Origin of the sequence: Mycobacterium sp. 23 (assembly GCF_048287075.1) — a bacterium.
GTDB lineage: Bacteria > Actinomycetota > Actinomycetes > Mycobacteriales > Mycobacteriaceae > Mycobacterium > Mycobacterium gordonae_B.
This window is the reverse complement of sequence record NZ_JBLVUX010000005.1, coordinates 6,683,985-6,741,655: the sequence shown is the minus strand read 5'-3', so window position 1 is coordinate 6,741,655 and position 57,671 is coordinate 6,683,985. Positions and strand designations below refer to the sequence as shown.

45 protein-coding genes and 2 pseudogenes (1 of these 47 only partly in view) are annotated in these 57,671 nt (G+C 66.5%); 20 read left to right on the top strand and 27 right to left on the bottom strand.

The window, feature by feature from the left end; translation table 11 throughout:
- From ACNQS7_RS31835 to ACNQS7_RS31825, 3 genes are all read left to right on the top strand, one after another.
- Nucleotides 1–222 carry the end of an SDR family oxidoreductase gene (locus ACNQS7_RS31835; RefSeq protein WP_418015700.1) on the top strand. 732 nt of this gene lie to the left of the window's left edge, so 222 of the gene's 954 nt are visible here — the last part of the coding sequence; its start codon lies beyond the left edge, outside the window; the stop codon is at nt 220–222.
- 52 nt (nt 223–274) lie between these two features.
- Nucleotides 275–1,327, top strand: coding sequence for an SAM-dependent methyltransferase (locus ACNQS7_RS31830; protein ID WP_418016237.1), 1,053 nt, complete (start codon nt 275–277; stop codon nt 1,325–1,327).
- A gap of 81 nt (nt 1,328–1,408) precedes the next feature.
- A complete protein-coding gene (locus ACNQS7_RS31825; RefSeq protein WP_418015699.1) occupies nt 1,409–2,020 on the top strand; it encodes a hypothetical protein in 612 nt (203 codons plus the stop codon).
- Nucleotides 2,021–2,025: 5 nt separating this feature from the next.
- On the opposite strand, the gene ACNQS7_RS31820 is transcribed toward ACNQS7_RS31825, so the two are convergent.
- Both ACNQS7_RS31820 and ACNQS7_RS31815 read right to left on the bottom strand, forming a co-directional pair.
- Entirely contained in the window at nt 2,026–3,870 is a 1,845-nt protein-coding gene (locus ACNQS7_RS31820; RefSeq protein ID WP_418015698.1) for an Hsp70 family protein, read from the bottom strand.
- 92 nt (nt 3,871–3,962) lie between these two features.
- Nucleotides 3,963–5,048, bottom strand: a complete 1,086-nt coding sequence (locus ACNQS7_RS31815) for a dihydrodipicolinate reductase (protein ID WP_418015697.1) — start codon at nt 5,046–5,048, stop codon at nt 3,963–3,965.
- 131 nt (nt 5,049–5,179) lie between these two features.
- Between ACNQS7_RS31815 and ACNQS7_RS31810 the strand changes: the two genes are divergently transcribed.
- Both ACNQS7_RS31810 and ACNQS7_RS31805 read left to right on the top strand, forming a co-directional pair.
- Complete coding sequence (locus ACNQS7_RS31810; RefSeq protein WP_418015696.1) at nt 5,180–5,536, top strand: MmpS family transport accessory protein; 357 nt, start codon at nt 5,180–5,182, stop codon at nt 5,534–5,536.
- A 73-nt stretch (nt 5,537–5,609) separates the two neighbouring features.
- Nucleotides 5,610–6,914: a cytochrome P450 gene (locus ACNQS7_RS31805; RefSeq protein ID WP_418015695.1), complete on the top strand. Its 1,305-nt coding sequence runs from the start codon at nt 5,610–5,612 to the stop codon at nt 6,912–6,914.
- Here the strand turns inward: ACNQS7_RS31805 and ACNQS7_RS31800 are convergent.
- Nucleotides 6,904–7,503 carry a class I SAM-dependent methyltransferase gene (locus ACNQS7_RS31800; protein ID WP_418016235.1) on the bottom strand — a complete coding sequence of 200 codons (600 nt, stop codon included), beginning with the start codon at nt 7,501–7,503 and terminating at the stop codon, nt 6,904–6,906. The two genes, ACNQS7_RS31805 and ACNQS7_RS31800, sit on opposite strands and share 11 nt — an antisense overlap.
- A gap of 90 nt (nt 7,504–7,593) precedes the next feature.
- On the opposite strand from ACNQS7_RS31800, the gene ACNQS7_RS31795 reads away from it, so the two are divergent.
- Nucleotides 7,594–8,889, top strand: a complete 1,296-nt coding sequence (locus tag ACNQS7_RS31795) for an MFS transporter (RefSeq protein WP_418016234.1) — start codon at nt 7,594–7,596, stop codon at nt 8,887–8,889.
- Between the two features lie 120 nt (nt 8,890–9,009).
- Here ACNQS7_RS31795 and ACNQS7_RS31790 read toward each other — a convergent pair whose 3' ends face one another.
- Both ACNQS7_RS31790 and ACNQS7_RS31785 read right to left on the bottom strand, forming a co-directional pair.
- Entirely contained in the window at nt 9,010–9,768 is a 759-nt protein-coding gene (locus ACNQS7_RS31790) for a potassium channel family protein (RefSeq protein ID WP_418015694.1), read from the bottom strand.
- A gap of 5 nt (nt 9,769–9,773) precedes the next feature.
- On the bottom strand, nt 9,774–10,472 hold the full coding sequence (locus ACNQS7_RS31785; protein ID WP_418015693.1) for a haloacid dehalogenase type II: 699 nt from the start codon (nt 10,470–10,472) through the stop codon (nt 9,774–9,776).
- A gap of 15 nt (nt 10,473–10,487) precedes the next feature.
- Here ACNQS7_RS31785 and ACNQS7_RS31780 point away from each other — a divergent pair, with 15 nt between their 5' ends.
- Entirely contained in the window at nt 10,488–10,871 is a 384-nt protein-coding gene (locus ACNQS7_RS31780; RefSeq protein WP_418015692.1) for a YidH family protein, read from the top strand.
- Nucleotides 10,868–11,188: a DUF202 domain-containing protein gene (locus tag ACNQS7_RS31775; protein ID WP_418015691.1), complete on the top strand. Its 321-nt coding sequence runs from the start codon at nt 10,868–10,870 to the stop codon at nt 11,186–11,188. The genes ACNQS7_RS31780 and ACNQS7_RS31775 overlap by 4 nt, the downstream gene beginning before the upstream one ends.
- 10 nt (nt 11,189–11,198) lie before the next feature.
- On the opposite strand, the gene ACNQS7_RS31770 is transcribed toward ACNQS7_RS31775, so the two are convergent.
- From ACNQS7_RS31770 to ACNQS7_RS31745, 6 genes are all read right to left on the bottom strand, one after another.
- Nucleotides 11,199–12,770: a protein kinase domain-containing protein gene (locus tag ACNQS7_RS31770; protein ID WP_418015690.1), complete on the bottom strand. Its 1,572-nt coding sequence runs from the start codon at nt 12,768–12,770 to the stop codon at nt 11,199–11,201.
- A 48-nt stretch (nt 12,771–12,818) separates the two neighbouring features.
- On the bottom strand, nt 12,819–13,565 hold the full coding sequence (locus tag ACNQS7_RS31765; RefSeq protein WP_418015689.1) for a hypothetical protein: 747 nt from the start codon (nt 13,563–13,565) through the stop codon (nt 12,819–12,821).
- A 109-nt stretch (nt 13,566–13,674) separates the two neighbouring features.
- Nucleotides 13,675–14,358 (bottom strand): Rv3717 family N-acetylmuramoyl-L-alanine amidase, encoded by a 684-nt coding sequence (locus tag ACNQS7_RS31760; RefSeq protein ID WP_418016233.1) that lies wholly within the window; start codon nt 14,356–14,358, stop codon nt 13,675–13,677.
- A gap of 103 nt (nt 14,359–14,461) precedes the next feature.
- Nucleotides 14,462–14,749, bottom strand: coding sequence for a hypothetical protein (locus tag ACNQS7_RS31755; protein ID WP_418015688.1), 288 nt, complete (start codon nt 14,747–14,749; stop codon nt 14,462–14,464).
- A 31-nt stretch (nt 14,750–14,780) separates the two neighbouring features.
- Nucleotides 14,781–15,410: a hypothetical protein gene (locus ACNQS7_RS31750; RefSeq protein WP_418015687.1), complete on the bottom strand. Its 630-nt coding sequence runs from the start codon at nt 15,408–15,410 to the stop codon at nt 14,781–14,783.
- Between the two features lie 155 nt (nt 15,411–15,565).
- The gene (locus ACNQS7_RS31745; protein ID WP_418015686.1) at nt 15,566–16,006 is read right to left on the bottom strand and encodes a DUF6636 domain-containing protein; all 441 of its coding nucleotides are present in this window, start codon (nt 16,004–16,006) and stop codon (nt 15,566–15,568) included.
- A 138-nt stretch (nt 16,007–16,144) separates the two neighbouring features.
- Here ACNQS7_RS31745 and ACNQS7_RS31740 point away from each other — a divergent pair, with 138 nt between their 5' ends.
- Nucleotides 16,145–19,423, top strand: coding sequence for a helix-turn-helix transcriptional regulator (locus tag ACNQS7_RS31740; protein ID WP_418015685.1), 3,279 nt, complete (start codon nt 16,145–16,147; stop codon nt 19,421–19,423).
- A gap of 113 nt (nt 19,424–19,536) precedes the next feature.
- Nucleotides 19,537–19,938: a DUF6636 domain-containing protein gene (locus ACNQS7_RS31735; RefSeq protein ID WP_418015684.1), complete on the top strand. Its 402-nt coding sequence runs from the start codon at nt 19,537–19,539 to the stop codon at nt 19,936–19,938.
- A 75-nt stretch (nt 19,939–20,013) separates the two neighbouring features.
- Here the strand turns inward: ACNQS7_RS31735 and ACNQS7_RS31730 are convergent, their stop codons facing one another.
- Nucleotides 20,014–20,361: a type II toxin-antitoxin system PemK/MazF family toxin gene (locus ACNQS7_RS31730; protein WP_418015683.1), complete on the bottom strand. Its 348-nt coding sequence runs from the start codon at nt 20,359–20,361 to the stop codon at nt 20,014–20,016.
- Entirely contained in the window at nt 20,348–20,575 is a 228-nt protein-coding gene (locus tag ACNQS7_RS31725) for a ribbon-helix-helix domain-containing protein (protein ID WP_418015682.1), read from the bottom strand. The genes ACNQS7_RS31730 and ACNQS7_RS31725 overlap by 14 nt, the downstream gene beginning before the upstream one ends.
- Nucleotides 20,576–20,781: 206 nt before the next feature.
- Between ACNQS7_RS31725 and ACNQS7_RS31720 the strand changes: the two genes are divergently transcribed.
- Both ACNQS7_RS31720 and ACNQS7_RS31715 read left to right on the top strand, forming a co-directional pair.
- Nucleotides 20,782–22,728, top strand: coding sequence for a serine/threonine-protein kinase PknD (locus ACNQS7_RS31720; RefSeq protein ID WP_418015681.1), 1,947 nt, complete (start codon nt 20,782–20,784; stop codon nt 22,726–22,728).
- A 295-nt stretch (nt 22,729–23,023) separates the two neighbouring features.
- Nucleotides 23,024–24,574, top strand: coding sequence for a serine/threonine-protein kinase (locus ACNQS7_RS31715; protein ID WP_418015680.1), 1,551 nt, complete (start codon nt 23,024–23,026; stop codon nt 24,572–24,574).
- Nucleotides 24,575–24,581: 7 nt separating this feature from the next.
- Here the strand turns inward: ACNQS7_RS31715 and ACNQS7_RS31710 are convergent, their stop codons facing one another.
- The gene (locus tag ACNQS7_RS31710; RefSeq protein WP_082658535.1) at nt 24,582–24,845 is read right to left on the bottom strand and encodes a hypothetical protein; all 264 of its coding nucleotides are present in this window, start codon (nt 24,843–24,845) and stop codon (nt 24,582–24,584) included.
- 143 nt (nt 24,846–24,988) lie between these two features.
- Here ACNQS7_RS31710 and ACNQS7_RS31705 point away from each other — a divergent pair, with 143 nt between their 5' ends.
- From ACNQS7_RS31705 to ACNQS7_RS31695, 3 genes are all read left to right on the top strand, one after another.
- A complete protein-coding gene (locus tag ACNQS7_RS31705; protein WP_418015679.1) occupies nt 24,989–29,128 on the top strand; it encodes a PE domain-containing protein in 4,140 nt (1,379 codons plus the stop codon).
- Nucleotides 29,129–29,328: 200 nt separating this feature from the next.
- On the top strand, nt 29,329–33,522 hold the full coding sequence (locus ACNQS7_RS31700) for a PE domain-containing protein (protein WP_418015678.1): 4,194 nt from the start codon (nt 29,329–29,331) through the stop codon (nt 33,520–33,522).
- Nucleotides 33,506–34,735 carry an MFS transporter gene (locus ACNQS7_RS31695; RefSeq protein WP_418015677.1) on the top strand — a complete coding sequence of 410 codons (1,230 nt, stop codon included), beginning with the start codon at nt 33,506–33,508 and terminating at the stop codon, nt 34,733–34,735. The genes ACNQS7_RS31700 and ACNQS7_RS31695 overlap by 17 nt, the downstream gene beginning before the upstream one ends.
- Before the next feature lie 31 nt (nt 34,736–34,766).
- Here the strand turns inward: ACNQS7_RS31695 and ACNQS7_RS31690 are convergent.
- From ACNQS7_RS31690 to ACNQS7_RS31670, 5 genes and pseudogenes are all read right to left on the bottom strand, one after another.
- Nucleotides 34,767–36,341, bottom strand: a pseudogene (locus ACNQS7_RS31690) (APC family permease); the annotation flags it as partial.
- 5 nt (nt 36,342–36,346) lie between these two features.
- Nucleotides 36,347–37,732, bottom strand: a complete 1,386-nt coding sequence (locus ACNQS7_RS31685; protein WP_418015676.1) for a WS/DGAT/MGAT family O-acyltransferase — start codon at nt 37,730–37,732, stop codon at nt 36,347–36,349.
- Entirely contained in the window at nt 37,729–39,570 is a 1,842-nt protein-coding gene (locus ACNQS7_RS31680) for an AMP-dependent synthetase/ligase (protein WP_418015675.1), read from the bottom strand. Before ACNQS7_RS31680 ends, ACNQS7_RS31685 begins: the two co-directional genes overlap by 4 nt.
- 115 nt (nt 39,571–39,685) lie before the next feature.
- Nucleotides 39,686–39,861: pseudogene (locus tag ACNQS7_RS31675) on the bottom strand (type II toxin-antitoxin system RelE/ParE family toxin); the annotation flags it as partial.
- Nucleotides 39,862–39,921: 60 nt separating this feature from the next.
- A complete protein-coding gene (locus ACNQS7_RS31670; RefSeq protein ID WP_418015674.1) occupies nt 39,922–42,498 on the bottom strand; it encodes an SEC-C metal-binding domain-containing protein in 2,577 nt (858 codons plus the stop codon).
- A 197-nt stretch (nt 42,499–42,695) separates the two neighbouring features.
- Here ACNQS7_RS31670 and ACNQS7_RS31665 point away from each other — a divergent pair, with 197 nt between their 5' ends.
- On the top strand, nt 42,696–43,946 hold the full coding sequence (locus ACNQS7_RS31665; RefSeq protein ID WP_418016232.1) for a hypothetical protein: 1,251 nt from the start codon (nt 42,696–42,698) through the stop codon (nt 43,944–43,946).
- A 373-nt stretch (nt 43,947–44,319) separates the two neighbouring features.
- Nucleotides 44,320–45,378: an HNH endonuclease gene (locus ACNQS7_RS31660; protein ID WP_418015673.1), complete on the top strand. Its 1,059-nt coding sequence runs from the start codon at nt 44,320–44,322 to the stop codon at nt 45,376–45,378.
- A 463-nt stretch (nt 45,379–45,841) separates the two neighbouring features.
- Here the strand turns inward: ACNQS7_RS31660 and ACNQS7_RS31655 are convergent, their stop codons facing one another.
- The 6 genes from ACNQS7_RS31655 to ACNQS7_RS31630 form a co-directional block, all read right to left on the bottom strand.
- Nucleotides 45,842–46,087, bottom strand: coding sequence for a DUF6884 domain-containing protein (locus tag ACNQS7_RS31655; RefSeq protein WP_418015672.1), 246 nt, complete (start codon nt 46,085–46,087; stop codon nt 45,842–45,844).
- Nucleotides 45,987–49,088 carry a DUF3427 domain-containing protein gene (locus ACNQS7_RS31650; protein WP_418015671.1) on the bottom strand — a complete coding sequence of 1,034 codons (3,102 nt, stop codon included), beginning with the start codon at nt 49,086–49,088 and terminating at the stop codon, nt 45,987–45,989. The genes ACNQS7_RS31655 and ACNQS7_RS31650 overlap by 101 nt, the downstream gene beginning before the upstream one ends.
- Nucleotides 49,089–49,263: 175 nt before the next feature.
- Entirely contained in the window at nt 49,264–49,434 is a 171-nt protein-coding gene (locus ACNQS7_RS31645; RefSeq protein ID WP_418016231.1) for an excalibur calcium-binding domain-containing protein, read from the bottom strand.
- 420 nt (nt 49,435–49,854) lie between these two features.
- The gene (locus tag ACNQS7_RS31640) at nt 49,855–50,325 is read right to left on the bottom strand and encodes a VOC family protein (protein ID WP_418015670.1); all 471 of its coding nucleotides are present in this window, start codon (nt 50,323–50,325) and stop codon (nt 49,855–49,857) included.
- Nucleotides 50,325–51,431 carry a M24 family metallopeptidase gene (locus ACNQS7_RS31635; RefSeq protein ID WP_418016230.1) on the bottom strand — a complete coding sequence of 369 codons (1,107 nt, stop codon included), beginning with the start codon at nt 51,429–51,431 and terminating at the stop codon, nt 50,325–50,327. Before ACNQS7_RS31635 ends, ACNQS7_RS31640 begins: the two co-directional genes overlap by 1 nt.
- Before the next feature lie 38 nt (nt 51,432–51,469).
- Nucleotides 51,470–52,714 carry a M24 family metallopeptidase gene (locus ACNQS7_RS31630; RefSeq protein WP_418015669.1) on the bottom strand — a complete coding sequence of 415 codons (1,245 nt, stop codon included), beginning with the start codon at nt 52,712–52,714 and terminating at the stop codon, nt 51,470–51,472.
- Between the two features lie 55 nt (nt 52,715–52,769).
- Here ACNQS7_RS31630 and ACNQS7_RS31625 point away from each other — a divergent pair, with 55 nt between their 5' ends.
- Complete coding sequence (locus ACNQS7_RS31625; RefSeq protein ID WP_418015668.1) at nt 52,770–54,017, top strand: cytochrome P450; 1,248 nt, start codon at nt 52,770–52,772, stop codon at nt 54,015–54,017.
- Here the strand turns inward: ACNQS7_RS31625 and ACNQS7_RS31620 are convergent.
- Complete coding sequence (locus tag ACNQS7_RS31620) at nt 54,014–55,417, bottom strand: WS/DGAT/MGAT family O-acyltransferase (protein WP_418015667.1); 1,404 nt, start codon at nt 55,415–55,417, stop codon at nt 54,014–54,016. The genes ACNQS7_RS31625 and ACNQS7_RS31620 overlap by 4 nt on opposite strands.
- Nucleotides 55,418–55,504: 87 nt before the next feature.
- Between ACNQS7_RS31620 and ACNQS7_RS31615 the strand changes: the two genes are divergently transcribed.
- Entirely contained in the window at nt 55,505–56,881 is a 1,377-nt protein-coding gene (locus tag ACNQS7_RS31615) for an FAD-binding oxidoreductase (RefSeq protein ID WP_418015666.1), read from the top strand.
- A gap of 48 nt (nt 56,882–56,929) precedes the next feature.
- Here ACNQS7_RS31615 and ACNQS7_RS31610 read toward each other — a convergent pair whose 3' ends face one another.
- Nucleotides 56,930–57,160 carry a hypothetical protein gene (locus ACNQS7_RS31610; protein ID WP_418015665.1) on the bottom strand — a complete coding sequence of 77 codons (231 nt, stop codon included), beginning with the start codon at nt 57,158–57,160 and terminating at the stop codon, nt 56,930–56,932.
- Nucleotides 57,161–57,248: 88 nt separating this feature from the next.
- Here ACNQS7_RS31610 and ACNQS7_RS31605 point away from each other — a divergent pair, with 88 nt between their 5' ends.
- Nucleotides 57,249–57,575 (top strand): hypothetical protein, encoded by a 327-nt coding sequence (locus ACNQS7_RS31605; protein ID WP_418015664.1) that lies wholly within the window; start codon nt 57,249–57,251, stop codon nt 57,573–57,575.
- Nucleotides 57,576–57,671: the final 96 nt, after the last annotated feature.

Below are 57,671 nucleotides of genomic sequence, written 5' to 3'. Positions count from 1 at the left end.
TGGCAGGAGATCGACGAAGGCATCCTGCCGGCGCTGTACGCGGCCGTCACCCCCGGCGCCGAGGGCGGCGCGTTCTACGGACCGCGCGGGTTCGCCGAGGCCGCCGGCGGCGGGGTCACCGAGGCAAAGATACCCAAGCGGGCCGCCAATGATGATGACTGCAAACGACTTTGGGAGATCTCGGAAAGGCTCACCGGTGTCAGCTACCCCGCGCCGAACTGAGCAGCCCAGGGTCCGCCTGCCCGAATCGAGCGTGGTGGTGCGGCCCGAGCCGATGGAATCGGCGACCTACACCCAGTCGTCACGGTTGCAGGCGGCCGGACTGCTGCCCGCCGTCGCGCTGTTCGAGCAGGCGGCCCAACAGGTCCCGTTGCCCAGACCGCCGCAACCGGTCGTCGTCGCCGACTACGGTGCTGCCACCGGCCACAACTCGCTGAAGCCGATGGCCACCGCGGTCGAGGTGTTACGCGCTCGCACTCGCCACGATCACGCCATCCTGGTGGCGCACACCGATGTGCCCGAGAACGACTTCACCGCCCTGTTCCACACCCTGGCCGACGACCCGGACAGTTACCTGAACAATGACGCGGCCAGTTTCACCTCCGCCATCGGCCGCTCCTTCTACCAGCAGATCCTGCCCACCGGCACGGTCAACCTCGGCTGGTCGTCGTGGGCGGTCCAGTGGCTGAGCCGGGTGCCCGAGGGCGCCCCGGAGGTCGCCGACCACGTGCAGGTCGCGTTCAGCAGCAACACCGATGCCCGGCGAGCCTATGAGCACCGGTCGGCGCTGGACTGGAATGACTTCGTCGCCTTCCGGGGCCGGGAACTGTGTCCCGGTGGCCGGCTGGTGGTGCTCACCATGGCCCTCGATGAGGACGGAGAGTTCGGTTACCGCCCACTGAACGAGGCGCTGATGGCGACGCTGGAAGAGCTGGCCGAGCACGGCCTGGTGCGACGGGAAGAGGTGCGGCGCATGGTGATTCCCGTGGTGGCTCGCACCGAGAAGGATTTCCGCGCCCCGTTCGCACCGCGCGGCTGGTTCGAAGGTCTCACCATCGAGCAGCTCGACATGTTCAATGCCGACGACCGGTTCTGGGCCAGGTATCAAAAGGATTCGGACGCAGAGGCTTTCGGCGCGCAGTGGGCGGCGTTCGCCCGGGCCGCGCTGTTTCCGACCCTGCGGGCGGGTCTGAGCGGCGGGTTCGACGATCCGCGCGGAGTGGACTTCATCGAGCAACTCGCGGCCGGTGTCGCCGAGCGTCTGGCCAGGGCGCCCGAGCCGATGCGGATTCCGCTGGCGTCCCTGGTGTTGGCAAAGCGGCAGTAACGGGAGTTTCGGCTCGACGCCGATGTGGTAACCCCCACATTGGGTCGGGTCGCATAGCAACTCCATAAGGGGGCCACACGTATGAGCGCGCACGAGGACGAATCGGCTGGTCAGGACGACAGCAACACCGATGACGGTGCGGTGAGTACGGCCGAGGCCGACGAGAATGACGACGACAGCAACGACGGCGTCCAGCAATCCGGCGAGAAGCCCGAGCCGGACGAGGATGCCAAAGAGAAGGCCGCCGAGATGATGACGGCCTACGAGGACAAGCCCACTCTGGTGATGCCCGGTTCCGGCAAGACCATCACCGGTACCGCGGTCAACGAATGGCTCGACGACGACGGCAACCCGAAATACGCCGAGGACGACGATTCGCCTGCGGCCAAAGCCAAGTCAGAGGGGTCCGAGGCCAGCGATAAGAAAGAAGACAAGACCGACGACGCGCCCGCCGAACAAAGCGGCAACGACGGCGACAACGAAGACGGTAGCCGCGCGAAGAACACCGCCGAGAGCGAGCGGGCCGCCGACGCCGACGAAAATGCCGAGGACGAGAACAAGTCGCTCGAGGAGCTGCAGGAAGAGGCGGAGCAGCGCGTCAAAGACAACATGGAGAAAGACAAGGAATTCAACCAGCAGATCATCGAGGCGACCAAGCAGGACCGCGAGGACCGCGAGAAGGCTGGTACGTAAACCGGTCAGCCGGCCTTCGGCACGTGGCCGATTCCGGGGATCTGCGGTAGCCCCGGAATCTGCGGTAGCTGCGGGATAGCAGGGGGCGCAGGCGGATTCGGGTTGGCGGGTCCCGGCAGCTGCGGGATTTGCGGCACCGGCGGTGCGGTGGTCACCGGCGGCTGGGTGGTGACGGGCGGTTGGGTGGTCACCGGCGGTGGGACCGTGGTGGTCACCGGCGCGGGCGCTTCGCTGGTGGGCGGCGGCGCCTGAGAGGTCTGTACCGGTTCCGGAGCCTGAGTCTGCGGGGGTGGCGCGGGCGCTTGCGTCGTCGGTGCGGGCTCGGGCGTCGAGGCCGGCGGCGGCTCGGAATTGGTGCTCTCGGTGGGCGCAGGCGCAGAACTGCGGGGCGTGGTGTTCACGCCAGGAGACTTGGTGCCTTTACTGCCGTGCGAGGTCAACCCGATCGCCACCGCAGTGCCGACCAGCAGCACCGCCACGATGGTGCTGATGATGATCACCGCCGGCAGCCTGTACCAAGGAATAGGCGAGGCCTTGCGCTCGGGTTCGGGTCGCTCTTCGTGCTCGAACTTCATCTGCGGCCGGGCGGCTGTGTAGCCGGAGCCGGAGCCGGAGCCGGAACCCGACGCAACCGCAGGCATCACCCGCGACTCGTCCTGGGCTTCCGACCAGGCCAGCGCGGGTTGCATCGCCGACACCGCAGCCGCGTCGGGCACGTCGTGGAATTCCTCGACGGGGGGCATTTCCGGCGCCGGAACCAACGGCGCGGGGGGCGCGGCCGGCGTCAACGTCGTCGCGCTGACGTCGGCGGGGCCGCGTGCCGCGCGTAGCGCCCCACCGATGGCGGCGGTCAGTTGCGGGCGCGGCGTGGTGATCACCGGCACTCCGAACCGTCCGGACAGCGACGTGGTCACCGCCGGGATGTTGGCGCCGCCGCCGAAAGAGACGATCGCGACCAAACCGGTTGCGTTGCGGCGCAACGATTCTTCGAGGACGCCCAGTACCCCGGTCAGCGAACCGCGGATCGTCTCCTCGAGTTCGTTGCGGGTCAGCCGGATCTCCCCGCGCAGTCCCGGCACCTCTTCGGCGAGTGTGGTCGCCGTCGTCGCGGAGAGCCGCTCTTTGGCGCCGCGGCAGGCGGCCCGCAGCCGCGTCAACGAACCGATCGCGGCGGTGGCCGACGGGTCGAAGGAACCCGTCGCAGGCATCTCGGACATGACGTAGCTCAGCAGCGATTGGTCGATCAGGTCGCCGGAGAAGTCGTGATGCCGGACGGTCGGGCCCAGCGGCTGGTAGTCGGCGCCGGCGTCGATCAAGGTGATGCTGGTTCCGCTGCCACCGAAATCGCACACCGCGACGGTGCCGCGCGCCGGAATTCCCGGGTTTGCCCGCACCGCGAACAACGCAGCCGCCGCGTCGGGGATCAAGGTGACCGGCGTGGCCTGGTGCGACCATTCCGCCACCCGGCTCACCGCGCCGCCCAACGCGTCGACCGCCGTCGGCGCCCAGTGGGCCGGATAGGTCACCGCGACGTTGTCGGGCAGCGCGCGGCCCCCGGTGGCCGCGTAGGCCAGCGCCCGCAACCCGTCGGCGACCAGGGCCTCGCTGCGGTGCACCGAACCGTCGGCCGCCACGATGCCGACCCGGTCGCCCACCCGGTCGACGAAGTCGGTGATCACCAGACCGGGCTCGTCCAGCCGGGGATTCTCCGAGGGGATCCCGACCTCGGGCGGACGCTGCCGGTAGAGGGTCACGACGGGCTTGCGGGTGAGGGCGTGGTCGGGCGTGACGGCGGCGAGGTTGGTGGCACCGATCGACAGGCCCAGCGCGGGCCTAGCTCCATCTGCCATCTGGACTCACCCCCGTGTCCCCCGACTCATTTTCTCGGTAAAACCTATAGGCATTCTCAGTATCGGCTATGCGCCGGCTGTATGAGCGCTGGTCAGCGGATCGTACCCGCGCCTGGAATGAGTGGCAGATCCAGCGCGGTGACCCAGCCCGGGGACAGCTCGTTGACCGCCGGAACGGCGTTGAGCGCCCGCAGGCCGGTGGCCAGGCATCCGGCGGCCGCGGCGTCCCGGCCCGAGCCGTCGGTGAAACGGAACGCGGTTTCCTGGAAGATGCTGGGCGTGCCTTCGATGTCCACCCGATAGACGTCGTTGTCGTGGCCCGTCGGCCAGTCCGGGGCGGCGTCGAGCCCGATGCGGTTGACATGCTCGAGCTGGATCCGCGTCTCGCCCTGGTAGAGCCCGTTGATGGTGAACCGGACGGCGGCGACGTTGCCCGCCTTGATGACCCCCTTGGCCGACTTGCGGTCGGTGGGCGTCACCCACTTGTCCCAGGTCGTGGTCATCTCGTCGAGCATGATGCCGGCGGCGTGCGCGATCATCGGCACGGTGGCGCCCCACGCGAAGATCAGCACGTCGCGGTTCTCCAGCATCGGGCTGAACTCGGGTTCACGTCCGATGCCCATCTCCCGCTCGTAGTCGCCCTCGTAGTTGGTGTAGTCCAGCAACTCGGAGGCGCGCACCCGCTTCACTTCCGAGCACAGGCCCATCAGTGTCATCGGGAACAGGTCGTTGGCGAAGCCGGGGTCGATGCCGGTGGTGAAACACGACGCCTCCCCCAACTCGCAGGCCTGGGTGATGGGGGCGATCCAGTTGGGCGGGTTCTGCGGCATGGTCGGCCAGATCCACGGCGTCATCGCCGTCGAGCACACATCGACACCGGCGCGCAGGAAGCGGGTGATCAGCGAGATGTTGTCCTTGGCGTGCATCGCGGTCGGTCCGTAGTGCACCAACGCGTCGGGTTTGAGCGCGATCAGCGCGTCGACGTCGTCGGTGGCGGTGACGCCGACCGGTTCGTCCAGACCGCATATTTCGCCGACGTCGCGGCCCACCTTGTCCGGGTTGCTGACACCGACACCCACCAACTCGAAGAGCGGGTGCTTGACGATCTCCGGGATCACCATCCGGCCCACGAAGCCGGTGCCCCACACCACCACTCGCTTAACGCCACTCTGCGTCATCGATCAGCCACCTCTTTCGGTTATCCGCTTCACCCTAAGCGTGTGGCGAAGTGACATCTAGCGGCAGACCGCGCGAGCGGTACCGGGACTGACTCTGGTGTGGCGCGGCGGGTGATGACACGATGACAACCATGACCATTCGTCGTGCAGCTTCGATCCTGATTGCCACCGGCACCGCCTTCGGCGCCACCTACGGTGTGGCGCACGCGGATCCTTTCCTTCCGCCGGGCGCATTCCCGCAGGTTCACTACGAGGTCACTGGCACCGGCATGGCCGAGTACATCTCGTACCAGACCCAGCACGGTCAGCAGCGAGCGGTGAACGTGCCGCTGCCGTGGTCGACGGACTTCCAGGGCTTCGGTGGCCAGGTCTACGTGCTGAGCGCGCAGGGACAGGGCACCATCGCGTGCAAGATCGTGGTGGACGGCAACGTGGTCAATGACGCGCACTCGACGGGGACGCCCGGACACACGATGTGTTCGCACTGACGCGGCCTCGCGCTGAGGCGGTCTAGGCTCGCCGGTGGCACCTCCTCAACGGTGAGGAGGCAAAGGAGGATGCATGGACCTCAAGACTGACGCGCACTCGGGACTCAAGCCCAGAGCGAACGGGACGCCTCCGCCCGAGATACCGCTGGCCGACATCGCGCTGGGCTCGCTGGATTTCTGGGCACTCGACGACGACTACCGCGACGGCGCCTTCGCCACCTTGCGGCGCGAAGCGCCCATCTCGTTCTGGCCCGCAATCGAGATGGAAGGGTTCACCGGCGGCAACGGGCACTGGGCACTGACCAGGCTGGACGACGTGTTCTTCGCCAGCCGCCACCCGGAAGTGTTCAGCTCCAGCCCCAACATCACCATCAACGATCAGACGCCGGAACTGGCCGAGTACTTCGGCTCGATGATCGTGATGGACGATCCACGCCACCAGCGGCTGCGTTCCATCGTCAGCCGGGCGTTCACGCCGAAGGTGGTGGCCCGCATCGAAGCCTCGGTGCGCGATCGCGCCCACCAGCTGGTGACCTCGATGATGGCCAACCACCCCGATCGGCAGGCCGACCTGGTCAGCGAGATCGCCGGGCCGCTGCCGCTGCAGATCATCTGCGACATGATGGGCATCCCCGAAGAAGACCACCAGACGATCTTCCACTGGACCAACGTCATTCTCGGCTTCGGCGACCCCGACCTGGCCACCGATTTCGGTGAGTTTCTTCAGGTTTCGATGGACATCGGCGCCTACGCGACCAAGATGGCCGAGGACCGTCGCAGTTCGAGCGCAGATCATCACGACGACCTGACCACCGCCCTGGTGCAGGCCGAGGTGAACGGCGAGCGACTGTCGTCGTCGGAGATCGCGATGTTCTTCATCCTGCTGGTGGTGGCCGGAAACGAGACCACTCGCAACGCGATCAGCCACGGGGTGCTGGCGCTGTCCCGCTTCCCCGGGGAACGGGACAAGTGGTGGGCGGACTACGACGGCCTGGCCCACACGGCGACCGAGGAGATCGTGCGGTGGGCCTCACCGGTGGTGTACATGCGGCGCACCCTGACCCGTGACTTCGAGCTGAGTGGCACCAAACTGGCTGAGGGCGACAAGGTTTCGCTGTGGTACTGCTCGGCCAACCGGGACGAGGCGAAGTTCGCCGACCCGTGGCGGTTCGACGTGGCGCGCAACCCCAACCCGCATGTCGGGTTCGGTGGCGGCGGTGCCCACTTCTGCCTCGGCGCCAACCTGGCCCGCCGCGAGATCCGGGTGGTGTTCGACGAGTTGCGCCGCGAGATGCCGGAGATCGTAGCGACGGCAGAACCCCGGCGGCTGCTGTCCCAGTTCATTCACGGCATCAAGGTGTTGCCGGTTAGCTGGTGAGGTCGCAGACGATCAGCACCCGCGTACAGGCCGTCAACCACTTTGGTGATTGCCAAATCCTGTGCACGCTAACGGCCCTCGTGGCCAACCAGGCCAGTGCCTGGCGGTACTCGTCCAGGCGTGCCGGTCGGAAAGGGTACCGGTGGGAGCGGGTGAACGCCCGCACCTGCGCCTGCAACGCAAGCTTGCCGACCAGGCCCTCGGGCATGTCCTCGAACACCAGGATGCGCCGGCGCGCGACGCGTTCGCATTCGGCGGTCAACCTGACCGGGTCCTGGCTGTGGTGCAACACCTCGCTGAGGATGACGTGGTCGAACGAGTTGTCCGGGAAAGGGATTGAGGTGCCGTCGAATTCGGTGAACGGAATGTCGGCCTTGCGGGAGTCCGTGACGTCGATGCCGTGCGGCGCCACCCCGTACCTGTCGCGCAGATAGACCGACAGCAACCCGGTGCCGCAACCGACGTCCAACACGCTGTCGCCCGCTGCGACGAACCCCTTGAGGGCTTCGGCTTTTTGGCGGGCCTGTTCGTGTGACCGTGCGGAAGGCTGCATGACATGCTGGGCTTCAAAGAGGCGGCGGTGGAACATCTCGGCCAAAACTAGCACGGTGATAACGCCTGGCAGTGGTTGCGCGTGGAAGGAGGCGCCGTGAAGGTCAGGCGTATTGCGTTCGCGTGCATGGTGGGTACCACCGTCGAGTTCTACGACTTCTACACCTACGGTACCGCCGCGGCTCTAACGTTCCCAACAGTCTTCTTCCCGAACCTGAGCCCGGCCCTGGCGACGATCGCTTCGATGGGGACATTCGCCGCCGCTTTCGTGTCGCGGCCCTTGGGCGGAGCCGTGTTCGGTCACTTCGGCGATCGGGTCGGGCGCAAGAAGACGCTGGTCGCGACGTTGCTGATCATGGGTTTGTCCACCGTGGCAGTGGGTCTCACGCCGGGTGCGGCGACGATCGGTGTCGCGGCGCCGTTGATCGTGCTGATGCTGCGCCTGTTGCAGGGGATCGCGGTCGGCGGCGAGTGGGCCGGATCGGCCTTGCTGGCAGCCGAATACGCACCGGCGGATCAGCGCGGCCGTTACGGCATCTTCACGGCCGTCGGCGCCGGGATCGCGATGGTGCTGACCGGCGTGACCTTTCTGCTCGTCAACGCCACCGTCGGCGAGGCCAGCCCGGCGTTCCTCAGCTGGGGATGGCGAATTCCGTTCCTGCTCAGCGGTTTGCTGGTCGCCTTCGCGTTGTACGTGCGGGTCAGCATCGAGGAGACCCCGGTGTTCACCGGCCAGACCGCCCTTCCGCGAATGCCACTCGCGGAAGTCGTGCGACAGCAGTGGGGCACCGTGTTGCTGGCATCGGGCAGCTTTGTGGCGCTGTTCGCGTTCGTGTTCATGGCCGGCACCTATCTGACGGGTTATGCCCACAGCCAATTGGGCCTGTCCCGCAACGCAATCCTGTTCGCCGGGTTGCTCGGTGGGCTGGTGTGGACGGCGGTGGTGCCGGTCTCGGCGGGCTTGTCGGATCGGGTCGGGCGCCGACCGGTCATCCAGGCTGGGTGGGCTTTGGGCTTGCCGTGGTCTTTCGCGGTGCTGCCGTTGATCGACGCCGACAACGCGACGTTGTTCGCGGTGGCGATCGCCGGAACGTACGGGATTGCCGCGTTCGCCTACGCTCCGATGACTTCCTTTGTGCCTGAGTTGTTTACGACGTCGCACCGCTACACCGGCGCGGGGCTGGCGATCAACATCTCCGGCATTCTCGGCGGCGCCGTTCCACCGCTGATCGCCGAACCGCTCAGCGTGCGCTACGGCAGTTGGAGCATCGGTCTCATGCTGGCGGCGCTGGTGGTGATGAGCCTCTGGTGTACCTACCGGCTCCCGGAGACCCGAGGGACATCTCTCGACCCAGTGATAGCGCCGGCGCTATCAAGTTCCAGCGGCAGTCATGCCGAGCTCGGCCGAGACGCGAGTGACTGATGTGACGAGCTCGGCTGTCCGACACCCGCGCCGGGTGCAGTGGACTCGAGTCACATCCGTCACTCTCGTCTCTGCAAACCAAGGCATGATGCGGTCGCGATCGTGATAGCGCCGGCAATATCACCGGCCCGCGGGATGGGCGGCCTTGGCGCCCGATTCAGCACGGGTCATCCGCAGCTGTTCCGCCAACTCCCGGATCTCACCGCGGAGTTCTTCGATCTGCGCCGCGGTCGCCACCTGATTGGCCGTGTCGGTTTCGGAAACCCGCTGCACGATCCACGAGGCCAGCGACCCGGTCACCACACCGATCAGGGTGATGCCGCCCATCATCAGCAGGACCGCGACCACGCGTCCGGTCACGGTGAGCGGATAGAGATTGCCGTAACCCACGGTGGTCACCGTGGTGATGGCCCACCACACCGCCTTGCCGAAGCTGTTGATCGTGGTGCCGACCTGCTGGCGTTCGGCGTCCAACACCGCCAGCGCACCCGTATAGACCAACAGCAGGACCCCGGACACCGTGTAGATCAGGATCTGCCCCCGCACGGCGTGACCGACGGCCTTCTGCAACACGCCCAGCAGCACGATCAGGCGCACCATCCGTAACGGCCGCAGGAACGGTAGTAAAACGATCAGCAGGTCGACGATGTGCAGCAGAAACCATTCGCGGCGGTTGTCCGCCAGCACCAGGCGCGCGAAGTAGTCCCCGACGAACATGGCCCAGGCAACCCAGCACAGGAACCACAGGATGCGCGCCTCGGACCCGTGTGGCCGGGCCAGGATCTGCACCGAGTACATGATCAGGAAGGCGACGGCTACCGCGGCCAGCGGCCACTCGGTGCGCTGCCTCCACAGCTGTTCCTTGGAGAGAGAGTGCATGTGCCTCACCCTACGAGCTGGTCGGCGAGATCGGCGAAATCACAAGCGTTGACGTCGAACTCGTCTGAGTAAGCAACGTCGGCCACACCGTCGGCGCCGAATTCGAGCGGTCGCGCGATGAAGGCGGTCCGGAATCCGAGTTGGGCGGCGGCGCGCAGGTCGTATTTGTGGCTGGCCACCATCATGATGTCGCCGGGTGGCAGGCCGAGGTATGTGGCCGCCATCCGGTAGGCGGCCGGATCGGGTTTGAAGACCCCGGCCATCTCCGCGGTGAAGATCGCGTCCCAGGGCAGGCCGGCACGCTTGGACATGTTGATCACCGCGCTGACGTCGGCATTCGACAGCGTCGCCAGCACGTAGGTGCTGCGCAGCCGGGTCAGCCCCGCCACCGCATCCGGCCAGGGACGCAATCGCTGCCAGGCCAGGGCGAGCTCGTCACGCTCGGCGGGCGTGAGGTCGGTGAAACCGGCGCCGGCCAGCACCGTGTCCAGGACGTCCCGGTATACCGAGTGCACCGAAACCCAGGTGTCCTGCTTCGGCCGGCGTTCCAGGGCCGCGAAGTAGCCGGCCCGCCAATTGCGGACGACCTCGGGCCAATCCACGCCGGAGTCACGGCCGGCGCTGATGCGGCGCGCCTCGTCGCACACCGTCGAGTGAAAGTCGGTCGCGGTTCCCTGGACATCGAATAACAGCGCCTTGAGCACCCGACCGAATCTACGATGTGCACCGTGGCTACCGATGGTCCCCCCGAAGACGTCATCGAAGAGCAAGAGCCCGACTACCGCTTCACCCTCGCCAACGAGCGAACGTTTCTGGCCTGGCAGCGCACCGCGCTCGGCCTGCTCGCGGCCGCGGTCGCGCTGGTGAACTTCGTCCCGGAACTGGTGGTCGTCGGGGCGCGGCGGATCATGGGCATCGGACTGGCCGCACTCGCGATCTCGACGAGCTGGACCGGATTGCAGCGCTGGCGCCAGGCCGACCGCGCCATGCGCCGCGGGGAGCCGCTGCCGCGGCACCCTTCCCCCGGCCTACTGGCGATCGGGCTCATCGTGCTCGGGGTGATCACCCTGAGCATGGTTATCGCGAAGGTATTCCTGGGTTGACCGGCCCCACCGGCCCAGGCGGGCCCGAAGAACGTACGACGCTGGCCTGGTCCCGGACGTCCTTCGCGTTTCTGGTCAACGGAGTGCTGCTGGCGCTGAAGGACGTTCATGGCGCCGGGCACCGGCTGGGCGCGCTGCTACCGGCCGGGGTGGCCTGCCTCGCCGCATCGGTCACCTATGTGATTGCGCTACGACGTCAGCACACGCTGGCCCAACGCCCGTTGCCGACGCCGCTCACTGCGCGCCGGCAGGTGTACATCATCGGGCTGGTGACCCTGGTACTGACCGTCACCACCGCGATTGCCGCACTGCTGTAACGCTTTTGGGCTACCACAGGTAGACGACGGCGTCCTTGCCGCCGGTGCACCTGATCCAGGGGTTGGCGCCGTCGCCGGCGCACTGCATCAGGAAGTTCGCCGCGTTTTTCGGGTCGCAGTTCGCCCCGGCGACGGTGAAGCAGTCGACGGCTCCGGGCGACGACACGGTGCGGGCGCCGTTGGTGGCGTTGTTGTAGGTGTTCCAGTACGCATGCAGTACCGCGTTGGCGAAGTAGCACGACGTCTGCGGCGAGCCGCGTCCGCCATGTGAGCCGTATCCGGTGACGTTCATCTGGAAGCCCTGATCGCAGCTCTGGTGGTTGGCGCTCTGGTCGGGCCCGGTCACCAGCGGCGGCGCCGCGCTGGTCGGCCGCGGCGGGATCGGCTCCGGCGTCACCGTGGACGTCTCGCCCGAGTACGGCGGGATGGTCGGCGGGACGGTCGCTGTCGACGCCGCGGGCGTGTCCTCTTTCTTCGCCAGCAGTCCGACCACTGCGCCGATGCCGCCGAGGATCAACACCGCGCCGAGGCCGATCACGACGGGAGTCAACCAGCGACGCTGCGGTGTCGCCGGCGTCGGAGCTGTGCTGGGGACCACCGGCTGGGGCCCGGAAGGGAAGGTCTGCGGGTACATCTGCTGGACTGTCGGCGGCTGCTGAGCCGGCTGATGCGGGGGCGGTGGCGGTGGCGGTGGCGGTGGCGGCCAGGATGCCGGCCGGGTCGGCGACTCGTCCGTCGGGTCGACCGCGGTGCGCACCCCGCTGCGCAGCGCCCGCTCGGCCGCCCGCCCGAACGCGCCGGCGCTGCCGTACCGATCGTCGGGTTCCTTCGCCATGCCGCGCGCGATGACCTCGTCCAGCGCCGCCGGAACGCGAGGGTTCGTCAGGCTGGGCCGCGGCGGTGGTGCCGACAGGTGCGCGGCCACGAAGCCGCCCTGCGACTCGGCGGGGAAGGGAAGCTGGCCGGTCAGCGCCTCGTACAGCACGCACGCCAGGGAGTAGATGTCGGCGGACGGCGTGATGTCCCGGTCGGAAAACCGCTCCGGCGCCATGTAGGCCCAGGACCCGACGCGCATATTGGCCGCGGTAAGCCGGGTGTGCTCCCCCATGGTTTCGGCGATGCCGAAGTCGACCAGGTAGGCGAAGTCCGCCGGGGTGACCAGGATGTTCTGTGGCTTGACGTCCCGGTGCACGAGCCCTTCGGCGTGGGCGGCGTCGAGTGCCGCGGCGATCTGCGCGACGATGGCGACGGCGCGCGCGGGCTCCAGTGGACCGCTGGCAAGCAGGCCCTCCAGGTCTTTGCCGCGCACCAGGCGCATGTCGATGAACAGCGAGCCGTCGATCTCGCCGAAGCCGTGAATCGGAATGACGTGGGGTTCCTGCAGTGTTGCCGCGGCGTGCGATTCGCGCTCGAATCGGGTGCGGTATTTGCGGTCGTTGGCAAATTGTGTATTGATGATCTTGAGGGCGACGGTCCGGCCGATCTGGTTGTCGTAGGCCTCGTAGACCTCGCCCATGCCGCCCTTACCGACGACACCGGTGATCGTGTATTTGCCGAAAGTCGTGCCGACGCGCTGGTCCACCGCTTGAGCCCTCCTCCGTAGGGATTATGCGGCACCTTGGCGAGATGTCTAAGGGTTTCCCGGGCACTGCCCGGCGGGCAGCTGCGGGAGATGGGCGCTGAGCCAGACGGTGGCTTCGTCGAGGGCGCGGGTGCCGTCATCGAAAGATCCTGACGCGGGCTCGGCCGCGAGGGCGACGGCCAGTCGTCCCGAGTTGACGATGCCGATCTGGCGCACCAGGTATCTGCCGGCCGGCGACGGACCCCAGCCACCCTTGAACTGCGCGCCGGGCAGCGCGCCGAGGCCCCAACTTTGTTGTGGCGCAATCTGTCCCATCAACGCGAAGATCGGGTCGTTCCGCTTGTCGCAGAACGCCCGCGCGGTGAAGTGCGCCTGATTCGACAGCGACCAGATAGTCTGGCCGAACGCGGTGAATTCCGGTCGCAGCTTGCGTGATTCGACCACGGTGGGGTCACCGGTCTCGCCCAGCACCTCCTGCACTTTGCCTGCGGCGGTGACCGGATCGCCGAGCTGCTGCCAAAGTGCTTCGGCCGCTGCGTTATCCGATTCGGTGATGGCGGCCGTCATGGTGGCGGTGACCTGGTGTTGCTGGCGGTAGGCGGCGATCGCGAGTGGCACCTTGATGGTCGACCAGGCCGGGCCCTGCGGCCAGTCGCCATAGGTCGTGGGTGGCTCGGTGCTTCCGACGGCGGTGACAGCCAGTCCCATCGTGGTGTTGAGGCGCGCAGCCAGTTGCGCGAATTCCGCGGCTAGGTCGGCGTTCTGCGGCGGCGGTGCGCTTCGGGGGGACGTCATCGGTTGCCTTTGCGGAGCGGGTACGTGCCGGTAGGTGTAGACGGCGGTCAAGGTCACAATCGCGGCCGCCACAACCAGTGTTGCGAAGACCGCGATCGCGGTGCGGAGGCTAGCCCGCCTTGGCTTGTAGATAGGCGACGATCCCTTGGGTCACGGCGGACGCGTATTTCGCTCGGCCGTCGGCACTTTCGATCTGGGCGGCGTCCTCGGCGTTCTTCATGTTGCCGAGTTCGACGAGCACGGCCGGGTATTGAGCCAGGTTCAGCCCGGCGAGGTCGGCGCGACCGTACAGGCCGTCGGAGCCGATGTAGTTCGAGGGTTGAAAGCCGGCGGAGATCAGGGCGGACCGCATCGCGTTGGCGAGTTTCATGGCACCGCCGGATTGGGCGTCGTTCAGCGGCGGGCTGGAGTAGTTGACGTGGAATCCGTGTCCGGAGGCGGGTCCGCCGTCCGCGTGGATGCTGACGATCGCATCCGGGTGCATCGCGTTGGCGCGGGCGGCGCGCTCGTCGATGCAGGGGCCCACGGAGCCGTCGTCGCCTCGGGAGAGCTGGGTGTTGACGCCCATGTTCTGCAGGTTGGCCGCGACCATGGTGGTGACGTCCCAGGTGAACGCGTGCTCGGGGTAGCCGTCGCCGGCCGCGGTGCCCGAGGTGTTGCACGGCTTGGTGCCGCCCCGGCCATTGGGCACCTGCTGGTTGATCGACGCGTCGGCGACGGCGTTGTGGCCCGGGTCGAGGAAGACGCTCATGCCGGCGATACCGGCGGCGGATGCGGGCGGGACGGTGACCATGGCGGCGAGAAGAAGCGGTGCTGCGGCGGCGTATTTCAGCACGTCGCGCCTGGGATATCGGCTCACCGCGCGATGGTAACAACCGTGGCCGGCTCGGCGCCCTTCACCTGCGACGGCGCACCTGGCGCATCAGCTTGGCTCCTTCGATGCCGTAGACACCGCGGTCGTCGCCTTGCAGCACCCAGCGGTGCTGTTGGTCGGCGCGGGCGGTGAGAGCGGCGCGGTAGCGGGCGTACTCGGCCTCGCGTTCGGCGTACCAGCGGGCGATGGCCCGGGCCAGGAAGAAGAGGCCGACCAGGGCCGCCGCGCCCAGAATCCACCAGATGAACTTAATGATGAAGCCGATGACCAGCAGTAGGCCGAACACCGCTCCGAATCCGCCACGCTCCATGGCACGCAAGCTACTGCGAGCCACCGACAACTCAGCCGATCCGCCCGATCGCCAGTTGCGCGAACCGTTTCAGGTTTGTACACGAACCAAACCCCTGGGTGACCCGGAGTATCCGCTCGCCACTCAGCAAGACCACCAGCGTGGTGGACGGCGGTGTGGTGGTCAATTCGTCGACGCAGGAGGCCTTGAGGCCGATGCCGCCGACCGCGTCGCCGGTGCCGGTGGCAAGCGCGAACTCGGATGACGCATCGACGGCGAACGCGCCCGAGGTCTGCAGGTCGACTTCCACACCATCCCCGACGTCGTGTGGCTTGTCGTAGATGCACGCGATGTCGACCGAGCCGGGTTCCGCGCCCAAAGGTTCGCCGTTCACCGGGCCGCCCATGATGCCTGCGGCCTCGGTCGCGGTCACCCAGTCGCAGGGCCGGAATGCCGGCGGCTCCGTCGGGTCTACTTCGGCGAGTTCAACGGTGACCGCATCCCCGCGACTGACCGGCGTTCCGGTCGCGGGCGATACCGCGACGATGCGGTAGATCTTTTCGGCGGGCCTTGCCGGATGGTTGAGGGGGTCATGTCCATCCGGTGCCACCGACTTGAGCTGGTAGCACTCCAGGGCCCCATCCTTGGCCTGATACAGAAGGCGCCCAACAACATTCGGCACCGGGCGAGGCCACGTCTGCGCATCGCAGAGCTGCTGCACGGTTTTCGGCCCCGCAGCCCCCGTCGCGGTGGGTCGCGGCACCGGGTGGCGTGCCGAACAGGCCGCACACACCAGCACGGCAAGAACGGCGATCACTCGGCGCGACATCATGGGTTTCAGCCCAGCTCGTAGGATTCCTGCGACACCCGGAAGAAGTGACCCGTGCCGGCGTCGCGACAGGTGATCCCGGATGGTTCGCTCTCGCACGTGAGGGCTCCGGTGGCACGGGATTGGCCGAAGTCGAGCACCGGCCGGTCGCCTGGCGGCATGTGCTGAGTCGCGCAGGCAAAGCCGGGTTGTTCGCCTTCGTTGAGCCGGAACTGATTTGCGGTCGGCGCCAGCGGGCAGCCCCAAATCGACTGGGCCGGTGCCACCCAGGTGTGGTCGGTGATCTCGCACAAGGCATGTGGCTTGTCGGCCCCGACCGAGGTGTACATCATGCAGCGGATGTTTCCCGACGGTGACTGAAACTCATAGCCGGCGTCGGCATGCGCCGTGGCCGGCACGGCGATCGTGGTCGCGACGGCGGCAATCGCCAGTATGGTGAACCTCTTCATGCGGCCACTCCTGTCATTGGGCTCGGCCAGTCAATGTGGTCGGGCTCGCTACCGATCCCAACATCTACGCGACGCGGACGATGTTTCTGCGCGATTGCGCCGATGTAGTGCGCGGCACGAGCGGCGATCCTGGCTAACATGAGCCAAAACATGGAGCTGACCTGGAACGATTTGGGCATGAGCGAGTCGCTACCGACCGGCACGGTGACGCTGCTGCTGGCCGACGTGGAAGGCTCCACCCGGTTGTGGGAAACCCAGCCCGAGCAGATGACCGCTGCGCTGGCACAGCTCAACCGCACCGTCAACCAGACCATCGCCGCCCACGACGGGGTGCGCCCGCTCGAACAGGGCGAGGGCGACAGCTTCGTCGCCGCCTTCGCCCGCGCCTCCGACGCCGTGGCCTGCGCGCTGGCCATACAGCTGGCTCCGCTGGCTCCGATCCGGGTGCGCATCGGCATCCACACCGGCGAGATCCAACTGCGCGACGACGCCAACTACGCGGGCCCCACCATCAACCGCACCGCCCGGCTACGCGACCTCGCCCACGGCGGCCAGACCGTGTTGTCGGGCGTGACCGAATCGCTGGTGATGGACCGCCTGCCCGACGGGGTGTGGTTCGCCGATCTGGGCAGTTACCCGTTGCGCGGCGTGCCGCGCCCCGAAAGCGTCGTGCAGCTGTGCCACCCCGACTTGCGCAACGAGTTCCCGCCCCTGCGGGTACGCACTGCCGTTGCCGCGCACAATCTTCCGGCTCAACTGACGAGTTTCGTCGGGCGCGCAACCGAGATGACGGAGCTGCACCAGCTCGTCACGAGCAATCGGTTGGTTTCCCTGACCGGCGCCGGGGGTGCCGGCAAGACCCGACTCGCGGTCGAGGTCGCGGCCGGTCTGACCTCCGAATTCGGCGACGGGCTGTGGTACGTCGACCTGTCCCCCGTCACCAATCCGGTTGTCGCGCCGGTCACCGTGGCGCGCACGCTGGGACTGACCGACCTACCCGGATGTTCCGCGGTGGACCTGGTGGTGAGATTCATTGCGGACAAGCACATATTGTTGGTCCTCGATAACTGTGAGCATCTACTCGAGGCGTGCGGGACCCTGGTCGTCGAGTTGTTGACGGTATGCCCGCAGTTAACCATTCTGACCACCAGCCGCGAACCATTGGGCGTGCCCGGCGAGCTGGGTTGGCGGGTACCCTCTCTTGGCATCGCCGACGAGGCCGTCGAGCTGTTCGAAGATCGGGCACGGCGCGCGCGCCCGGATTTTTTTGTGGGCGAACAGAACCGCCGACTTCTCGAAGACATCTGCGCTCGCCTGGATGGCATGCCGTTGGCGATCGAGTTGGCCGCGGCACGGATTCGTGCGTTGTCGCTGCAGCAGATAGCAGACAGCCTGCACGACCGGTTCCGGCTGCTGACCGGCGGCGCGCGCACCGCCGTGCGCCGACAGCAGACCCTGCGCGCCTCCGTCGACTGGTCACACGCACTGCTCACCGAACCCGAGCAGGTGCTGTTTCGCCGACTGGCGGCCTTCGCCGGCGGATTCGACCTCGACGCCGCTGCGGCCGTCGGCGCCGGCAACGAAGTCGAAAGTTACCAATTGCTCGACCAACTCAGCTTGCTCGTTGACAAGTCACTGGTCGTCGCCGATGACACCGGCGACGGAATGCGCTACCGATTGCTGGAGACGGTGCGCCAGTACGCCCAGGAGAAGCTCGGCGAATCCGGTGAGGCCGACCGGGTGCGCACCCGGCACCGTGACTACTACGCGCAGAGCGCGGCCGCCAAGGAGGCGCGTGGCCACGCCCACGACGAGCAGCTGTTGGCTTGGGCGAAGATCGAAATCGACAATCTGCGAGTAGCTTTCGCGTGGAGTCGAGAGAACGGTGAGCAGGAGACGGCGCTGCAAATCCTACTGTCGTTGCGGCCGTTATGGTTACGGGGCGGCCGTGTTCAAGAAGCGCTGTTCGGGTTGTCCGCAATCCTGGCTGAGGATCAGTCCCGACTGGCACCCGCGGTGTGGGTGGGCGCGGTGGCTCGTTACGCCATTCTGGCCGGGTTCGTCGGTTTCCCGGTGGAGCTCGGTCGAGCGCAGGAGGCGCTGGCGGTCGCGCGCGACATCGGCGATCCCGCACTGCTCAGAAAAGCCCTGATCGCATGCGGACTGATCGCGATCTACGTACCGGGCACCGCCGAGCCCTACCTCACCGAAGCGGTCGAACTGGCCCGCGCAGCCCACGATCAATGGAGTCTGTGCGAGATCTTCAGCTGCCAGGGGGTCGCCGCCGTGATGGCAGGTGAACCGGGTGTGGCCATCCCGGCCAACGAACAAGGACGTCAACTTGCCGATGCCATCGGCGACAAGTTCTTCTCCCAGAATTGCCGCGCCTGGCAGTGCATCGCCGTCACACTGCACGGCGACCCCGCCCGTGGTATCGCAATCGCCGAGTCCATGATCGGTGAAGCCGAGACCGACGGAGACTCGACCATGGCGGTTTTCGGCTATGTCACCCTCGGTCAGGCGCTGGCCTACCACGGCCAGCCGGAAGCGTCTCGCGCGGCCGCGCAGGCTGCGTTGGAAATAGCCGCCGCGATGGGTGCCTTCTTCCACGACGCGATGTATGCGGTATTGGCCTCTGGCGCCCTCGCGGCCGGCGACGCCGCGGCGGCCCGGACTGCGGCCGAAATGGCCTATCGGCAGAGCAATCCGATGCGCGAATTGTTCACCAGATGCATCACTCCGATGGCTGAAGCGTTGCAGGCCTGCGGCGATCTGGCGGCCGCCCGGCGCTCGGCGGACGAAACCTTGGCGGTGGTGCCGGGCTGCTATCGCATGCTGGCCTTGCTGGCCCGAGCCAATATTGCCCTGGCACAAGGTGAACCAGAACAGGCCGAACGCGACGCTCAGGAAGCCCTGACCGTTGCCGCGGATACCCAGGCCTTCATACGGGTGGACGACATTCTGGAGTGCCTCGCCTGCCTTGCGGCCGCGGAAGGGAATCACCCATACGCGGTGCGCCTATTTGGAGCCGCCGACGCGCAGCGGCGACGCATCGGGCACCCCCGCTTTCCCATGTACCAGGCTGACTACGACACTGCGGTGGCCTCAGCGCGGAAGGCTCTGCCACCCGACGATTTCGAAACCTGCTGGGCAGAGGGCGCCGCGCTGTCCATCGACGAGGCAATCGCGTATGCCCAGCGCGGGCGCGGCGAGCGCAAACGCCCGTCGACCGGCTGGGGGTCGCTGACGCCGACGGAGCTCGAAGTGGTGCGTTTGGTTCAGGAAGGGTTGGGCAACAAGGACATTGGTGCCCGGTTGTTCATCTCACCGAGGACGGTGCAGACCCACCTGACGCACGTGTACGCCAAGCTTGGGGTGACGTCACGTGTCCAACTCGCCCAGCAAGCGGGTCGCTAATCAGCGCGAGCAGACGCAAAATCACCGCGGAGCATCCGTTCCAGGGTGATTTCGCGTCTGTTCGGCGGGTGGGGCCGCGCGGAAGGTGCTAAGACCACACCATGCGAATCCTCATGCTCGCGCCTGTTGCGGCCGCAGCCGCCCTCGCGCTTCCGGCCACAGCCCACGCCGACCCGCAGAACTTCCGCACCCCGTCGGGCAACATCGTCTGCACCCTGGACACCACCGGCGCGGCGTGCGATATCAACGAGTACACCTACACCCCGCCGCCCCCGCCGGAGTGCGCCCAGCACATCGCCTGGGGCAACCGCTTCGTCCTCGACGCAGGCAAGCCCGCTGCGATTCACTGCCACGGCGACACCTTGGCTGTACCCGGCGAACGGACCCTGAACTACGGCCAGACCGCGTCAGCCGGAACCCTCAGCTGTATCAGTCAGGAGTCCGGCGTGAAGTGCACTGACAGCAGCAGCGGGCACTTCTTCGAGGTCTCCCGCGACGCCTTCAAGCTCGGCTAACCCTCGCGAGCAGACACTAACTCGCACAATTTCGCGCCGCAGTGTGCGAGTTTGTGTCTGTTCGCGGGTCGACAGTCACAGGTCGAGGTGCAGCCGGAGCGCATCGTCGAGCTGCGAAAGCTCGGTCGCGGAGATGCGGCCGAGCCGACGCCGGAACCGCTCGGCCGCAACGGATCTGATCTGCTCGGCCTGCGCCTTCGAATCGACCGTCAAACCCGTTCCGCCGGCGGTGAGTAGGACCTGGAACGGATAGACGGTGGCAACATTGCTCGTCACCGGCACGACGGTAACAATCCCACGCCCCAGTCGGGACGCGGTCACGTTCGCCCGATCATTGCTGACCACGACTGCGGGACGAATCTTGTTGGCTTCGCTGCCGCGAGATGGGTTGAAGTCGACCTGCCACACCTCACCGCGCAGCATCGCCTAGCCCGTCCTCAGTGGCGTCATCCCAGAGGTTGCTGTCGCCCGCCGACCACTCCGCCCAAGCTTTGCCGTAGTCCTCTTCGAGCGACGGGTGCCGCAGCATACGAATCGCTCGTTGTACCGCGGCTGATCGTGAGGGCAACCCGCTCTGCTGCACGTATTCGTCCAACACACGGACATCGTCCTCGGACAGGCTGACACTCAACTTCATCCGAATAATGCTACCCGGGTACTACCTAGGTAGGAATACGCTCGGCCGGCCACCGACCCAGGATCCCTGCGGGGTTTGCCAAAATGGTTAACGGACGGCAAACGCACAGCTAACCTGGCGCGACAGCGGGCCCGGTGAAATGCTGTGAGTGGTCACAGGTGCTCGCGTTACAGTCGGGCCAGCGGTGACGGTTGTGGGAGGCGTTGTTGCAGGAGACTTCGTTCGGTAAATACCGGCTCATCGAGTTGATGGGCCGGGGTGGCATGGGCGAAGTATGGCGCGCCTATGACGCCGATACCGACCGTGTCGTAGCGCTGAAAATCCTGCCCTCCGCCGTCTCCAATGACGAGGTGTTCCAGCAACGGTTCCGGCGCGAGGCACACGCCACCGCGCGACTGAACAGCCCCCATCTGATCCCCATCCACACCTACGGCGAGATCAATGGCCGGTTGTTTGTGGACATGCGGCTGATCGAGGGCTATGACCTGCAGGCGGTTCTGAACCAGGGACCGCTGTCGCCGGCCCGGGCGGTCGCCATCATCGACCAGGTGGCCAAAGGACTGCACGCCGCGCACCGGGAGCGCCTCCTGCATCGTGACGTCAAGCCGTCGAACGTCCTGCTCGATCACGACGACTTCGCGTACCTCATCGACTTCGGTATCGCCCGCGCCGCGGACGACCTGTCGCTGACGGCAACCGGGAACTTCATCGGCACCTACCACTACATGGCCCCGGAACGGTTCACCGCGGAAACGGTGGACTCCCGCTCGGACATCTACTCACTGGCGTGCGTGCTCTACGAGTGCCTGACGGCACAGTCGCCGTTTCCCGGTGACACGCTGCAGGAGCAGATCACCGGCCACCGCATGGCGCCGCCGCCGCGAGCGTCCAACACCAATCCGGACATTCCGGCGAGCCTGGACATGGTCATCGCGCGCGGCATGGCCAAGAACCCGGGCGACAGATACGACACCGCTATCGAACTCGCGCGCGACGCCCACAGCGCGCTCACCGCGACGACGGTGACTCCGACCATCAGGATGCAGCCGGCCCCTGCCGCCTACACCAATCCGCTGCCCCGCCCCGACACCAATTGGCGCCAGCCCGCGCAGCCACCTCCGCCGCCTCGTCAGCCGCCGCCCCCCCAACCACCGCCGCAACAACAACGGCCGACACCGCCTCCGCCGCCCCCGCAGCCCCCGCAGAATGTGCACCCGACGATGGCGCGGCCGGTCGTCGTCCCCCAGCCGGAGCCGGTTATTCCACGGCCGGCCGCGGTGCCGCCCGCGCCGGCCCGTCCGTGGTGGCGCCGCAAGGCCGTCGCCGCGGGTGCCGTGCTCGCTGTGATCATGACCGTGGTTGCCGTCGTGCTGCTCGGCAACTCGGGGTCGAAGAGCGACTACGAACAGGTCACACTGCCCTTTACCGGTCTGCGCGACCCGCAAGGTTTGTCGGTGGACATCGGCGGCACGGTGTATGTCGCTGACACCGAGCACAATCGAATCCTCGCGTTGTTCGCCGGCGCCAACGAACCCCACACGCTGCCGTTCGACGGCCTGAATCTGCCGACCGGTGTGACCGCCGACAACACCGGCACCGTCTACGTCAACGACGCCGGCAACAAGCGGGTGCTGGTGCTGCGGCCGGGTTCGCAAACCCAGGAGGTACTGCCCTTCACCGACCTGGTGAATCCCACCGGGCTGACGGTGGACAGCAGCCGCACCGTCTACGTCGCCGACACTGGCCGCAACCACGTGGTAGCGCTGCCCGCGGGTTCGACCACCATCAGCGAGGTGCCGTTCAGCGGCCTGAACAATCCGACGGGCCTGGTGGTCACCGGCAACGGCACCGTGTATGTGGCCGACGGCGGCAACAACCGGGTGCTGATTCTGCCGGTAGAGACGAAAAAGCAAGCGGAACTTCCTTTTTCGGGCCTCAAACAACCCGGTGGCCTGACGCTCGACTCCAAAGGCAATGTGTATCTCAACGACACCGGGCACAACCGCACGCTGAAACTCGCGGTGGGATCCTCGACTCAGGAAGAGCTGCCCTTCACCGGCCTCGACTACCCGTGGGGCCTGTCGGTCGACAACAGCGGCACCGTGTATGTGGGTGGGCGCAACGACAAGATCGTGGCGTTGCGGCACAAGTAAGTTGGCTCAGCCACCCAGGTTGCGCACTGAAAACCATTGCAGCATCAGAACTTTCGTGCGCCAGAAGCTGCCTGATACCGTGAACCTCGGACCGTCATGACTCTCCCTTCGTCCGGGCCGCGCGACGAGGATGCAACTGCCGACTCTCCATGCGCGCCTGATCGGCGGCCGTGACCGCCGGAACGACATGTGCACCGGGGCGTTCTCATCACGGCCCTTATCCATTTGCCGAAAACGCCCGCCTCGTGTCGGACCTCCATCGCATACTGACGACAGGGAGGAAGGCAGGGTTGCCATGAAGTCACTGGTCGGTGAAACCTTTGGCAAATACGAAGTCAGCCGGCTGCTCGGCAAGGGCGGCATGGGCGAGGTGTACGAGGCGTTCGACACCGACAAGCGTCGCGCGGTCGCGTTGAAGGTGCTGCCCGACGAATACGCCGATGACCAGACTTTCCGGGAGCGGTTCCTGCGCGAGTCGCACGCGGCGGCGATTCTGCAAGAGCCGCATGTGATTCCGATCCACGACTGGGGCGAGATCGACCACACGCCGTACATCGATATGCGGCTGGTGCGGGGCGAGACGCTGCACGACATTCTGGCCAAGCGGGCGCTGGCGGCCGATCGGGCGGTCGAGATCATCGGTCAGGTCGCTGCTGCCCTGGACGCGGCGCACGCCAACGGGCTGATCCACCGCGACGTCAAGCCGCAGAACATCATCATCACGCCGGACGACTTTGCGTACCTCGTCGACTTCGGCATCGCCGAGGCTCGGGGTGAGTCGCACCTGACGATGAGCGGATATCAGGTGGGCAGCTTTGCCTACATGGCGCCGGAGCGCCTCAACAGCGATGCGCCGGCGACGTCCGCGGTCGATGTGTATGCGCTGGCCTGCGTGTTGTACGAGGCCTTGACGGGTCGCCGACCGTACGTCGGCGACACCCAGCAGATCATCGCCGGGCATCTGACGGCTCCGCCGCCGCGGCCCAGTCTCGCTCGCGCGGGCGTTCCTTCATCCCTCGACAACGTCATCGCCCGGGGAATGGCCAAGCATCCGGATGACCGGTACGGCAGCGCCGGGGCGTTGGCGCGCGCGGCCAAACGTGCGCTGGCGGAATCGGCGTCGGCTTCCGAAGACACGGTATACGGGCCGCAATACCGGCCGCCGCCGCAGCACTTCCCTCCTCCCCCAACGGTTCCCCCGTATCCGCAGCGGGACGAGTCGCGACGCTACCTGGTGCCGACTCTGGTCGCGGTGGCGGCCACGCTGGTCGTCGTCGCGGTGGTCCTGGTGGTCGTTGTCATCGGGAACCAGAAGTCCGGGCCGGGCATTCCGGCCGTCGCCTATCCCACTTCAGGACGACCGACGTATCAGCCGTCGTACGAAAACAACCCCGCGCCGACGTATCAGACGACGACACCCTCAACGACACGGCCCGCGGCGCTGCCGACCACGACCGCGTCCGCAACCGCGGACGCCGAGCAGCAGCTGCGGCAGTACGTGAACCTGGACCACTCGGTCGTCGCGACCGAGGCCGCCGACAAGTGGGTTCCGCAGCTCAGTTCCAAGCGCCCCGGGATCCGCGACAACGGGGTGGTCTGGGACAACGCGATGGCGCTGCAGGAGCACCTGCAGTTCCGCAAGCTGTACAACGCCAAGCTGCTCTGGTCGGGTGACTGGTCGACGTTCTCCGAGCCGAACTTCTGGGTGACGATCGCGGGGATCACGTTCGACAATGCCAGGGGCGCCCTGATGTGGTGCAGCAGCAAGGGATTTGACCGAGATCACTGCATCGCGAAGATCGTGAGCACGACGCATCCGGTGGCAGGGAGTACGGCGTACAACTGACCCGCGCCTACGTGCGTTTGACCCGGCTGATCACGATGTCATGGCTCGAGCAGAGCCGGCACGTCAGCGGCCGGATCCGCAAACGAAGCTTGGACATCCGTAATGCCTTGCTGCAGAACGGGTATCGGCAGCCGCACGATAGGGTGATCCACCAGTCCGCCGCATGGTCCGCCTCGTCGCAGAACTTCCGGCAGATGCATGGGATCTCGGTGTCGAAATCCAGCGCGGAGAGGACATCCATCTCCGGCAGCAGTAGGCACTCCCCGACCATCACGGACAGAAGGGTAAACCTGTAGTTGAGACTTTTCGGTTAGGCGCGCGCGGCGGCGGCATGAACCCTCAACACTGGTTCACAATCGTCGTCTTCTGAAATAAATTAAGCCGTTCGATTCGTCCCGTCGATGGGAGCCGCTGATGTCGACGTTTCTGATCGCAGCACCGGAAGCTCTGGCCGCCGCGTCGGCCGATGTGAGCGGAATCGGGGAAGCGATCAGAAAGGCGACGGCGGTGTGGGCGCCGGCGACGACCACGGTTGCGGCGGCGGCCGCGGACGAGGTGTCGGCGGCGATCGCGCGATTGTTCGGCAGCTATGCGCAGGGCTTCGTGGCCTTGGACCTACAGGCGGCAACCTTCGAGCAGCAATTAACGCAGGTGTTGGGCACCAGCGCGAACGCCTATGCCACCGCCGAGGCAGCGAATCTGTCGGTGCTGCAAGCGGTGAATTTGGAGGGCCTGTTGCGCCCGATCAACGGACCCGTCCTGGCGTTGACCGGTCGACCGTTGATCGGCAACGGCGCCAACGGTGCCCCCGGAACCGGGGCAAACGGCGGGGCCGGCGGCTGGTTGCTCGGCGACGGCGGGGCCGGCGGGTCGGGTGCGGCGGGTTCGGCCGGCGGGGCCGGCGGTGCGGCGGGGCTGATCGGCAACGGCGGAGCCGGCGGCGCCGGCGGCACCGGCGGTGGGACCGGCGGCGCGGGTGGCGCCGGCGGCTGGCTGCTGGGCACCGGCGGACCGGGTGGCACCGGCGGGTACATCTTCAGTGGGGTCGCCGGCACCGGTGGAGTCGGTGGGGCCGGCGGGCTCTTCGGCGCGGGCGGGGCAGGCGGACCCGGCGGTTTCGCCAACGCGGGGACCGGCGGGAGCGGGGGTGCCGGCGGGGCAGGCGGATTACTGGGTGGCCTGGTCGGAGCCGGTGGCGGGGTCGGCGGAATCGGTGGCGCCGGAGATGTCGGCGGTGTGGGCGGAACCGGCGGGGCCGGGGGGCCGCTGTTCGGTGCGGGCGGCGCCGGTGGCACTGGCGGCTTGGGCATCACCGACACCGGCGGTGCGGGTGGGACGGGCGGAGCCGGCGGTCCGCTGTTCGGCAACGGCGGCGCCGGTGGCGCCGGGGGCAGTAGCTTCCTGGGCCACGGCAGCGCCGGCGGAACCGGCGGACATGCCGGTGCGCTGGGCTCAGGCGGGGCCGGCGGCGCCGGCGGGGCAGCGTTCGGAGCGGGCGATGGCGGTCCGGGTGGGGCCGGCGGGGGCGCCGGTCTGTTCGGGTTCGGCGGCACCGGCGGGATCGGCGGGTCCGCCACCGCCGGAGCCGGCGGGGACGGCGGAGCCGGCGGTGCCGCGGCGCTGGTCTTCGGCAACGGCGGCGCCGGCGGCGCCGGGGCCCAGGGCGCCCCGACGTTTGGTGGTGGGACCGGCGGGGCCGGTGGCAAAGCGGTGCTCCTGGGCTTGGGCGGAAACGGCGGAGTCGGCGGATTGGGCGCCCCTGCGGGTGCCGACGGTGTGGGCGGACCCAACGGCCTGCTGCTGCCGGTGGCCGCGCTCAGCGTGATCAACGCCCCCACTGTGGCTCTCACCGGGCGGCCGCTGATCGGCAACGGAGCCCCGGGAGCCGCAGGCAGCGGGGCTGCCGGCGGCCTGGGCGGGTGGCTGCTCGGCGACGGCGGAGCCGGCGGGTCCGGCGCTGACGGCATCGCCGGCGGGCCGGGCGGGGCCGCCGGGCTGTTGGGCAGCGGCGGCACCGGCGGAGCCGGCGGGTGGGGCGCGACCGGTGTCGGACGCGCCGGCGGCCAAGGCGGCAACGGCGGCTTGTTCTTCGGCAACGGCGGAAGTGGTGGGGCCGGCGGGACCGGGACGCCCGCCGGGGTCGACGCGAATGGCGGGGGCGGTGGAGCCGGCGGGACCGGCGGATTGCTCGGCGGGGGTGGTGGTGGCGGCACCGGCGGCATGGCCGGTCAGTTGGCCGCGGGGGTCCTGGCGGGGTCGGGGGGCGCCGGCGGAGCCGGTGGCGCGTTGAGTGGGTTGGTCGGCGCCGTGGGCGGAGGCGGCGGGGTCGGCGGAGTCGGTCAGAACGGAGGTGCCGGCGGGGCCGGCGGCCCGGCCGGGATCAGCGGATCGCTGTTCGGCGGCGGCTCCGGGACGATCGGCGGATCCCTGATCGGTGCCGGTGGGGTGGGCGGTGACGGGGGTGCCGGCGCGGCCGGCGTTGGTGGGCCCGGTGGGCTTGGTGGGTTCGGCGGTCAGTTAGCCGGCAGCGGCGGCTCCGGCGGCGCGGGCGGAACGGCCGTCACCGGCAGCGGCGGCCTGGGCGGCCCGGGCGGTGCCGCCGGCGCGCTGGGGTCCGGCGGGTCGGGTGGCGTCGGCGGGCCCGCCGAAGGCCGAGGCGGCCAAGGTGGCGCCGGCGGGTCCGCGGGCCTGTTCGGTGACGGCGGGGTGGGAGGAACCGGCGGATTCTCTGCTGTCATCGCCCTCAGCGGGGACGGGGGCCAGGGCGGCACCGGCGGATCTCTGTTGGGCAATGGCGGTTCCGGCGGAGCCGGCGCCCAGACCGAATTCGGGTTCGGCGGCAGCGGCGGCGCCGGCGGCAACGCGGCACTGATCGGCAACGGCGGCAACGGTGGCAACGGCGGTGACGGAGTGCCGCCGGCTGTAGTCGGTAGCCCTGGCACCATCGGCACGGGCGGCTTGCTGCTGGGACACAACGGGATTCCCGGCCTGCCCATGAGCCCCAACCTGCTCGTCAATCCCAGTTTCGAAATAGCTACCCCCTCCCCCTCGGGCTTCAGTTCGGTGACTATTCCCGGTTGGTCCGTCAGCGGCACCCCGACCATCATCAGCTACGGCACGGGGCGCGCTTACCCCTCGCCGTTCTCGTTCCCCTTGCCCGATCTCCCCGGCTTCCTGGGCTTCCCCGGCACCGCGCCCCCCGGCGCGGGCAACAACTTCGCCGGCGGCGGACCGGTCAGCTCCGGCTCCATCAGTCAGACCGTCGACCTGACCGCCGCGGCCGCCAAAATCAACACGGGCACCACCCCGTACACGTTGAGCGGACTGCTGGGTGGCTACCTTCTGGACCCCTCCGCTGCGTCACTGAAAGTCACCTTCCTCAATGCCAACGGCGCGGTTCTGGGCACCGGCGCAACGGGCGAGGTCGGATTGCTGGATCGGTTGGGCGGCAACGGGTTCCAGGCCCGCGACGTGTCCGGGACCATCCCGGTCGGCACCACCTCCGCGGTCGTGACGGCGACTCTGGCCGACCGCAACCCGATCCTGAGCAACTACAACAACGCCTACGTCGACAACCTGTCGTTCACCGTCGGCGACCCCACCCTCACCGCGCCGACGCTCGCCGTCCCAACCTCGAATGTCGGCCAGCTCGACCACGTGTTCCTGTTCTACATGGAGAACAAGGGCGCCGCCGACATCCTCGGCAGCGTCAACGCCCCCTACCTCAACAGCCTGATCAACACCTACGGCTACGCCAACAACTACTACGCCCTGGGTCACCCCAGCGAGCCGAACTACTTGCGGATCCTGCTCGGCACCGACTTGGGGATCGACTACAACCCGACCGCCAACACCGTCACCGCGCCCAACCTCGTCGAAAAGCTGGACACCACTGGAATATCGTGGGCGGGCTACACGCCGAACATGCCCTACCCGGGTGCCATCGTGTCATCCGGCGACTACAGCGTCGACCAATTGCCTTTCCCCCGTTTGACTTACGTCTACAACAACAGCCCCGCCTACCTGGCGCAGCACCTGCTGCCGATATCTCAGCTGGGCGCCGATCTGCAGAACCCGGTCACCGCTCCGAGATTCGCCTGGCTGTGCGGCTCGGAGGAAACCAACATGGAAGGGCCTGTCAGTTCTCCCACCGACATCGCCCGATGGCTCACCAGCCAGCTCACCAATCACCAGTACAACGTCGCGGCCGGAGATCAGTACCTGCAACAGAACGTGTCGACCATCATGAACTCGCCGACGTGGAACAGCGGATCCAAGGACGTCATCATCATTACGTTCGACGAGGACTACAACAACCTGTCCACCGGAAATGGCAACCAGGGCAACCACATTCCGATGGTCGTCATCCCAAATCAGGCCGCCGTGACCTCCGGGGGGATGCTGTCCGGACACTTCGTGACCAACAGCTACTACAACCACTACAGCCTGATGTCGACGATCGAGTACGCGTTGAGTCCGACGGCGGGAACGCCTCTCACGACGCTCACCAATAACGACTTGTACGCGACACCGATGAACGACTTCTGGTCGTAGTCCTCTGGCAAAAACTATTCTCCGACAACCGCTTTGAATTCATTCGACTAGAGGAGAGCGGGCGCTCCGCTACCGTGGCGCGGCCGATTTTTGTGCCGCGGCACAAAAATCTTCGACACCACGTCAGGTGTGTTCACATTTGAAGACAGTGTGAATAGAGTTAGCCGATCGAGTCGCCCCGTGGATCAAGGGAGCCGCAGATGTCGACCTTCGTGATAGCAGCACCTGATGCTTTGGCCACAGCGTCAGCGGATCTCAGCGGAATTGCGGAGGCGATCAAGCGGGCCACGGCGTCGGCGGCACCGCCGACCACCGGGATCGCGGCGGCGGCCGCCGACGAGGTGTCCGCGGCGATTGCCCGGTTGTTCGGCGGGTATGCCCAGTCGTATCAGTCGGTGGGCGCTCAGGTCGCGGCGTACCAGGTGCAGTTCGAGCAAGCGTTGCTGGCGGGCGCGGGCGCATACGCGACTGCCGAGGCCGCAAATGGATTGTCGCTGCTGGCTTTTGAGCAGACGGTAGGTCAGACGCTGCTCGAAGTGGTCGACACGGTCAACGTGCCGGTTCTGGCGTTGACCGGGCGCCCGCTGATCGGCAACGGCGCCAACGGGGCTCCCGGGACCGGCGCGAATGGCGCGCCCGGCGGGTGGTTGATCGGTGACGGCGGGGCCGGCGGGTCCGGTGCGGCCGGTCCGCCGTTCGGTTACGGCGGCGGGGCCGGCGGGGACGCGGGGCTGATCGGCACCGGAGGGGCAGGCGGGGCGGGAGGCATCGGCGGGGCCGGCGGTCCGGGCGGGCGCGGTGGGTGGCTGTTGGGCACCGGCGGCATCGGCGGCGCCGGCGGGTTCGCGGCGAGCGGGGCCGCCGGGGCCGGCGGGGCAGGCGGAGCGGGCGGGTTGTTCGGTGGCGGCGGCGCCGGTGGGCCCGGCGGGTTCGCAGCGACCGGTGCCGGCGGGGTCGGCGGGGCGGGCGGTGCCGGAGGCCTGCTCAGTGGGCTGGTCGGCGCCGGCGGCGGGGTCGGAGGTGCCGGCGGGGTCGGTGACACCGGAGGCACGGGTGGCGCCGGTGGAGCCGGTGGCCTGTTGTTCGGTGGCGGCGGCAGTGGCGGCACCGGAGGATTGGGTGGCCCCGGCGGTGGCGGCACCGGAGGGGCCGGCGGCGCGGCCGGTCCGCTGTTCGGAAACGGCGGCGCCGGCGGAACCGGCGGCAGCAGCTTCAGCGGTCATGGTGGAACCGGCGGGACCGGCGGGCACGCGGGCTGGCTGCTGGGCTCGGGCGGCGAGGGCGGGGCGGGCGGCAGCAACTCCGGCGCCGGCGCCGGCGGCCACGGTGGGGCCGGTGGTGACGCGGGACTGTTCGGTTTCGGTGGCGCCGGTGGGGTCGGCGGGTTCGCCCCTGCCGGAGCCGGCGGGGCCGGCGGAAACGGCGGCGCGGGTGCCCTGGTGTTCGGCAGCGGCGGAGCCGGCGGTGCCGGCGCCCAGGGCGCCCCGACCTACGCCGGCGGAGCCGGTGGCGCGGGCGGCAAGGCGACGCTGCTCGGACTCGGCGGGACCGGTGGGGTCGGCGGACAGGGCACCCCGTCCGGTGCCAACGGCGTGACCGGCGACAACGGGCTGTTGCTGCCGGCGGCGGCGCTGAACGTGATCAACGCGCCCAGTGTGTTGCTGACCGGACGCCCGCTGATCGGCAACGGCGCCCCGGGCGCGGCCGGCAGCGGGGCCGCCGGCGGCCCGGGCGGCTGGCTGCTCGGTGACGGCGGGGCGGGCGGGTCCGGCGCCAACGGTGTGCCCGGTGGACCCGGCGGGGCCGCCGGGCTGTTGGGCAGCGGCGGCACCGGCGGTGCCGGCGGGCTCGGCGCTGCGGGTGTCGGCCGGTCCGGCGGCCAGGGCGGTAACGGCGGCTTGTTCTTCGGCAACGCCGGGGGCGGCGGAGCAGGCGCAGCCGGCTCCGACGGCAACGGCGGCGGCGGCGGAGCCGGGGGAACCGGCGGGATCTTCGGTTCCGGTGGTTCCGGCGGGACCGGCGGGATGGCCAACTTCGCGATCCCCGGTGTTTCCGGCGGCGCCGGCGGTTCCGGCGGCGCCAGTGGGGCGCTGAGTGGGCTGGTCGGTGCCGGCGGCGGTACCGGTGGGGTCGGCGGCGCCGGGTTCACCGGAGGTGCGGGCGGAACAGGCGGGGCCGCCGGCATCGCAGGTTCACTCTTCGGCGGCGGTGCCGGCACCCTCGGCGGCTCCGTGGTCGGTGCCGGCGGGGCCGGCGGCGACGGCGGCGCCAGTTTGGGCGGCACTGGCGGGCCGGGCGGAAGCGGCGGCGCGGGTGGACAATTCGTGGGCACCGGCGGCTCCGGTGGGGCCGGCGGTTCGGTGCTGGCCCCGCTAGTCGGTAGCGGCGGTGGGGGTCTAGGCGGCGGCGGAGGAACGGCCGGCTTGCTGGGTTCCGGCGGCTCCGGCGGCACCGGCGGCGCGGCGGGAGTGTCGCTCGTCACGCAGGTCCCCGGCGGTCAGGGCGGCCTCGGCGGCAACGCGGGCTTGCTGGGCTCCGGCGGTGCCGGTGGGACAGGCGGCTACTCCGATTCGGGTATCGGCGGGGCAGGCGGCCGCGGCGGGGCAGGCGGCGCGGTGTTGGGCAACGGCGGCGCCGGCGGTACCGGCGCCGAAGCTGCCCCAGGCTCCTTCAGCGGAGACGGCGGCGTCGGCGGCAGTGCCCAATTGATCGGTACCGGCGGCAACGGCGGAAACGCCGGCAACGCCGCGATGCTGAATCTACTGGGCGGCCCGGGCAGCGTCGGCTCCGGCGGGCTTCTGTTGGGCGTCAACGGAATTCCCGGCTTGCCGATGAGCCAGAACCTGTTGGTCAACGGAAACTTCGAAATCGCCACCCCGTCGCCCTCGGGCACCAGCTCGGTGACCTACCCAGGCTGGTCGGTGAGCGGCACCCCGACCATCATCGCCTACGGCACGCCACGCGTGAGTTACGTGTTGGGGGTCTCGTTCCCGTTCCCGGATCTGCCGAGTTTCCTGGGCTTCCCCGGCACTGCACCGCCGGGAGCGGGAGCCAATTTCGGCGGCGGCGGACCCGTTGCCACCTCCAGCATCAGCCAGAGAGTCGACCTCAGCGCTGCAACCGCCAAAATCAACACCGGCACAACGCCTTACACGCTCAGTGGTCTGCTCGGCGGTGCACTCATCGACCCCTCCTCGACCGCCCTGCAGGTCACCTTCCTCAACTCGAGCGGAGCAGTACTGGGCACCGGTTCGACGACAACGGTCTCGGCGCTGGATCGTCTGGGGATCACCGGATTACAGCCACGATCGGTCTCCGGGACGATTCCGGTGGGCACCACGTCCGCGGTCGTCACCGCCACGTTCAACGACAGCAACCCCATCACGAACCACTACAACAACGCCTACGCGGACAACCTGTCGTTCACCGTCGGCGCTCCCGGCCTGGGTCCGGCGCCATTGACCGTGCCGTACTCCAACGTCGGCCAACTCGATCACGTCTTCCTGATCTACATGGAGAATCACGGCTTCACCGACATCGTCGGCAGTGTGAACGCCCCGTACTTCAACAGCCTGCTCGGCACTTACGGGTCGGCCGACAACTACTACGCCAACAGCCACCCCAGCGCCCCCAACTACTTCCGGGTCCTCGGCGGCTCGGACTTCGGACTGACCTACAACCCCAACCCACCGTCGATCAACGCACCCAGCCTGATGCAGGAGATGGATGGCGCAGGCATCTCGTGGGCCAACTACGCGCAGAGCATGCCGTACCCCGGCGCGCTGGTGTCCTCGGGTGACTACAGCACGTTCCAGATTCCCGCCGCTCAGTACAGCTACGTCTTCAACAACACGGTGGCCTACCAGCAGCAGCATCTTCTGCCACTGACGCAGTTGAGCACCGATCTGCAGAGCGCGGCGACCACCCCGAGATTCAGCTGGATCGTCGCCAACAACGCCAATGACATGGAGGGGCCGGTCGATTCGCCGGGCACCATCCTCAGCTTCCTCGGCAGCCAGCTCACGAACCACCAGTACAACGTCGCCGCGGGCGACGCGTTCCTGCAACAACAGGTCTCGCTCATCCAGAACTCCACGGCATGGAACACCGCAGGCCAGCGCGACGCGATCATCATCACCTGGGACGAGGACTTCAACAATCTGGGACTGGGAATTGGCAACCAGGGCAACCACGTTCCGCTGCTCGTCATCCCCAACCAGGGCGCCATCACGTCGGGGATGCTGTCCGGGCAGTTCGTGACTCATGGCTACGGCGACCAGTACAGCTTGATGTCGACGATCGAGTATGCGCTGGGTCCGGCGCCGGGAGTTCCGTTGGCGCCGTTGACGATGAATGACAAGTATGCGACGCCGCTGAATGGGTTCTGGTCGTAGCGGGGCGTTGAACCAGGGAGAAGCGACCCGACCGGCACGCTCGGGACCGAGCTGGCTCAACCCCAACGTGCGGGTGCTCTCAGCGGTGTCGTTCCTGCAGGACAGCGCCAGTGAGCTGCTGTATCCGCTGCTGCCGATCTACCTCACGGCCGTGCTGGGTGCGCCTCCGGCCGTGGTGGGAGCCGTCGAGGGCGTGGCCGAGGGTGCGGCTTCACTTACGAAACTCGCGGCCGGCCCGCTGGGCGACAGGTTTGCGCGACGCCCACTGATCACCACCGGTTATGGGATGGCGGCGCTCGGCAAGGTGATCATCGCGGTGGCCGTGGCATGGCCGGGTGTGCTCGCGGGTCGCGTTGTGGATCGGCTCGGCAAGGGTATTCGCGGCGCACCGCGGGACGCGCTGTTGGTCGACCAGGTGGACGAGGCGTTGCGCGGCCGCGTGTTCGGTTTCCACCGTGCGATGGACACGTTGGGCGCCGTCGTCGGTCCGCTGCTGGGCCTGGCATGTTACGAGCTGCTCGACCACAAGATAAAGCCGCTGCTGTATGTCGCGATCGTGCCCGCCGTCCTGAGCGTGGCGCTCATGTTCCTGGTGCGGGAGCGCAGCCGTCCCGTTGCGCGAGCACAGCGGCAGTCCATGTGGGCCGGTGTGCGCACGCTGCCGCGGCCGTACTGGCGGGTGACCGCGCTACTGATCGCCTTCAGCGTGGTGAACTTCCCCGATGCCCTGCTGTTGTTGCGGCTCAACGAGATCGGCTTCTCGGTGGTGGAGGTGATCCTTGCCTACGTCGGCTACAACGCGGTCTACGCCCTGGCCAGTTACCCGGCCGGAGCGCTCGCCGACCGCATCGGCAGACCGGCGTTGTTCGGCTTCGGTCTGACGTTCTTCGCCATCGGCTATGTCGGGCTGGGGCTGACCACCGACACTGTGACGGCATGGCTGCTGATCGGCGCGTACGGACTGTTCACCGGGTGCACCGACGGCGTCGGCAAAGCCTGGATCTCGGGACTCGTCGACCAGGAGTACCAGGCCAGCGCGCAGGGCGTGTTCCAGGGTGGTACCGGACTGGGCGTTCTAGTAGCTGGTTTGTGGGCGGGTTTCCTGTGGGGTTCGAACGGCGAACTGCCACTGCTGGTTTCGGGGATCATCGGCGGGGTGTTCGCGGTCGTGCTGCTCGGCGGGCGGCTGTTCCGCGGTATGCGGCGCGGGTAGTGGCGAGCACACGCAAAATCGCCTATTTCGTGCCGAAATAGGGCGATTTTGCGTCTGCTCGCGCTGGCACAGCACCCCCCCTTAATGTGCGGCCACGGAAGAACCCGGGGGCGATCACCCACCAGATGCCCATCAGGATTACTCCGAGCAGCAGTGCGCCGATCCCGACCGCCGCGACCGCGCCGACCCCGAGGATCGTGACGTTGTTGCCGCTGTCGTCTGTCAACCAGCCGGGCCTCGCGTACTGGATGAGCCCGTAGCCGAAAAAGATCAGTAAGGCCGAACCGCCCAACAGCGGAACGACGCCACGAATCACGAAGTCCCGCAACGACCTGGTGAAGGCCTTGCGGTAGTACCACGCACACGCGAACCCGGTGAGCCCATAGTAGAACGCGATCATCAAGCCGACCGATCCGATCAACGCGGTGAGCAGGTTGGCACTGATGAGGGTGAACAGGACGTAGCAAGGGGCCGAAACCACACCGATCACGATGGTGGATGTGGTCGGTGTGAGGTAGCGCTGATGGATCTTCGCGAACGAGTCAGGCAGCGCGTGGAAAGCCGCCATCGACAGAGTGGTGCGCGCGGTCTGCAAGATCGTCGCCTGCGTCGAGGCGGCGGCAGACATCAGAATCGACGCCGCCAGCAATAGCAGTGCAATCTTGCCGAAGACGCTGTTGCCGAACAATTCCGGACCGATGGCTGCGAAGACGTCTTTGGAGTTGTGCGGATTCCCCAACCCGATTCCCGTCGTCCCGACACCGGCGAACGCGACGGCCGACACGGTCACCAGGGCGTAGGTCCCCAGGAGCAGGAACGTCGAGATGACGGCGGCGCGGCCCGGCGTGCGGGCGGGGTCGGCGGACTCCTCGTTTAACGTCACGGCGGTGTCCCAGCCCCAGTACATGAAGATGGCCAGGAGAACTGCCGGGGCGATACCCGTCCCGAAATCAAGTCCGTCCGGCCAGAACCAGGACGGCGACGGACGCAGTGAATTCGCCTGGGCGCTATGGGTGTACACCCTGAGCAGCGCCACCACCGAAAACACCATCAGCATCAGGATTTGGATGGACAGCAGAGCGTAGAGCACCCTGGCCGAGACCTCGATGCCGCGATAGCAGACATAGGTCATCAACGCGATCCAGCAGACGCCCACGACCGTCGACCAGAACCTGTTGTCGGCCAGGTCCGCAACCGAATGCCAGCCCAGGACGCCGGCGAACCTGAACGAGTACGCCCCAGTGATCTCGACCAGGTTGGCCATCACGATCACTTCCGCGGCTATCATTCCCCAGCCGCCGAGCCATCCGACGACGGGCCCGAATGCGCGCGAAGCCCACGCGAAAGTGGTGCCACAGTCCGGTTCGGCCTTGTTCAGTTCCCGGTAGGCCACCGCGATCAAGTACATCGGGATGAACGAGATAAGAACGACGCCAGGGGCTTTGACGCCGGCCAGCTGCCCCCCGCCACTGGCCACGATCAGACCCAACGTGGCGGCCAGGCTGTACGCCGGCGCCGTGGAAGCCAAGCCGACCACCACACCGGAGAGCAGGCCGAGTACGCCGCCCTTGAGGCCTATTCTTTCGACGGTCGTCACTGGTCGCAGTCTGATCAGTGCGCCTTCAGGCCCGCGGCCGCTTCCAGCTCCTGCAGGGCCGGCTCCATGGCGTCGGCGAGTTGGTCGATGTCGTCGGCGATTTCCGGTGTTGTGACGAAGCCGAAATTGATCAGTCGGTGGTAGCTGAAGCAGCTGACGTTCAACCCCACGCCCAACATCAGCGGTCCCACCGGCAGCAGCCGCTCGACGACCGCGCCCGCCAGATAGATCGGGTGGTCGGGCCCGGCAACGTTGGAGATGACCAGGTTGATCGGAGCGAGGTGTCCGCCGAGATGGCTTGCGGTGTAGGCACGGATCGCCAGCCCGACCAGTCCGGGCGGTGTTGTGTCGGTGAGCCCCATAGTCTGATGAGCGGTCAGAGTTTTGGTCATCTCCTTGGCGCCTTGAGAATTGGCATAGATGGTTTTCAGGCGTTCGGCCGGCTCGGCGACGTCGGTGGCTAAGCTGATCGTCGTCGAGGTGATCTGGTTGCCCAGGTCGGTGCCGCCGTGGTGCGTGGAAATCGGGACCTGAGCCACCAGCGGCCGTTCGGGGAGTTCCCCACGGTCTTGCAGGTAGCGGCGCATCGCGCCCGAAACCAGTGCCAGTACAACGTCGTTGAGCTTCACCTCATGGGCTCGTTTGACCGCTTTGAGGCGATCCAGCGGCAGACTGCACGTGGCGACTCGCCGCTCGGGCGTGAGGTCGGTGTTGAAACGCGTCGTCGGTGCCTCGAAGAAGAGCGGCGGTTTGTTGGGCAGCCCGCGCACCGCCCACTGTTGAGACAGCGTTTGCTGGACGACCCTCAGCACGCGGTACGGGGTCTTGACCGCCACGTTGAACAGCGCGCCGAGCAGGCGCCGCTCGAATCCGGGCATGCCGGACCTAGATGCTGCGTCGGCCGTGACTACGGCTCGGCGCGGTTCGGGCGTTGCGTCGAGCATGATCTCAGTCAGCCCGGCGCCGGACACTCCGTCGATCAGGGCATGGTGCATCTTGGTCAGGGTTGCGACCCGCCCGTTCTCGACCCCCTCGATGAACCACATCTCCCACGGCGGCCTGTCGCGGTCGAGCGGGTAGGACATCAGTCGGCCGACCAGCTCGTCGAGCTCGCGGCGTCCGCCCGGTGCGGGCACCGCGATCTGGCGGACGTGATAGTGGATGTCGAGTTCGGTGTCCTCGACCAGCCACGGCCTTTCCAGACCAAAAGGCGCGCCCCTCACCCGGTGACGCAGTACGGGGAGCTCTGGAAGGCGCTGTACAAGCAGGTCTTTGACGGTATCGAAGCTAAAGTCCGGGACCTCGGTGGGGTCGCAGATCGCCAATCCCGCGACGTGCAGGGGGCATTCGTGAGTATCGGCGAACCAGAACGTCGCATCGAGGTTCGACAACCGCTTCATGGCGACGTGGAGAGGTTGACGACGTCCGGGCCAGGCGTCGCGGAGTAGAGGTTGTCGACCTCGGCGGCATACTTCGCAGCGATCGGCTTGCGTTTGAGCTTCATCGTCGGGGTGAGCTCGTCACCGCCGGGCTCCCACGAGGTGCCGAGGACGAGAAACCGTTTGATCTGCTCGACGCGGGACAGCTTGGAATTTCCCTCCATGACTGCGGCGGTGAGCATTTCGCGCGCTTCAGGATGCTGGGCGAAGGCAGCCGGCGACGCGTCGGACATGCCGAGCGCCGCGGCCTGCGCGGCGGCGGCCTCGGGATCGAGGACGATGAGCGCCGTCACGTAGGGTCGTGCGTCGCCGAACGCCACGACCTGGTCGATCAACGGGGACTCGGCGCGGATCGCCATCTCGATGTTCGTCGGGGAGAGATTCTTGCCGGATTCGTTGACCAGCAGCTCCTTCTTGCGATCGACGATCGTCACGAAACCTGCTTCTATCGTGCCGATGTCACCGGTGTGCAGCCAGCCGTCGGAGTCGACCGCTTCCGCGGTCTGCTCCGGTTGATGGCGGTAGCCTCGCATCACGATCGGCCCGCGGATCAGCAGTTCGCCGTCGTCGGCCACCGAGACCTCCACGCCGTTCAGCGCCGGCCCGACCGAACCGACCTTATTCATACCGGGCCGATTCGAGGTCGCGCCGCCCACGCACTCCGACTCCCCCCACACTTCGTAGACGGGAACGCCTAGGCCCCAGAAGAATTCGATGGTTTCGACCGGTATGGCGGCCGCACCGGTGACTCCCCAACGCAGCCGGTCCATGCCGAGTGCTTGACGCACCTTGGCCAGCACGAGGCGATCAGCGATCTGGCGGCGGATGGCAAGTGACGTGGGCAGAGACTTCCCCGCCAGGGTTTGGCGGGCCGCCTGTATGCCGGTGTCGATGGCCCACAACGCTAATCGGCGCTTGAGGCCGGTCGCTTCGGTCTCGAGTTTCGTTTCGATTCCGGCCTTGATCTTCTGCCACACTCGCGGCACCCCCAGCCACACCGTGGGGCGAGCATCCTGGAGCGCCTCCGCGATCGCGTGGATGTCGGCGACATCGGTAACCTGCACTCCCAGAACCATGTTGGCGTAGTGCCCGGTGACCCGGTCGGCGATGTGCGCATGCGGCAGGTAGGACGTGATCCGATCGGTCGATTCCAATTCGATGAGGTCGACGATTGCCGAGAATTCGGCCATGACGTTGGCGTGGGTGAGCTCGACGCCCTTGGGTGGGCCGGTGGTCCCCGAGGTGTAGATGAGCGTGGCGACGTCGTCGGGCCGGACCGCGGGCCAAGCCTTACTGAGATCGAAATCGGTCTTGGTTCCATGTGATTCGAGGTTTTCGAGGCTTCTTGAGTCGTGGGGGTCGCCGTCGACGACGATCACGTGATCGGGTTGTCCCCCGGCCGCCTCCACCGCCGGCAGGAACTCCTGCTGGGTGAACACGACCTTGTTCCCGGCATTGCTGAACAGGTACCGGATCTGGTCCGGCGCCGAGGTGTTGTAGATCGAGAACGGGATCGCACCCAGATGCATGGCGGCGGTGTCCGCCAGATGGAACTCCGGACGGTTGCGCAGCATGATCCCGACCGTGTCGCCGTGTCCGACCCCCAGGGCGGCAAGCCCGGCTGCGATGTTGCGGACTCGATCGGCGTACTGACGCCAGGTGATGACCGCTTCGTCGCCGACCGTCCGGATGGCCACCGAATCCGGCTTCAGGGCTGCCGTCTCCTGGAAAGCCTGCGGCAGCGTGGACACCAGCGCTCCGCTTGGGTGCCGGACGACGGTCGGATCGGCTTCGGTCATTCCGTGCTTGCTCCTTTGGTCACGGGCATTCCTGGTAACTGCCGAGTGTCCGACGAGGGCGGTTGCGCAGCCAGAGGACAAGGTCCTTTGTTAGGAATCAGGGAAGTCACCACGGTCAGAGGTGGCGGTCGACGTCCATGCGCTGTGTAGTACGCGCACGACATCGACGACGCCGTCGGGCACGACCCTGTAGTAAAGGATGTGTGATCCGGCGGCGAGCTTGCGGTAGCCGTGGCGGATCTCCTCGCAAGCCTGGCCGATCCTCGGGTTCGCAGCGGCGAGTTCGATAGCGCGCTTCGCGACTTCGCAGCTGAGTTCGGCGCCGAGGATCCGGGCCGAACATGAAGGGGGCTACCGCAGACCGAGCGCGGCGCGCAGCCGGTCGGCGTCCATGCCGCCGCGGGCGCCTTCACCGGCGGGGAAGGTGTCCAGGAGTTTGATCAGGTCGCCACGTCGAGTGGGATCATCTGCGGCCTGCCGTGGGGTGTGGCCGGCGAGCGCCGGGATGGGTTCATCGAGCCACTTGGTCTCGTAGTCGCGGATGAACTGGCCAAGATGCGCGGCCAGCTCGGGGTCGTCGGGGTCGAGCGCGTCGTCGCCGGCAAGTGGCAACTGCGTGGCGAGCTCGGCGGCCTCGCGGGCGTCGCGCAGCGGACGGCGGGAGTCGTCGAGCACGTTCATCGCGGGATCGAGCCGTTCCAGCGTGGCAAGCACGCGGTCCATCCGCTTTTCGCTGTCGGCTTCCACCCGCAGCGTGTGGCCGTCGAGTACCAGGATGGCGCGGATGCGGGGCATGCCTTGGGTCGTGACGTGCTCGAACCACCGCGGCGGCTCGTCGCCGTCGACCCGGTCGTAGGTGTTGTCGAGCGCGGCCTCGATCCCGGCCGGATCGCCGACATGCACAGTGGCCTCGCAAATCGCGAGCGGATCGCCCTCGGTGGTGACCAGCGTCGGCGGCGCGAACCGGCGGCTCAGCTGTGCCACCAGCGTCACCGCGTCCGGCTCCGCGTCGAGCAGGTCGATGGGCGGGTCGCGCTCATGCAGCGCGACCGGTTCCAGCCCGCCGAAGAACTGCATGGTGTCCCCGGCGGGCACCACACGTGCGCACACCAGCTGCCCCGGCTTCAGCTGGCGGCTTGCCGCCCGCTCACGCACCTCGTGCGTGTCGCCGGTGCGCACGTCGCGGACGGTGACGCCCTGGCCGGCTTGCACGTGCTCGACCTCGAACACCGACCGCTCCACCTGTAGCCACTCCTCTGCGAGCAATCGCTCGTCGTCAGGTAGCAGCGACCCGCGTATCTGGAGGAACTCCGCGAACGCGCCACCCTCGAACAGCATCGCGTCCAGCACCAGCGGGTCCTCCAGCGCCTCGTCCAACGCGTCGGGATCGTCGACGGCGTAGCGGGAGCGTTCGAAGCCTAATTCGATCAACAGCTCGTTCCAGCCGTTCAGCTCTGCGTGCTGGGCCGCCTTCGCGTACAACCACGCCGCCCGCTCGGCCAGTGGCAGCTGCTCGCGCCCGAGATGGCATTTCTTGTACTTGCGGCCGGACCCGCACCAGCACAGCTGGTTTCGGCCGACGTCGCTGCGCGGCTCGGCGCGGCAGCGCGTGAGTAAGTCCATAAGCGGGTGGTCCGGCTCGGCGTCGGCGCGGCGCAGCAACGACAATGCGCGCTCGACGTCGCCGCGATCGGAGGCGAAGCGGGCCAGGTCAAGCAGCGGCAGCGGCCAGTCCGGATCCATCGACTCGGCCGCGAGCAGCTCGTGTTCGGCCGCCTCGATGTCGCCGATCCGCTCCAGCGCCACCGCGTGCAGCCAGCGAGTCGCTATCCGTGCCGCGGGTGGCACTTTCGGTTCCAGCACCTCGGCGAACATGCCCAGTGCGGGAGCGCCGTCGCGACCGGTGCCGACCGTCTCGGCCAACAGCAGCTCGGCCAGTAGCGGATCGGCGAGCGCGACCCCCAGCTCACCGACGATGTCGAGGAACTGGTCGTCCTCGGGCTCTGTTGTGGGGGGCTCGGTCGCACCTTCGGGAGCTGGGGTCAACTCCGGCGGCTCCTCCGCGTCGGCGGCGTCGATCAGCAGCTGCGAGATCTGGTCGTACAGCTTGACCAGTGTGTACAGCACGAACGCGTCGTCGGGGTCGAGGTCGTGTCGCTCTGCCAGCCTCGCGCACCCGCGCTCGAACTCCCAATGATCGAAATCGAAGCCCTCAGGAGCAAGCCACTCGCCGCGACGCGCCAGACCGTAGTCGTCGACGATCTCGCTCAAGGGCGGCAACGGCTCGGTGAACGCCGTCGGGTCCTCGACACACGCTGTCCATACAGCCGCATCGAAGTACGCCGGTTCGTCGGCGTCGAGCGTCGCCGCCAGCTGGGCACCTATGGCGGTATGCGAAGGCGCTGCGACCCGCTCGAACGCGAGTCCATTTTCGGTGTGCCGGACCCCGAGCAGGTCGCCCTCGGCGACGCCCAACGCCTCCAGCGTGCCTGGCATCAGGAGCAGCGCCCCGAGCGGGTCGACCACCTCGGGCGGGATGCCCCGCTGCTCGAGCAGATCGTCGTCGAACTCTTCCAGCACGACCCGCGCCGGCGACCCGTCGGCGAACCGCGCATACTCCTCGTACTCGCAGAGCGCCGTGATCGGTTCCAGGTCCGGGGTCACAGTGAGTATGTCGTAGGCCGCCTCGGCTGCGTCGAGCCGGTGCGTGAATACCCGCCCGGCGAGCACAGTCGGCAGCCACACCCACCGATCGTCGACCAACTGCCCTGCTGGACAATGGATTTCGTCGAGAACTTCGTCCATCGCGGGTTCCGGATCGGCCACTCCGCTGTCCCGCAGCCGTCGCGCGATGTCATCGTCGTCCAATGGGCCGTGATCGGCCAGAATTCTCGCAAGGGTCCGCTTCGCGTCTAACGCCTCCACCACGGCGACAGCCTATGCCGCCGCCGGCCGATGGCTGTGACTACTCCTCGTCCTGGGTGAACTCCTGCCCAACAGACGCCCAACCGGAGTTCTCGGGTGGCGGCACGCGTGTAGTGTCCGCTCTCGTCAGCCGATGAGCGCCTGCCAACTCTCGGCCCGCTTGCTTACCTGCGGACGGGGGTGCCGTGAGCGAATACGAGATGTCCGACGTGTCGGGGAGCATCGATGACGAGGTCGTGGTGGCGTTGCACGACGAGGTCCTGCTGGTTGGCGGCGATCCTGCCGCGGTCGAGTCCTACCTCACGCGGCTGCAGGCGAACGCCGGGCGAGCCATCCGAGTCGCTGGGACTCACGGCGCCTCACTCGCGAACGCGGCGAGCAGACTCGCTGGGCTGTTCTCGGTCCTCGCCAACTCCGGCAAGTACGTTCAGCTGCAGCCCGCCAGCCTGGACGCGTTGAAAAACGCCAATTTAGTTCCCAGCGCCGACGGCTTTTTCCGGCTGATGAATGCCGGTGGCGATGGCCAGCTCCCGGCCCCACTTCAGTGGCGACCGGCGGGCCTCGGCCCGGAAGCGATGGTGTCGGCGCAGATGATCGCGGTACAGCTGGCGTTGACTTCCGCGATCGCTCAGGTGGAAGACGCCGTCCGTCGCGTCGAGGACAAGGTCGAATTAGTGCTCGAAGTCGCCAGGGCACAGCGCGCCGGCGACGTGCTCGGCAACAATGTGACCCTTTCGCGGATGGTCGCGTCATTGGAAAGGTACGGGTCGCTACCCGATGCGTATTGGGATTCGGTGGCTGCTCTTGGACCGGCGCTCAACGTCACCGTCGAGCAACTGCGGAACCATGTCGGCCGCATCCTGGCGTCTTTCGATGACGGCTTGCCGGTGCAGCAGCGTGCCGAGAAGCTGCGAAATGCGCTCAACGACAACCGACTTGGTGACACGTTGAGCCTGCTGGTGATCGCAGAAGAAGCGCTGCACAAATGGCAGCGCCTGAGCCTCGCGCGAGTCGCCTCGACGCAACCAGAACACCTGCTACGGGCGATCGATGAGGCTCGCGAGCTCGTCGACCATCATCTGCTTGAAGACGTCGACATTTACCGGAAGGCAAAGGAAATACTCGACCGGTTCGGCAAGTCCAAGGCCATCGACGGCTTCCGCTTCAACTCGGTGCGAGAGTTGGCCACCCAGCGCTTAGCCCTGCGCGACGAGCTCGACAATTTCGCGAAGGCCCGCCATCACCAGGTCGAGGCCTGGGAGGACTTCCACATCCCGAGCGTGCTCGACGCCGCCGTCGCGACCATCGGAGTGGTTACAAACACCACAACCCATGTACTCGCGGCTGCCGGCCATGGTCTCGTTCGCTTGGGCGCGCTGTTGACAGAGCCGTTGCGGGACAAGCACTGTGAAGAATCAGAGCGCACCGAGGACTCTGAAGCGCTCAGGTGATGGAGATGCGGATCTTTGACCCGGCCGCCAGGATCCGCTCTGAGACCCCACTCTTCCGAAGCCGCTTGAAGCTGACCAACCCGCTGCGACATCCCTTCCGCGTACGGGCGAGAGCCACCTCGGTGGCTTCGCTAAGGCCGACCAGGTTTGGATCTCTGCGTTCATTGCTATGAGCTGCAACAGGTGTCATTGCTTCTTGAATGCCAAAATCACCTTTCGAACGCAGAGCGCATCCGGGCGCGCGGACGAGACGGCAATTCATTCGACGATGTTTCAACTTCCGTCCCGCACAAGTTCGCTGTTGAAGTCTCTCTCATTTGCAAGAATGCGCTAGAGCAGTTCAACCGGCTGCTGCTGACATTGGGGGAAAGTTATGGACGACTCGCTGCTGCTCGGACAGCGGGTGGTGGCGATCCTCGAGACCGGCCGACGCACGGCGACGTACAAGCTCGCGACTCTGATGGCACTGATCGAGCACTGCATCGAGAATTTGCCCGAGCAACCTGACGACGCGCTGCCAGTCCCGCTGCCCGCGCTGGCGCACCGAGTGGTGGAAATCTACTGGCAGCAGGTCAGGCCGTTCGATGGCCATGAGCTGCGTCAATCAACCGGGTCGAGCGCACGAATCCTAAGAGCCACAAAAGAACTTAGTGTGGCTGCGGGCCCAGCGACGGGCTCGGTCGACCTCGCACGGTTGCGTGCGCCTGCTGCATACGACCGCGCCATCGACGACGTGGTGTTATGTCTCGCCCAACAACCGCTGCATAGGTTGCAAAAGATGGCCGGTTCGTCGATGAGTGATCAATTCCTCTACGACGACTCGCGCCTGCATGACCACGTGTCACGATCGACGCTGCGGGCGCATGGCGACGCAATCGAACTCAAACCCGGTGTTGCACAAGGTCTGGCTCGGCTGGCGGGACTATTGAAGCCAGCGCTCGAAATCATGTGGGTCGACGATGTCCGCCGAATGAACAGATTTCTTGACGCCGAGGTTCCCGACGTTGCCGAGCATCTGTTCGGGCGGGAACGGGCCGCTTTGGCCGCTGTACGCCAGCCGTTGAAGGAGGCGTTCGGACCGCACTGTTTCTACTGTGGGATGCATCTTCCGGCCAACAACCCGATCGATCACGTGCTGCCCTGGTCGCTTGTCGGTATCGACGGGTTGTCCAACCTGGTGCTCGCATGCACACGTTGTAACGGCGACAAGAGCGGAGCCGTACCGGCAGTGGGAATCGTCGACAGGGTTCTCCGGCGTGAGCGTGACGTTCTAGAAGAGATCGCCACCGCTTTGCAGTGGCCGACCCAACACGAGCGCGTGGTAGCTGCCGCACGGGGGATCTATCGCGGGCAACCGGACGGTGTTCCGACGTGGTCGGGCTACAAACAGACTGAAAGGCTGGACATCAGCTTTCTTCCGCGGTGGGTGTAGTTGGATTTGCAATCGCGCGCCTCTGGGCGGTCGCGTAGCGGTGTGGGTCGCATACTATGTGGATTGAGTGGTGGAATTAGCCCCTCAAGCGCCTCTCGTTCGTGGCGCCCCAAAACATCTCGGTTTTAAAGGATCGCGACAACGATTGCAGGCCCCTCAGGCATCTCCCGACCGATCGAACCGCACCAAGCGAGTCACTGCCCCACGGATAGGCGGTACATGGGTCAGTGACTTTGCGAACCAAGTCTTTCCAGGTAAGGGCAAGTCGCGTCAAGATATATTGCCCTTGAATGGATTTCGACGATCTTGTCGCGTAGCGGCCCGGCAAGTAGGCCGATCTGAGCAACGGCCCGAGCACCCGAAGCGGTCCCGTAGGAGGGCGGTGGCGCCGGCCAGATGGCGCTCATACGGCGCCAACCATTCGCCCGAGCGCGACTAGGCCGTGCCCCGCCGACAGAATGAACTATGGAACTCTGTCACGCTCGGCGTATGCGCGCTTCTTGCGAAAGAGTGGCGAGATGTATAGATCCTTGGCCGGAGCCGGCCCGTTCCCCTTTGACTTCGCATACGTCACCAGGACGACGTGAACCCGTTGGTGGGCTCGCTGCTCACGCCACCACCAGCGAGGACGCTTGATACATCTCAGTCGGCATCGGTTGGAGCAGTTCCCAAGTGATCGCAATCGGCCGATCCCCCTCGTGCGAAACATATTCGGCCGGACCCAGGAACACGTAGGGCGACGTCCCAAGCGCGTAGGTTCTTGCTTGCCGCACGAAAAGCAAGACATGCGAACCTCGTTCTCGGTGATGGATGTATCGCCGCCCGGTCGGTGAAGTCACCGACGTGGTCGACTGTGATTCCCAATGAAAAAGGCTGGGGTTCAACGCGAAGTCGCGGTACATGGTCGTTGGCGAGTAATCGCGGTCGGACTTCTTCAAGGTAATCAAGAAAGCGTCAGCATTGGCGTCCTCGCACCAAGCGACCCCTTCGCGCATCGTGCTTGGTGTGCGGCGTAGGGAGGCGAAACCCAACCCAGCAAGGATCTCCTCACGGGAATAGCTTGCGTGGACCTCGAGGGGTACATCGGCTAGCTCGGCGACGAGGGTTCCTAATTCATAGGTACTACGGCGGGCATTGTCGAATGCGATATCTATCACTTCGCGCAGCTCGGCGACGACCACTTCGCCTCCCAACGCGTCGAGTCCTGCTGCAGGACTGTCGAATCCACCGCCACTCGGATTCAAAGAGTAGAACAGCATCTCTGCGAGACGCCGCTCGTTCGGGCTGTCCGTGGCGACTTTGCCGTCGAGGATAGACCGGTAAGCCGCCCACCGACGACGGTCATCTACGTGGGCAACCGCCCGCACCCGTTTGACGAGATCGGCTTCACGAGGCCCGTTGTCAGAAGAGAGTTTTCCGGCGTCGCGACACAGCGACGTCCACGACCGGTTGTTCTTCAACACGTCTTCCAGTCGACGTCCGGACGCATCGAGATAGGATGCCAGCCGATTGTCCGGATGCGCGCGAACCTCGGATACCAACGCGGCCCATCTCGGAGAGACCTGCTGCTTTATGTTTTCCAACACCAAATCTCGCGCGACTTCGTCAAGCACGATCTGACTGCCCGAGGGCAGGAACGGGAAACCCTCCTCGATCTGACGCTGCAACGCCTTGCCGCCAACGCCGCTCATCGCTCGAAAACGCTGATCGAATCGGAACTCGCGTCGTTGGTGCCCAACAAAATCCAGCGCGGTCAGCACCGTCTTACCTCTGGTAAGCCGGAGTCCGCGACCCAGCTGCTGCAGGAATACGGTCGCGCTCTCCGTGGGGCGCAGGAATAGCACGGTGTCAACCTCGGGTATGTCGAGGCCCTCGTTGAAGAGGTCGACCGCGAAGAGAATGTTGATCTCCCGGTTTCGCAGGGCGGCAAGTGCGTCGCGGCGGTCGGCCGCTGAAGTCTCAGCGGACACCGCGCGGGCAGGAATACCGGCTTCGCCAAATCTCTGGGCCATATACCGCGCGTGCTCAACGCTGACGCAGAAGCCTAACGCACGCATGGCCTCGAGGTCGGCCACCTTATCGCCGAGTTCCTTGAGCACGATGCGGGTGCGGGCATCGTTGCCCGTGTAGACACCGCTCAGAGCTGCCGCATCATAGCCGCCACGCCTCCATTCAACGGCCTCAAGATCTGTTCCGTCGTGGATGCCAAAGTAATGGAACGGGCACAGCAGGTTCTGCTCTAGGGCCTCCCACAACCTCAGCTCGGCAGCAACCCGGCCACTAAAGAACTCGCGGACGTCGACGCCGTCGGCACGCTCGGGGGTAGCGGTAAGGCCTAACAATTCGATCGGGCGCACGTGGTCAAGCAACCGCCGATAAGACGCGGCCTCGGCATGGTGGAACTCGTCGATCACTACAACGTCGAATTGAGCCGGTGAGATGCCGGAAAGTCTTGCTTGCGAGAGGGATTGGATGCTGGCGAACACATGGCGCCAGTGGGCTGGTTCCTGTCCGTCGACGAGCAGCTCACCGAAGATGGGATCGATGAGGACTTCTTGATACATACGCCGCGTTTGCAGCAGGATCTCCTTGCGGTGAGCCACGAACAGCAGTGTGAGGTCACGGCCGTGGATGTCGCGAGTGAGTCGACGGTAATCCAAGGCTGCGATGACGGTCTTTCCTGTGCCGGTCGCCGCGACGATCAGATTGCGATGGCGGTCATGGATCGTGCGCTCTGCGTCGAGTTCTTCGAGAATCTTTGCTTGGAACGGTTTGGGGTGAACCTCGAGGCCGGACAGGGTGACCGTGATCCCTTGCCGCGCTCGACTTCCCGACGCGGTCTCCAGTGCCGCCCGCAAGCGGTCGCCGTCCTCCGATGGCCTGTACAACTCGAATTCCCTATTTTCCCAATAGGAGTCGAAGGTAGCCCGAAACTTCTCCAGCAAGTGGGGCGTGGATATCGCTGAGAGGCGGACGTTCCATTCCAGTCCATCCACGAGCGCGGCATGGGAAAGATTGCTGGAACCCACATAGGCGGTGTGGAATCCGGTGTTGCGTCGCAACAGCCACGCTTTGGCGTGCAGGCGGGTGCGGTCGGTCTCGTAGTTGATGCGGACTTTGGCTCCGAACTCGTTGACCAGAGCATCAAGAGCGCGAGCATCGGTGGCCCCGAGGTAAGTGGTTGTGATGACGCGCAGCGGGATCTCCCGCCGGCGCAGTTCTTGGAGCTGCTCCGCGAGCAGCCGGAGGCCCTGCCACTTGACGAACGCGCACAGCAGGTCGACGTGGTCGACGCTCGCGAGCTCGGCACGCAATTCGGCAGCTAGGGTCGGTTCGTTGCGTGCGTTGGTCATGAGCGCGGCATCCGAAAATAGGGTGGCAGGCCGTGGCAGTCGAGCTATACCAAGGGCGGTCGTGCTCGTCACTTCCTCGAGCCGGGTAATCTTGCCCGGCTCGATTCGGTGCAGCGCCTCGCCCGCGGCGTGAGCGTCGGGCAGAACCTCAAGGATCCGCCGAACGAGCGCCACACGCTCATCAACGGTGCCGGCGATGCGCATGGCGCGTTCGATGATCGGCGCAAGATGGCGCGCGATTGTCAGCGCCTGTTCGGACTCGTCAACGGTGCCGTAGTTGGGCTGAAGGTCGTCGCACCGCCGGATTTGCTCACTGAGCTGATCTGTCAGCAGCGACTCGTATATCCCTCTGTGCACGAGCTGGACGTTAGCGCATGCGGGCGACAACGCCGGCAATAGTTTGTGGACACCCTGGGGGGACGTGGAAGCCCATCAAGCCATTCAGCTCTCTGAAGGACCGCTGCACACGCTGGTGCCATCGTCGAGGAAGGCCTCGACCTTGCTCATGGGGACGGAAGCCCAGAGCGCAGCCCTAGCACTCGCAAGCCAAACCGTCACCATCGCGGTCTTGCTTCGCACAGTAATGTGCGCTGCCCTCACGAATGTTGCACTCGCCGTTGGCCTTCGCCTGCGTACAGTTGGCCCAATAGCAGCTGCCATCCTCGTTGAATTGCGTGCAGTTAATTTCGAGTGGGTCTGCCATTACCACCGGAGCTGCACTGATGGTGGCTCCCCAAATGACTACTGCGGGTGCCAACGCGACGAATAGTGCACGAAGCATCATCAGAACCCCTGTCGCCAAAGCGCCTTTGCTTACTGACCGCTATCTAACCGTGCGAAGGCAGCTCACCGCTAGTGCCGGAATTCCCTTGACCGCCAGCCATCGGCCGTCACAGACGCAGAACCGGGAGTAACTGTTGATGCCGGTCATGGTTTAGTTGATAGCCCGACCCGATTGAAAATGCATCGAGTGACGAGGCTCCGTTGGCAGTTTCGACCCACACACTCGATTCCCCGCTTACCAATTCGCGTCACCTATGCCGCATCGGCCGTCACCGCCATGCGATCCGCGCGGGCAACATCTGCCGGGGCACACCTAGTGTGGCGGCCGCCAGACACCGCCCTAACCGAAGCGCTCCATGCCTGCCCGAGAAGGCAGCGCCGCAAGCCATGCGTCCGAAAGCAACTCCAACAACTGCCCATCCGGATCCCGCACCATCGCCGCCCCCTCAGACACCGTCCCCTCCACGACACTCCCCCCAAATTCCTCAACCCGCCCCAACACCGAACGAAGATCCGACACCGAAAACGAAATGTGCGTCAGCCCAACCTGATCCATCACCCGTTCGCCACCGGCAGAAACGACCCGGCCCGAGTAGTCCAGCAGCTCCAGCACTAACCCATCCCGCACCAGATACGTCGCATGCAACCCCACCGGCCGTTCCAACTGCAAGAGCGCAGCAGTGCTCTCCTCCGGCGCGTCCAACTCCCACCAGAACTGAAACCCCAGCAGCCCTTCGTAAAACCGCCGCGACCGCACCCGATCCCGCACACACAACCCGACGTGATTGAAAACGACTGGCCGCGAACCCATTACGACTGCCCATACCGCGTCAGCACTACGGGGCCACCAGCCCCAATCACCACCGTCTCCCGCTGAAGACACCCACCGACGCCCTCCTCGACCACCCACGACTGCACGCTCAAAACCATCCCCTCCTCCAACACAGCATCGCGCCCACGCCCCAACCCGATCACCGGCGGCTCAGCCCCCAACCCCAACCCGTGGGCAAGCACCACCGAAGCCGCACCCAAACCAGCCCCCTCCCAAGCCCGATACAGGTCAGCCCCAACACCCCCGGCACGACAAGCCCCCACCAGAGCGTCCATCCCCACCGCGCAACGCTCACTCAAAGACTCAGCCCCACCCGAGCCGGCCACGAACGTCCGCGCCAACCCAGCCTCGTACCCGGCATACAACGCCCCCGGCGCCAACACCACCAACTCCCCGTCCCCCACCACCCGATCCGAGGCCACATGCCCAAGCGAAACTGCCCCAGAGGCAACAAAGCAGACACTCTCCGACGGCGGCACCGGCGTCCCCAACCGCGCCACATGCTCCGAGTACACCCCAAGCAATTCCCGCTCAGAAACGCCCGGATACAAAGCCGCGGCCATCGCACTCAACGCCGACTCCGAAATCGCCGCCACCACTTCAAGACACGTGATCTCGGCGTCCGACTTCACCCGCCGACAAGCCTCAAGGACAGCACCCCCGTCCACCAGCTCCGCACCCGAAGACAACGACGCAATCATCGCCCCAGTAGAAGCCGTCAACCCATCCGTGCCGATCCGCCGCGACTCCCCCAACCCCGGAATAGCCGACACGGACGCCATCAGATTCGCCGGGTTCCAGCTCAGCGGATACAGATCCTCCCGCTCGATTTCCGGCGGCACCCCTTCATCCCACGTCGACAGCAGATGTACCCGCCCGGTCGACCGCACCACCACACACACCGGCGCGAACGGCAACACCCCGGCCCGGCCCAATAACCGGGCACCGCACACGTAGTGCACATTGCCGGCACCACCCAGTATCAAAGCGTCCAGGCCAGAAACGTCCATCCCCGCGAACACCTTCGCCCGCCGCTCAGCCCGCAAAGCAAAAAAGTCAACCCGACTCGAGTCCTCCAAAGCCATGACGCCAACGCGCACACCGGAATCCCGCGCCACCGGACTCATACAACAGCCCCATACGGCGAGTACGAATCCCCGCTCAACTTCACCCACCCGTTATCCGTCACGGCCACAATGTCTTCCGCCCGATATCCCGCCGAACCCTCGTCCCAGATCACCGGCTCGAACACCATCACCATCCCGGGCTCGACCGCCAATCGGGAGTCGAAATCCTCGCCGAGGTCCGTCCCGATCAGCGGCATCTCCGCGCTGTCAGTCCCCACCCCGTGTGCCAGATAGAAATGCTCGATCCACGGCCGCACTCCGTCGTTGGCCGCCACCGCCACCTTGCACAGCTCCAAACCCGACACCCCCGGCCGCAACACGTCCAGGCACGCATCGACCACCCCGCGCCACCGCCGAAACTGCGAAAGCTGCACACCATTCAAACTAGAACCCACGACCCACGTCCGGCCGTAGTCCGAGGCATACCCCTCGTACATGATCCCGGCGTCCACCCAGATCACGTCGCCGTAGCGCAGAAACCGATCCGACGTCACCGTCGGATACGCCAAGTCACCATGCACGGTCCACGGGCCCGCCGAACGATAAGGAGCCATCACCTGCCAGATCGGATCGATCCCACCCGCCGACGCCCCCAACTCGAACACCCGCCGCAGAAACGCAGCGCTCAGGTCGACCTGGCGGACACCTGGCCGAAGCAAAGCCAAAGCGTCCTCCATCGCCAACTCATTCAGCAACTGCGCGTGCCGAATACACGCCACCTCATCGACCGTCTTCAACACCCGCGCCGAACCCAACACCCCCGAGGCATCCACCCACTCGTAAACGCGAAGACCGCGAAACATGGCGTGCGACATGTGGTCAATCCCCAGCCGAGCCCCGCCCTCGAATAACGAAGCCAGTTCCGACGCAAACACCCCATCGTCAAGATCCGGAAACAACGGCCCATGAACCACGACGTCCGAAGGCGCCCCGTCGGCGAACATCGTGAACAAATGCGGCGCCGACTCCCCCGCCACCACCACCGCCACCGCCCGGAACAACGCCGCCGTGTCACCGTCCATCGACGGCGTCAACGCCCCCGTCGCGTACGACACTGCACTGGACCCCAGCAACACCAACCCGTCCAAGCCGCTGGAAGCCAAACCAGCCTGCAACCGACCGAAACGCTCCCGGCGCATGCGGGCCAGATCGGGCAGCGCCGGGATCACCTGCCCGCCGATCGTCGCCCCAGCAGCCCAGTCCTCGATGGCCCCACACCTCCCTAATGCGTAATAATGCAAAGATAGCGTAAAAAGCGCCGCGCACTCCGCCCCGCACTCCGAGAGGCACCGATCAGTGACAGCCCGGCCCGACATCCCCGCCGCAGTCAAGACAAACTTCGACCACCACTCCGACGAGTTCAACCTCAACGAGCTTGCCATCAACGCCGAGCTGAGACGCAAATGCCCGGTCGCCTGGAACGAGAATTACGGTGGCTTCTGGTTCCTCACCAGCTACGAGGCCGTCCGCGAAACCGCCCGAGACGGCGACACTTTCGCGCACAAATACGAGCCGAACGCCGACGACGGCATCGACTACCAGGGCGAGATGGGCGTCCCCCGCCCCGAAGGCCAACCCGCCCTGGGCATCGGCGAGATCGACGGCCCCTTCCACCAGGCCTTAAGACATGCCCTCGCCCCGTTCTTCTCCCCCGGCGCCGTCGACAAACTTCGGCCGTTCATGGAAGAAAAGGCGCACGAGTTCCTCAACCAGCACATCACCGAGGGACACATGGATCTGGTGCTCGACTTCGCCAGCCCCGTCCCGGCCATCCTCACCATGAAGCTGATGGGCCTGCCCTACGACAACTGGCACCTCTACGCCAACCTCTTCCACGCCGTCATGGCCGTCCCCCAGGACAGTCCGGAATACCTCAAAGCCATCGCCGCGGTCCCGGAGATGATGCAGGGGGTTCTCGAATACGCCGCCCTACGACGCGGCGACCCGCAAGAGGACCTGACCAGCTTCCTGCTCCAATTCGAGTTCGAGAACCAGAGACTCACCGACGAGCAACTGCTCAACATCCTCTGGAACCTCATCGGCGGCGGCGTCGACACCACCACCTCCCAAACCTCACTGACGCTGCTGCATCTGGGGACGCACCCCGAGCTCAAAAGCCAACTGATCCAACACCCCGAGCTCTACCGCACCGCCACCGACGAGTTCCTGCGCTACTTCTCGGTCAACCAGCAACTGAGCCGCACCGTCACCAAAGACGTCACCCTCAACGGCCAGCACCTCAAAGCAAACGACAAACTGATCATCAGCTGGCTGGGCGCCAACCACGACGAAACAGAGTTCGACCGACCCGACGAGATCGTGCTGGACCGTAACCCCAACCGCCACTTGGCCTTCGGCCTGGGACCCCACCGCTGCATCGGATCGCACCTTGCCAGAACCATGGCCGAAGTGATGGTCAAAGCCGTCCTCGACCGCATCCCCGACTACAACGTCGACCAAGACGGAGTCGACTTCTACCTCGGCAACCCCGCCATGACCGGCCTCGGCAAGCTGCCCGTCGCCTTCGCCCCGAAAGTCGCTTAGGCCAACGCCTTACGCACCTTCCGGCGCTTGACCCGCAGCGCCCGACTCATCTCGAGCAGCCGCGCCGCGCCGTCCTCGATGCCCGAGGCAAGCGCCTCGAGGTCCGGCGCGGAGTCGTAGTCGCCGGTGATGCCGAAGACGAAATGCTCGGCGTAGCTGACCATCGCGATGCCGGTGCGCAACTGCAGCGCGATCGGCGGGACCGGCAGGATCTCCAATACCCGCCGTCCCAGCAGTCGCTGCTCGGCACGCGGGCCGGGGACATTGGTCGCCAATGCGACCACCGCCTTCTGCGGCAGATGGCTGAGCAGTCGAACGGCCCACGCCGAGAACATGAATGGCACGGTACCGACCGCGGCCAGCATCGCGGTGCCACCTTCACTCTGCCCACTGCCCTTGGCATGCTGCAGTCGCTTGTGTACCAGCTCCAGCTGCGTTACCGGGTCGGCCTCGTCGACGGGCAGCAGCGGCAGCATCGCCGACACTTCGTTGTCAGTCAGGTTGAAATGGTTCGTCCCGCGCACCGACACCGGTACCAGCGTGCGCAGCGAGTTGCGTCCGGGCTTCTCCCCGCGGTCCAGCAGCAGCTGCCGGTAGCTGGCGGTGATCGCGGCCAGCGCGACATCGTTGACCGTCACGTCGAACGCGTCGCCGACCTCGTGCAGGTCGGCCAGCCGAACCCGGGCCGCCCGGTAGCGGCGCCTGGTAGTGACCGAGCCGCTCAACGACGTGTCAGGAGCCGAAGTCAGCATGCTCGCCGTGAGTTCCGCAGCGCCCAAAGCGGCATGTTCGACGGCGGACGCCGCACTGACGGCGCCCCGCGCGATGCCGCTCACCCAGCTCACCGGGTTCAGGCTCACCTTAGGCAAGCCCAGCCACCGCCGCTGCGGCTCCTGGGCGCCGTGGATCTCCGTGGCGAAGGACTCGCCACCGCCCTCGTCGCTGAACTTGGCCATCAGCTGCGTGGTCGCGATGCCGTCGGCGATGCAGTGATGCAGCTTGGTCAGCACCGCCCAGCGGTCATCGCTGAGGCCTTCGATGATGTAGCACTCCCACAGCGGGCGCTCCCGGTCCAGGCGGCGCTCCATCACGTCGGCCACCACGTCGAACAATTCGGTGTCGCCACCGGGTTGCGGCAGCGCGAGCCGGTGCAGGTGCCGGGATATGTCGAAGTGCGGATCGTCCGCCCACTCCGGTGGACCGATGTCGAGCGGGTGGGTCTTGAGCACCTGCGTGCAGCGCGGAATGGATTGCACGCGTTCGGTGAAGGCTTCGACGAACTCCTCGTGAGTCGGCGGGGGCCCCTCGATGATCGACACCCCGCCGATCGCCAGGCTGACGTGTGGGTCGGAGTCTTCGACTTCGAGGAATGCCGCGTCGAGGGCAGTCAGATGCTCCATGGCCGCTACTATCCGCCCCAACGGGTGCGCTGGTGAGAGTCAGAAGTCCTCACCTTCCAGGGCCGAACGAAGGATAGATTGATGCCGATGAGCGACATGACAGCGCGGTTCGCCGAGATCGTCGGCGCGGAGCATCTGCTGGCCGGCGACGCGGTCCCCGAGGACTACTCCCACGACGAGGAGCTGACGCAGTCGCCGGTGCAGCCCGCCTATGTCGCCAAGCCGGCCACCGCCGAGGAGGTCGCGGAACTGCTCAAGGCGGCGTCCGAACACGGGGTGCCGGTGACGGCCCGCGGGTCCGGGTCCGGCCTGTCGGGCGCCGCGCGTCCCATGGCGGGCGGCCTGCTGATCTCTTTCGAGCGGATGAACAAGGTCCTCGAGGTCGACACCACCAATCAGGTCGCCGTCGTGCAGCCCGGGATCACGCTGACCGAACTCGACGCCGCCACCGACGAGTACGGCCTGCGCTACATGGTGTACCCGGGCGAGCTGTCCGCCAGCGTCGGCGGCAACGTCGGCACCAACGCGGGCGGGATGCGTGCGGTCAAGTACGGGGTGTCCCGGCACAACGTGCTCGGGTTGCAGGCGGTGTTGCCGACGGGCGAGATCATCCGCACCGGAGGCAAGATCGCCAAGGTGTCGACCGGGTATGACCTGACGCAGCTGATCGTCGGCTCCGAAGGCACCCTGGCGCTGGCCACCGAGGTGATCGTCAAGCTGTACCCGCGCCTGGACCACAGCGCCACGGTGGTGGCGCCGTTCGCCGACTTCGACCAGGTGATGACGGCGGTGCCCGCCGTCCTTGCCGCCGGGCTGGCACCTTACATCCTCGAGTACATCGACAATCTGACGATGGCCGCGATCATTCACACCCAGAATCTGGAGCTGGGCATCCCCGACCGGGTGCGGGACAGCTGCGCGGCGTATCTCGTTGTGGGCCTTGAGAACCGGACGTCAGATCGGTTGGACGAGGATGTCGAGCGCACCGGTGAGTTGCTGGCCGAATTGGGTGCGGTGGACGCGTACGTGCTGGAGGGCGGGTCGGCGCGGCGGTTGATCGAGGCGCGGGAGAAGGCGTTCTGGACGGCCAAGGCGATCGGGGCCGACGACATCATCGACACCGTGGTGCCGCGGTCGGCGATGCCGAAATTCCTCAGCACGGTGCGGGGTTTGGCCTCGTCGGCTGGCGGTGGTGTGGCGGGCTGCGGGCATGCCGGCGACGGCAATGTGCACCTGGCGATCCTGTTGAAGGATGAGGTGGCACGCAAGCAGTTGATGACCGATATCTTCGCGCTGGCAATGGAATTGGGCGGTGCCATCTCCGGCGAGCACGGGCTGGGGCGCGCCAAGACGCCGTACTACCTGAAGCTGGAAGACCCTGCCAAAGTGGCGTTGATGCGACGGATCAAGGAAAGCTTCGACCCGGCAGGCATTCTCAACCCCGGCGTGGTGTTCGGCGAGTAAGGGGTTAACTGGCGAGCATCCGACGACGCACCAGCCAGCACGCTCGCATCAACGCTGATCACGCTCGGCCCGAGTATGTTCGACCGCCGCCTCAACCGATACTCGACCGCCGCGGTGCGACGCCACTCGTTCGACGACTTCTTCCAGTGTGGGTTGGCTCGCCTCGGCAATCAACCGACTGCGGAGGTACTGCGGCAACGACTGGCCAGAGCGGGCCGCGCGTTCTTTTAACACTCGGTAGCTGTCCTCGGGAAGGCCATCGATGCGCACGCTGGGCATGGCGTCATCTTCGCACGTGCCGCTCTGGCCGAAACGGCATTGCGTTTGCCCGCCTCATAGCGACAACGCGGGACTACCGTGAGCAGTCATGGCGCGGACATGGTTGTCGATTCGGGTGGAGTTGATCAGCGGTCACGGCCGGATTTTCTGGCCTCGTCCGGGCCGGGTCTTCGCCGCGGCACGCTCGCATACATTCGGACAACTCGCCGATGCGATCGACACCGCGTTCGCCCGTTGGGACCGCGCGCATCTGTCCCAGTTCCAGTTCGCCGACGACGGCTCCATCGACTCCGAGGATGCGGTCACCGTCAGACTGTCCGCGCTCGAGCTGGGTGAAAAAGTTCCTCTACGAATTCGACTTCGGCGACAGCTGGACGCACCTGTGCACGGTGGAGCCTCGGCGGATCGACCCTGACGTTGAGCTAGGCATCGTGCCGCAGTTTCCCCTGCCGTACTGGGGCTGGGGTGACATGCCCGACCAGTACGGCCGCCGTTGGGATAACGACGACGG

Excerpts from the sequence above, each read along its gene's own strand:
- ACNQS7_RS31715 (WP_418015680.1), top strand. The coding sequence starts at position 23,024 with ATGAAGTCACTGGTCGGTGAAACCTTTGGCAAATACGAAGTCAGCCGG.
- ACNQS7_RS31615 (WP_418015666.1), top strand. The coding sequence starts at position 55,505 with ATGAGCGACATGACAGCGCGGTTCGCCGAGATCGTCGGCGCGGAGCAT.
- ACNQS7_RS31695 (WP_418015677.1), top strand. The coding sequence starts at position 33,506 with ATGGGTTCTGGTCGTAGCGGGGCGTTGAACCAGGGAGAAGCGACCCGA.
- ACNQS7_RS31680 (WP_418015675.1), bottom strand. The coding sequence starts at position 39,570 with ATGACCGAAGCCGATCCGACCGTCGTCCGGCACCCAAGCGGAGCGCTG.
- ACNQS7_RS31755 (WP_418015688.1), bottom strand. The coding sequence starts at position 14,749 with ATGGAGCGTGGCGGATTCGGAGCGGTGTTCGGCCTACTGCTGGTCATC.
- ACNQS7_RS31795 (WP_418016234.1), top strand. The coding sequence starts at position 7,594 with ATGGTGGGTACCACCGTCGAGTTCTACGACTTCTACACCTACGGTACC.
- ACNQS7_RS31610 (WP_418015665.1), bottom strand. The coding sequence starts at position 57,160 with ATGCCCAGCGTGCGCATCGATGGCCTTCCCGAGGACAGCTACCGAGTG.
- ACNQS7_RS31710 (WP_082658535.1), bottom strand. The coding sequence starts at position 24,845 with ATGGTCGGGGAGTGCCTACTGCTGCCGGAGATGGATGTCCTCTCCGCG.
- ACNQS7_RS31760 (WP_418016233.1), bottom strand. The coding sequence starts at position 14,358 with ATGGTCACCGTCCCGCCCGCATCCGCCGCCGGTATCGCCGGCATGAGC.
- ACNQS7_RS31745 (WP_418015686.1), bottom strand. The coding sequence starts at position 16,006 with ATGAAGAGGTTCACCATACTGGCGATTGCCGCCGTCGCGACCACGATC.
- ACNQS7_RS31665 (WP_418016232.1), top strand. The coding sequence starts at position 42,696 with ATGTCCGACGTGTCGGGGAGCATCGATGACGAGGTCGTGGTGGCGTTG.
- ACNQS7_RS31620 (WP_418015667.1), bottom strand. The coding sequence starts at position 55,417 with ATGGAGCATCTGACTGCCCTCGACGCGGCATTCCTCGAAGTCGAAGAC.
- ACNQS7_RS31815 (WP_418015697.1), bottom strand. The coding sequence starts at position 5,048 with ATGACGCAGAGTGGCGTTAAGCGAGTGGTGGTGTGGGGCACCGGCTTC.
- ACNQS7_RS31805 (WP_418015695.1), top strand. The coding sequence starts at position 5,610 with ATGGACCTCAAGACTGACGCGCACTCGGGACTCAAGCCCAGAGCGAAC.
- ACNQS7_RS31830 (WP_418016237.1), top strand. The coding sequence starts at position 275 with ATGGAATCGGCGACCTACACCCAGTCGTCACGGTTGCAGGCGGCCGGA.
- ACNQS7_RS31705 (WP_418015679.1), top strand. The coding sequence starts at position 24,989 with ATGTCGACGTTTCTGATCGCAGCACCGGAAGCTCTGGCCGCCGCGTCG.
- ACNQS7_RS31725 (WP_418015682.1), bottom strand. The coding sequence starts at position 20,575 with ATGAAGTTGAGTGTCAGCCTGTCCGAGGACGATGTCCGTGTGTTGGAC.
- ACNQS7_RS31765 (WP_418015689.1), bottom strand. The coding sequence starts at position 13,565 with ATGACGTCCCCCCGAAGCGCACCGCCGCCGCAGAACGCCGACCTAGCC.
- ACNQS7_RS31825 (WP_418015699.1), top strand. The coding sequence starts at position 1,409 with ATGAGCGCGCACGAGGACGAATCGGCTGGTCAGGACGACAGCAACACC.
- ACNQS7_RS31660 (WP_418015673.1), top strand. The coding sequence starts at position 44,320 with ATGGACGACTCGCTGCTGCTCGGACAGCGGGTGGTGGCGATCCTCGAG.
- ACNQS7_RS31700 (WP_418015678.1), top strand. The coding sequence starts at position 29,329 with ATGTCGACCTTCGTGATAGCAGCACCTGATGCTTTGGCCACAGCGTCA.
- ACNQS7_RS31800 (WP_418016235.1), bottom strand. The coding sequence starts at position 7,503 with ATGTTCCACCGCCGCCTCTTTGAAGCCCAGCATGTCATGCAGCCTTCC.
- ACNQS7_RS31730 (WP_418015683.1), bottom strand. The coding sequence starts at position 20,361 with ATGCTGCGCGGTGAGGTGTGGCAGGTCGACTTCAACCCATCTCGCGGC.
- ACNQS7_RS31655 (WP_418015672.1), bottom strand. The coding sequence starts at position 46,087 with ATGTTTCGCACGAGGGGGATCGGCCGATTGCGATCACTTGGGAACTGC.
- ACNQS7_RS31780 (WP_418015692.1), top strand. The coding sequence starts at position 10,488 with ATGTGCACCGTGGCTACCGATGGTCCCCCCGAAGACGTCATCGAAGAG.
- ACNQS7_RS31740 (WP_418015685.1), top strand. The coding sequence starts at position 16,145 with ATGAGCCAAAACATGGAGCTGACCTGGAACGATTTGGGCATGAGCGAG.
- ACNQS7_RS31645 (WP_418016231.1), bottom strand. The coding sequence starts at position 49,434 with ATGGCAGACCCACTCGAAATTAACTGCACGCAATTCAACGAGGATGGC.
- ACNQS7_RS31605 (WP_418015664.1), top strand. The coding sequence starts at position 57,249 with ATGGCGCGGACATGGTTGTCGATTCGGGTGGAGTTGATCAGCGGTCAC.
- ACNQS7_RS31810 (WP_418015696.1), top strand. The coding sequence starts at position 5,180 with ATGACCATTCGTCGTGCAGCTTCGATCCTGATTGCCACCGGCACCGCC.
- ACNQS7_RS31790 (WP_418015694.1), bottom strand. The coding sequence starts at position 9,768 with ATGCACTCTCTCTCCAAGGAACAGCTGTGGAGGCAGCGCACCGAGTGG.
- ACNQS7_RS31820 (WP_418015698.1), bottom strand. The coding sequence starts at position 3,870 with ATGGCAGATGGAGCTAGGCCCGCGCTGGGCCTGTCGATCGGTGCCACC.
- ACNQS7_RS31640 (WP_418015670.1), bottom strand. The coding sequence starts at position 50,325 with ATGGGTTCGCGGCCAGTCGTTTTCAATCACGTCGGGTTGTGTGTGCGG.
- ACNQS7_RS31735 (WP_418015684.1), top strand. The coding sequence starts at position 19,537 with ATGCTCGCGCCTGTTGCGGCCGCAGCCGCCCTCGCGCTTCCGGCCACA.
- ACNQS7_RS31635 (WP_418016230.1), bottom strand. The coding sequence starts at position 51,431 with ATGGCTTTGGAGGACTCGAGTCGGGTTGACTTTTTTGCTTTGCGGGCT.
- ACNQS7_RS31685 (WP_418015676.1), bottom strand. The coding sequence starts at position 37,732 with ATGAAGCGGTTGTCGAACCTCGATGCGACGTTCTGGTTCGCCGATACT.